This is a genomic window from Pseudomonas sp. JV414 (assembly GCF_032424305.1).
GTDB classification, from domain to species: Bacteria; Pseudomonadota; Gammaproteobacteria; order Pseudomonadales; family Pseudomonadaceae; genus Aquipseudomonas; species Aquipseudomonas lini.
This window is the reverse complement of the sequence record NZ_VYKC01000002.1, coordinates 57672-114784: the sequence shown is the minus strand read 5'-3', so window position 1 is coordinate 114784 and position 57113 is coordinate 57672. Positions and strand designations below refer to the sequence as shown.

At 57.5% G+C, this 57113-nt stretch carries 50 protein-coding genes and 1 pseudogene (2 of these 51 cut by a window edge); 21 read left to right on the top strand and 30 right to left on the bottom strand.

The annotated features are described in order from the left end of the window. From F6R97_RS01605 to F6R97_RS01595, 3 genes are all read right to left on the bottom strand, one after another. Window positions 1-250, bottom strand: partial view of a 2OG-Fe(II) oxygenase gene (locus F6R97_RS01605; protein ID WP_050683077.1) — the 5' end (the start) only. Its footprint begins 461 nt before the window's first position; 250 of the gene's 711 nt are visible here — the first part of the coding sequence; its start codon is at window positions 248-250; the stop codon falls past the left edge of the window. Window positions 251-377: 127 nt separating this feature from the next. Beyond that, window positions 378-548 (bottom strand): hypothetical protein, encoded by a 171-nt coding sequence (locus tag F6R97_RS01600; protein ID WP_162232616.1) that lies wholly within the window; start codon window positions 546-548, stop codon window positions 378-380. Window positions 549-576: 28 nt separating this feature from the next. Next, window positions 577-879, bottom strand: coding sequence for a DUF1883 domain-containing protein (locus F6R97_RS01595; RefSeq protein ID WP_038983189.1), 303 nt, complete (start codon window positions 877-879; stop codon window positions 577-579). A 212-nt stretch (window positions 880-1091) separates the two neighbouring features. Between F6R97_RS01595 and F6R97_RS01590 the strand changes: the two genes are divergently transcribed. After that, entirely contained in the window at window positions 1092-1448 is a 357-nt protein-coding gene (locus tag F6R97_RS01590) for a hypothetical protein (protein WP_038983190.1), read from the top strand. A gap of 72 nt (window positions 1449-1520) precedes the next feature. Further along, on the top strand, window positions 1521-1751 hold the full coding sequence (locus tag F6R97_RS01585) for a hypothetical protein (RefSeq protein WP_007935641.1): 231 nt from the start codon (window positions 1521-1523) through the stop codon (window positions 1749-1751). Window positions 1752-1928: 177 nt separating this feature from the next. Here F6R97_RS01585 and F6R97_RS01580 read toward each other — a convergent pair whose 3' ends face one another. Then, window positions 1929-2210 (bottom strand): hypothetical protein, encoded by a 282-nt coding sequence (locus F6R97_RS01580; RefSeq protein WP_038983723.1) that lies wholly within the window; start codon window positions 2208-2210, stop codon window positions 1929-1931. Window positions 2211-2335: 125 nt separating this feature from the next. Continuing rightward, window positions 2336-2548 carry a hypothetical protein gene (locus F6R97_RS01575; RefSeq protein ID WP_050683079.1) on the bottom strand — a complete coding sequence of 71 codons (213 nt, stop codon included), beginning with the start codon at window positions 2546-2548 and terminating at the stop codon, window positions 2336-2338. Between the two features lie 233 nt (window positions 2549-2781). On the opposite strand from F6R97_RS01575, the gene galU reads away from it, so the two are divergent. Both galU and gorA read left to right on the top strand, forming a co-directional pair. Next, window positions 2782-3621: a UTP--glucose-1-phosphate uridylyltransferase GalU gene (gene galU / locus F6R97_RS01570; protein ID WP_010460715.1), complete on the top strand. Its 840-nt coding sequence runs from the start codon at window positions 2782-2784 to the stop codon at window positions 3619-3621. Window positions 3622-3750: 129 nt separating this feature from the next. Beyond that, window positions 3751-5109 (top strand): glutathione-disulfide reductase, encoded by a 1359-nt coding sequence (gene gorA / locus F6R97_RS01565; RefSeq protein ID WP_315865902.1) that lies wholly within the window; start codon window positions 3751-3753, stop codon window positions 5107-5109. Here the strand turns inward: gorA and F6R97_RS01560 are convergent. Beyond that, on the bottom strand, window positions 5106-6125 hold the full coding sequence (locus tag F6R97_RS01560; protein ID WP_315865901.1) for a DNA-binding protein: 1020 nt from the start codon (window positions 6123-6125) through the stop codon (window positions 5106-5108). The two genes, gorA and F6R97_RS01560, sit on opposite strands and share 4 nt — an antisense overlap. Window positions 6126-6302: 177 nt before the next feature. On the opposite strand from F6R97_RS01560, the gene F6R97_RS01555 reads away from it, so the two are divergent. The 3 genes from F6R97_RS01555 to ahpF all read left to right on the top strand — a co-directional run bounded on the left by F6R97_RS01555 (window position 6303) and on the right by ahpF (window position 9635). Beyond that, window positions 6303-7241 (top strand): site-specific integrase, encoded by a 939-nt coding sequence (locus F6R97_RS01555; protein ID WP_038983194.1) that lies wholly within the window; start codon window positions 6303-6305, stop codon window positions 7239-7241. A 138-nt stretch (window positions 7242-7379) separates the two neighbouring features. Next, the gene (gene ahpC, locus F6R97_RS01550) at window positions 7380-7943 is read left to right on the top strand and encodes an alkyl hydroperoxide reductase subunit C (protein ID WP_038983195.1); all 564 of its coding nucleotides are present in this window, start codon (window positions 7380-7382) and stop codon (window positions 7941-7943) included. 129 nt (window positions 7944-8072) lie between these two features. Beyond that, a complete protein-coding gene (ahpF, locus tag F6R97_RS01545; protein ID WP_315865900.1) occupies window positions 8073-9635 on the top strand; it encodes an alkyl hydroperoxide reductase subunit F in 1563 nt (520 codons plus the stop codon). Window positions 9636-9811: 176 nt separating this feature from the next. Here ahpF and gloA read toward each other — a convergent pair whose 3' ends face one another. Next, window positions 9812-10333, bottom strand: coding sequence for a lactoylglutathione lyase (gloA, locus tag F6R97_RS01540; protein WP_315865899.1), 522 nt, complete (start codon window positions 10331-10333; stop codon window positions 9812-9814). A gap of 165 nt (window positions 10334-10498) precedes the next feature. On the opposite strand from gloA, the gene F6R97_RS01535 reads away from it, so the two are divergent. Beyond that, window positions 10499-11002, top strand: a complete 504-nt coding sequence (locus F6R97_RS01535) for a DUF4946 domain-containing protein (RefSeq protein ID WP_390176076.1) — start codon at window positions 10499-10501, stop codon at window positions 11000-11002. A gap of 175 nt (window positions 11003-11177) precedes the next feature. Here F6R97_RS01535 and F6R97_RS01530 read toward each other — a convergent pair whose 3' ends face one another. The 3 genes from F6R97_RS01530 to F6R97_RS01520 form a co-directional block, all read right to left on the bottom strand. Beyond that, window positions 11178-11543, bottom strand: a complete 366-nt coding sequence (locus F6R97_RS01530) for a histone-like nucleoid-structuring protein, MvaT/MvaU family (RefSeq protein WP_008075430.1) — start codon at window positions 11541-11543, stop codon at window positions 11178-11180. Window positions 11544-11776: 233 nt separating this feature from the next. After that, on the bottom strand, window positions 11777-13312 hold the full coding sequence (locus tag F6R97_RS01525) for an EAL domain-containing protein (protein ID WP_315865898.1): 1536 nt from the start codon (window positions 13310-13312) through the stop codon (window positions 11777-11779). 94 nt (window positions 13313-13406) lie between these two features. Then, on the bottom strand, window positions 13407-14288 hold the full coding sequence (locus F6R97_RS01520; RefSeq protein WP_315865897.1) for a LysR family transcriptional regulator: 882 nt from the start codon (window positions 14286-14288) through the stop codon (window positions 13407-13409). 78 nt (window positions 14289-14366) lie between these two features. On the opposite strand from F6R97_RS01520, the gene F6R97_RS01515 reads away from it, so the two are divergent. Both F6R97_RS01515 and hppD read left to right on the top strand, forming a co-directional pair. Next, window positions 14367-15314: a DMT family transporter gene (locus F6R97_RS01515; RefSeq protein WP_315865896.1), complete on the top strand. Its 948-nt coding sequence runs from the start codon at window positions 14367-14369 to the stop codon at window positions 15312-15314. Window positions 15315-15560: 246 nt separating this feature from the next. Next, the gene (gene hppD / locus F6R97_RS01510; RefSeq protein WP_008012875.1) at window positions 15561-16637 is read left to right on the top strand and encodes a 4-hydroxyphenylpyruvate dioxygenase; all 1077 of its coding nucleotides are present in this window, start codon (window positions 15561-15563) and stop codon (window positions 16635-16637) included. 169 nt (window positions 16638-16806) lie between these two features. On the opposite strand, the gene rarD is transcribed toward hppD, so the two are convergent. The 4 genes from rarD to F6R97_RS01490 form a co-directional block, all read right to left on the bottom strand. Then, entirely contained in the window at window positions 16807-17694 is an 888-nt protein-coding gene (gene rarD, locus F6R97_RS01505) for an EamA family transporter RarD (protein ID WP_038983201.1), read from the bottom strand. A 204-nt stretch (window positions 17695-17898) separates the two neighbouring features. After that, window positions 17899-18912, bottom strand: a complete 1014-nt coding sequence (locus F6R97_RS01500) for an aldo/keto reductase (protein WP_315865895.1) — start codon at window positions 18910-18912, stop codon at window positions 17899-17901. A gap of 72 nt (window positions 18913-18984) precedes the next feature. After that, window positions 18985-20010: an NAD(P)/FAD-dependent oxidoreductase gene (locus tag F6R97_RS01495; RefSeq protein WP_315866131.1), complete on the bottom strand. Its 1026-nt coding sequence runs from the start codon at window positions 20008-20010 to the stop codon at window positions 18985-18987. A gap of 10 nt (window positions 20011-20020) precedes the next feature. After that, a complete protein-coding gene (locus tag F6R97_RS01490) occupies window positions 20021-22189 on the bottom strand; it encodes a hypothetical protein (protein WP_315865894.1) in 2169 nt (722 codons plus the stop codon). A gap of 531 nt (window positions 22190-22720) precedes the next feature. Between F6R97_RS01490 and F6R97_RS01485 the strand changes: the two genes are divergently transcribed. Beyond that, the gene (locus F6R97_RS01485) at window positions 22721-23068 is read left to right on the top strand and encodes a DUF6124 family protein (RefSeq protein WP_315865893.1); all 348 of its coding nucleotides are present in this window, start codon (window positions 22721-22723) and stop codon (window positions 23066-23068) included. A gap of 136 nt (window positions 23069-23204) precedes the next feature. Here the strand turns inward: F6R97_RS01485 and F6R97_RS01480 are convergent, their stop codons facing one another. Further along, window positions 23205-24515 carry an MFS transporter gene (locus F6R97_RS01480; RefSeq protein ID WP_315865892.1) on the bottom strand — a complete coding sequence of 437 codons (1311 nt, stop codon included), beginning with the start codon at window positions 24513-24515 and terminating at the stop codon, window positions 23205-23207. Window positions 24516-24684: 169 nt separating this feature from the next. On the opposite strand from F6R97_RS01480, the gene F6R97_RS01475 reads away from it, so the two are divergent. From F6R97_RS01475 to F6R97_RS01460, 4 genes are all read left to right on the top strand, one after another. After that, the gene (locus F6R97_RS01475) at window positions 24685-25797 is read left to right on the top strand and encodes a sugar diacid recognition domain-containing protein (protein ID WP_315865891.1); all 1113 of its coding nucleotides are present in this window, start codon (window positions 24685-24687) and stop codon (window positions 25795-25797) included. 275 nt (window positions 25798-26072) lie between these two features. Then, window positions 26073-27215 (top strand): glycerate kinase, encoded by a 1143-nt coding sequence (locus F6R97_RS01470; protein WP_315865890.1) that lies wholly within the window; start codon window positions 26073-26075, stop codon window positions 27213-27215. Between the two features lie 346 nt (window positions 27216-27561). Then, entirely contained in the window at window positions 27562-29187 is a 1626-nt protein-coding gene (locus tag F6R97_RS01465) for a methyl-accepting chemotaxis protein (protein WP_038983209.1), read from the top strand. A 40-nt stretch (window positions 29188-29227) separates the two neighbouring features. Next, entirely contained in the window at window positions 29228-30415 is a 1188-nt protein-coding gene (locus tag F6R97_RS01460) for a pyridoxal phosphate-dependent aminotransferase (protein ID WP_050683088.1), read from the top strand. Between the two features lie 125 nt (window positions 30416-30540). On the opposite strand, the gene F6R97_RS01455 is transcribed toward F6R97_RS01460, so the two are convergent. The 5 genes from F6R97_RS01455 to F6R97_RS01435 form a co-directional block, all read right to left on the bottom strand. Further along, a complete protein-coding gene (locus F6R97_RS01455) occupies window positions 30541-31518 on the bottom strand; it encodes a 2-hydroxyacid dehydrogenase (RefSeq protein ID WP_038983724.1) in 978 nt (325 codons plus the stop codon). Between the two features lie 21 nt (window positions 31519-31539). Continuing rightward, a complete protein-coding gene (locus F6R97_RS01450) occupies window positions 31540-32826 on the bottom strand; it encodes an MFS transporter (RefSeq protein WP_315865889.1) in 1287 nt (428 codons plus the stop codon). A 101-nt stretch (window positions 32827-32927) separates the two neighbouring features. After that, on the bottom strand, window positions 32928-33917 hold the full coding sequence (locus tag F6R97_RS01445; RefSeq protein WP_315865888.1) for a sugar kinase: 990 nt from the start codon (window positions 33915-33917) through the stop codon (window positions 32928-32930). Then, window positions 33910-34692, bottom strand: coding sequence for an AP endonuclease (locus F6R97_RS01440; protein WP_315865887.1), 783 nt, complete (start codon window positions 34690-34692; stop codon window positions 33910-33912). The genes F6R97_RS01445 and F6R97_RS01440 overlap by 8 nt, the downstream gene beginning before the upstream one ends. 166 nt (window positions 34693-34858) lie before the next feature. Next, window positions 34859-35884 carry a LacI family DNA-binding transcriptional regulator gene (locus F6R97_RS01435; protein ID WP_315865886.1) on the bottom strand — a complete coding sequence of 342 codons (1026 nt, stop codon included), beginning with the start codon at window positions 35882-35884 and terminating at the stop codon, window positions 34859-34861. Window positions 35885-36101: 217 nt separating this feature from the next. On the opposite strand from F6R97_RS01435, the gene F6R97_RS01430 reads away from it, so the two are divergent. The 3 genes from F6R97_RS01430 to F6R97_RS01420 all read left to right on the top strand — a co-directional run bounded on the left by F6R97_RS01430 (window position 36102) and on the right by F6R97_RS01420 (window position 41511). Continuing rightward, window positions 36102-36905, top strand: coding sequence for a hypothetical protein (locus F6R97_RS01430; protein ID WP_038983215.1), 804 nt, complete (start codon window positions 36102-36104; stop codon window positions 36903-36905). 100 nt (window positions 36906-37005) lie between these two features. Continuing rightward, window positions 37006-39030, top strand: coding sequence for a hypothetical protein (locus tag F6R97_RS01425; protein ID WP_315865885.1), 2025 nt, complete (start codon window positions 37006-37008; stop codon window positions 39028-39030). Window positions 39031-39258: 228 nt separating this feature from the next. Then, window positions 39259-41511, top strand: coding sequence for an autotransporter outer membrane beta-barrel domain-containing protein (locus tag F6R97_RS01420; protein ID WP_050683092.1), 2253 nt, complete (start codon window positions 39259-39261; stop codon window positions 41509-41511). Between the two features lie 66 nt (window positions 41512-41577). Here F6R97_RS01420 and F6R97_RS01415 read toward each other — a convergent pair whose 3' ends face one another. From F6R97_RS01415 to F6R97_RS01385, 7 genes and pseudogenes are all read right to left on the bottom strand, one after another. Beyond that, window positions 41578-42060, bottom strand: coding sequence for a hypothetical protein (locus F6R97_RS01415; RefSeq protein ID WP_083377339.1), 483 nt, complete (start codon window positions 42058-42060; stop codon window positions 41578-41580). A gap of 263 nt (window positions 42061-42323) precedes the next feature. Continuing rightward, the gene (locus F6R97_RS01410) at window positions 42324-43199 is read right to left on the bottom strand and encodes a hypothetical protein (RefSeq protein ID WP_038983219.1); all 876 of its coding nucleotides are present in this window, start codon (window positions 43197-43199) and stop codon (window positions 42324-42326) included. A gap of 144 nt (window positions 43200-43343) precedes the next feature. After that, window positions 43344-44029 (bottom strand): annotated as a pseudogene (locus tag F6R97_RS01405) (DUF1345 domain-containing protein). A 179-nt stretch (window positions 44030-44208) separates the two neighbouring features. After that, window positions 44209-45090 carry a hypothetical protein gene (locus tag F6R97_RS01400; protein WP_174160139.1) on the bottom strand — a complete coding sequence of 294 codons (882 nt, stop codon included), beginning with the start codon at window positions 45088-45090 and terminating at the stop codon, window positions 44209-44211. A gap of 115 nt (window positions 45091-45205) precedes the next feature. Further along, on the bottom strand, window positions 45206-45847 hold the full coding sequence (locus tag F6R97_RS01395) for a DUF1345 domain-containing protein (RefSeq protein WP_048393319.1): 642 nt from the start codon (window positions 45845-45847) through the stop codon (window positions 45206-45208). Between the two features lie 146 nt (window positions 45848-45993). After that, window positions 45994-49092: an efflux RND transporter permease subunit gene (locus F6R97_RS01390; RefSeq protein WP_315865884.1), complete on the bottom strand. Its 3099-nt coding sequence runs from the start codon at window positions 49090-49092 to the stop codon at window positions 45994-45996. A gap of 15 nt (window positions 49093-49107) precedes the next feature. After that, complete coding sequence (locus F6R97_RS01385) at window positions 49108-50265, bottom strand: efflux RND transporter periplasmic adaptor subunit (protein ID WP_315865883.1); 1158 nt, start codon at window positions 50263-50265, stop codon at window positions 49108-49110. Window positions 50266-50558: 293 nt separating this feature from the next. On the opposite strand from F6R97_RS01385, the gene F6R97_RS01380 reads away from it, so the two are divergent. The 3 genes from F6R97_RS01380 (at window position 50559) to F6R97_RS01370 (ending at window position 55447) form a co-directional block, all read left to right on the top strand. Continuing rightward, window positions 50559-51260: a response regulator transcription factor gene (locus F6R97_RS01380; RefSeq protein WP_315865882.1), complete on the top strand. Its 702-nt coding sequence runs from the start codon at window positions 50559-50561 to the stop codon at window positions 51258-51260. Between the two features lie 4 nt (window positions 51261-51264). Beyond that, a complete protein-coding gene (locus F6R97_RS01375; RefSeq protein ID WP_315865881.1) occupies window positions 51265-52566 on the top strand; it encodes an ATP-binding protein in 1302 nt (433 codons plus the stop codon). Window positions 52567-52996: 430 nt separating this feature from the next. After that, window positions 52997-55447: an Ig domain-containing protein gene (locus tag F6R97_RS01370; RefSeq protein ID WP_315865880.1), complete on the top strand. Its 2451-nt coding sequence runs from the start codon at window positions 52997-52999 to the stop codon at window positions 55445-55447. A gap of 148 nt (window positions 55448-55595) precedes the next feature. On the opposite strand, the gene F6R97_RS01365 is transcribed toward F6R97_RS01370, so the two are convergent. From F6R97_RS01365 to pncA, 3 genes are all read right to left on the bottom strand, one after another. Next, window positions 55596-55862, bottom strand: a complete 267-nt coding sequence (locus tag F6R97_RS01365; protein WP_315865879.1) for a short-chain dehydrogenase — start codon at window positions 55860-55862, stop codon at window positions 55596-55598. Next, complete coding sequence (locus tag F6R97_RS01360) at window positions 55859-56143, bottom strand: DUF3077 domain-containing protein (RefSeq protein WP_315865878.1); 285 nt, start codon at window positions 56141-56143, stop codon at window positions 55859-55861. Before F6R97_RS01360 ends, F6R97_RS01365 begins: the two co-directional genes overlap by 4 nt. 414 nt (window positions 56144-56557) lie before the next feature. Further along, window positions 56558-57113, bottom strand: the 3' portion of a protein-coding gene (gene pncA, locus F6R97_RS01355; protein ID WP_315865877.1) for a bifunctional nicotinamidase/pyrazinamidase. 74 nt of this gene lie beyond the right edge of the window; the window shows 556 of its 630 coding nt (coding positions 75-630); its start codon lies beyond the right edge, outside the window — the gene reads right to left on this strand; its stop codon occupies window positions 56558-56560.

Here is a 57113-nt window from a genome sequence, read left to right as displayed (position 1 = left end):
ACGCGCTACGCAACCGGGCCACCGGATCTGGCAGCGGATACTTGAAGTACTTGTACTCACCTCGGCCAAAACCGTGGCGAGCCATCACCACTTTCGAGCGAAAGGGCTCGGGCCGGTCGTACAGGGCGCTTATTTCATCGCAGGTCTCAGGGCTTAAAAACGACCTGATAACGGCGCAGCCATCCTGGTCGAGTTGCTGCTCCAAGGCGGCCCAGTCGAGGGCATCATTGTGAATCGGGTCGGTAAACAAGGGGTCTGACTCCTTGACCAAAAGGTCGAGGCGGCCAGTTTAGTGAGCGTTGCGGGAGTGGGCACTCCGGCGCTTGCGGTCGAATTCGAAAGGGGAGCAGACGTCCATGTTGTCGCTCCAGATCGCTTTACAACGCTTTGCTCACGCTGATCTCGCTGATGACATCTTCAGTCTGGCCATGAATGACGTCGAGTGCAGCCTTGGCTTCTTCTTCCGTGCCGTTCTCCAGCTGGGCGAATTCAAAGCGGCGCTCGCCGTTGAGTTTGTATTTGATGACGTATTTGGTCGTCTGGGCCACGGTCATACCTGCCTGTTTTCGTGTGGGCTCAGCTCAGTTTCGAGCTGGAGCGGCGGATGATCTTGATCGAGTGCGTCAGGCTCGGCTTGCGAGTCACGCTGATCGGACGGCGGGTGACCATGTCGATGGTGATGTTCCAGAAACCGGTGCTCGGCGCAGTGATGCGGGCCGGGAAGGTGTCGAATGCGCCACCGTGGTAAGTGTGACGGCCGCCATTCTTGAAGCTGCGGAAGTTGGCGTCGTTCATCAAGCGGATGTTGCACATTTGGGAGCACTGAATGACGACGATGTCGTCTTCGTTGAGGTGCTCGCGCTGGTGGATAAATTTCATGAGGCGCCTCCAGAAGGGCTTTTTCTACAAAATCAAAACGATAGCATGGGCGATTAGCGCAGTTTATCAGCCCGAACAGGTTATTATCCGGCTGTCGGGGTCCGCTTTGACAATTAAAAACAGTTATTCGGAATTCTATGAGCGATAAAAGCAATGAGCCTCGGAGAAAAACAGTATTTGTGCTGTCGGAGGGTCTTTATCGGAGGTTTTGTATGAAGTGGGGTGTTCTGGTCGTGCCGTTGGCATTGGCAGTGGGTGGATGTGCGAGTGTCTCGGACATCAATGAGTCGCTGCCCACTATGAGCGTGATTTCAGGCAAGAAACCCCATGAGTACGCGCAGTGCCTGGTCGAGAAACTGGCCGAAAGCCGTGGAGCGCTGCAAGTCGAGCCGCACAAGGAAGGCGTGCGGGTTATCGTGCCGCAGAAGTTCTCCTCGGGGCCGGCAGCGGTATTTGAAATTGAAGACCGCTCCGGCGGCAGCAGCATCAAGCTGCATGAACGCATCTCCAATGTGCCTTTGCGCCCATGGGATGTGCGCAATGCCGCCACCGCGTGCATATCCGGCTGATAAACTACCCCCGGTCAGCATCGATGCCGTCAAAGTCGCGCTTTGACGGCATTGTCATTTCTGGAGTCAAGCATGAAGCGAGAGCAGGTGCGGGAGCGCCATGCAGAGGGTCATATCTCTGCCACCCACGTGATTCAGAACCCGGCAAATCCGGGGGAGTGGATCGTGTTTTTCAAGAAAAGCGCCGGGCGCAGTTTTTTCCTGGTGGATGACAACGATGAAGTCGAGTCCTTCAGCCGCCTCGACGATTTGATCGAGACCGTGCGCGGGCTCGGGATCAAATTCGCTGAAATCCATATGTAGGGCAGGGGGAGCTCTAATGCCGGTAAGTTAAGACACAGAATCTGTGGGAGCGAGGCTTGCCCGCGAAGAATGCACCGCGGTTTTTCAGGTATTACGCGTCATCGTTCTTCGCGGGCAAGCCTCGCTCCCACAGGATTTGCGTAGCTCAAGTGTCTTAACTTACCGGCATTGGGAGCCCTACTTGCAGACCACTACCACACTGCGGTTCTTGTAGTTGCCGACGTCGACGCCCAGGGTCTTGTCGCTTTCCTCAGGCGAAGGTGTGCCATCGGTACCGACAATCCGATAGCCGGTGCCGGCGCAAGAGGCATCGGCTTTTTCGTAGCAGGTGGCCCAGGAATTGGCCTCGCCGGAGCAATCGATGGTCAGCCCCTGTTCACCATTGTCCAGGTAGGTTTTTTCAGCCGAGGCACAGCCCGCCAAGGCCAGAACTGCAAACAGCGCCAGTATCGTTTTCATGAAATCAGTCATCGGGAAGGGAAGGGCTGGCGCGAGGGTATAGCGAATGGCCATTTCGGTACAGATAAACCCATCACCGAGTCCCCGTTCAATGCTCGAACGGCATTTGCCGGGGCCGGTCCTGGTCATTTCTTGCGGCGGGGGCTCCGAGCTGGCGCTGCTTCACGGGGTGCAGCCGGGGCAGAGCGGTCGTCCTGGAACACCGCAGCCACTTCCACCGCCATCGCCTTGCTGGGCAATGGGCCGGCGACCTGTTCGCCGTGGTAATTGACTATCCACCACTGACCGTCCTCGTCCTGGCTGACCGAATAACCGTTTGCGTTTTGTGCTGCCGACATATAACTGCCTCGTTGGCGGGATCAAGGCGGCCATGATACGTCAAATGCACGCAAACGGCGCTCATGGGCGTAGAGTGGGAACGCTCGATCCGTCGAACCGGATGGCGATTGAACTATTCGCCGGTTTATTTCTCTATGATGGCATCGGTTAGCCAGTGCGGGGCATTGTAAGGTGCCCGCCGCCTGATTAGACTGCGCCGAAACTCGAACACACAGCCCTTTCAAGGACTTATATGATCAAGAAATGCTTGTTCCCAGCAGCCGGTTACGGTACTCGCTTCCTGCCAGCGACTAAAGCCATGCCCAAAGAAATGCTGCCGGTGGTAAACAAGCCACTGATCCAGTACGGCGTCGAAGAAGCACTGGACGCCGGGTTGACCGAAATCTCCATCGTCACCGGTCGCGGCAAACGCGCCCTGGAAGACCACTTTGACATCAGCTACGAGCTGGAAAACCAGATCAAGGGCACCGACAAAGAGAAATACCTGGTCGGTATTCGTAAGCTGCTCGACAACTGCTCCTTCTCCTACACTCGCCAGACCGAAATGAAAGGCCTGGGCCACGCGATTCTGACTGGCCGTCCGCTGATCGGCGACGAACCGTTCGCCGTGGTACTGGCGGATGACTTGTGCGTAAACCTGGAAGGCGACGGCGTACTGACCCAGATGGTCAAGCTGTACAAGCAGTTCCGCTGCTCGATCGTTGCCATTCAGGAAGTCGATCCGCAAGAAACTCACAAGTACGGCGTGATTGCCGGTGAGATGATCCGCGACGACATCTACCGCGTTCACAGCATGGTTGAAAAACCAAAGCCTGAAGATGCGCCGTCGAACCTGGCGATCATCGGCCGTTACATCCTGACTCCGGACATCTTCGACCTGATCGAACAAACCGAGCCAGGCAAGGGCGGCGAAATCCAGATCACCGACGCCCTGATGAAGCAGGCACAAAACGGCTGCGTCATGGCCTACAAGTTCAAAGGCAAGCGTTTCGACTGCGGTGGCGCCGAAGGCTACATCGACGCGACCAACTTCTGCTTCGAGAACTTCTACAAGACTGGCAAGGCTTACTGATAGCGCCTGACCTGCTTGTATTGAAAAGCCACCTTCGGGTGGCTTTTTCATTTTCCGGCCCCAAATAGTTTGCAACGCTTGCCCAAAGGACGCCCGCAGGTATGCTGGTGGCCTGCCGAGGAGATAGAAATGGCCTACGATTTTGACCTTTATGTGATTGGCGCCGGTTCCGGTGGTGTGCGGGCTGCGCGGTTTGCGGCCGGTTTTGGCGCGAAAGTCGCGGTGGCCGAGAGCCGCTATCTGGGCGGTACGTGCGTGAACGTCGGCTGCGTGCCGAAAAAATTGCTGGTCTACGGCGCGCACTTCGCCGAAGACTTCGAGCAGTCGCAAGGTTTTGGCTGGACCCCGGGTGAGGCGAAGTTCGACTGGGCGACGCTGATCGCCAACAAGGATCGCGAGATCAATCGCCTGAACGGCATCTATCGCAATCTGCTGGTCAACAGCGGTGTGACCTTGCATGAAGGTCACGCGAAAATCGTCGATCCGCATACCGTCGAGTTCGATGGCAAACGCTACACCGCCAAAAACATTCTGATTGCTACCGGTGGCTGGCCGCAGATCCCGGAGATTCCAGGGCACGAGCACGCGATCAGTTCCAACCAGGCGTTCTTCCTTAAAGAGCTGCCAAAGCGCGTTCTGGTGGTTGGTGGTGGTTACATTGCGGTGGAGTTTGCCGGGATTTTCCATGGGCTGGGTGCCCAGACCACGCTGCTGTATCGCGGTGATCTGTTCCTGCGTGGCTTCGACAGTGCGGTGCGCAAACATTTGCAGGAAGAGTTGACCAAGCGCGGCATGGACCTGCAATTCAATGCCGACATCGAGCGTATCGACAAGCAAGCCGACGGCAGCCTGAAAGCGACGCTCAAGGATGGTCGCGTACTGGAGGCGGATTGCGTGTTCTATGCCACTGGTCGACGTCCGATGCTCGACAATTTGGGGCTGGAAAACACCGGCGTCAAACTCGACAAGAAAGGGTTTGTCGAAGTCGATGAGCAGTATCAAACCGCAGAGCCATCGATCCTGGCCCTTGGCGATGTGATCGGGCGAGTACAGCTCACGCCGGTGGCTCTGGCCGAAGGCATGGCCGTGGCGCGACGCTTGTTCAAGCCCGAGCAATATCGCCCGGTGGATTACAAGATGATCCCGACCGCCGTCTTCAGCTTGCCGAACATTGGCACTGTCGGCCTGACCGAGGAAGAGGCGCGAGAGGCCGGGCACGATGTGGTGATCTTCGAAAGCCGTTTCCGGCCAATGAAGCTGACCCTGACCGAATGCCAGGAACGCACCTTGATGAAGCTTGTGGTGGACGCCAAGACTGACAAAGTCTTGGGCTGCCACATGGTCGGTCCAGAGGCCGGCGAGATCGTGCAAGGATTGGCGATTGCGCTGAAGGCGGGCGCGACCAAGCGTGATTTCGACGAAACCATCGGCGTGCATCCGACGGCCGCCGAAGAGTTCGTCACTATGCGTACGCCAGTCGCGGGTTAATCGTCCTTATGCGAGGCTGATGCGTCTGGCTCTGTCGCAACGGCAGCGGCCAGGCGCGCACTTTCATCGAGGCTTGCCTGCAACTTGATCAGTTCAACTTCCAGCGCTTTGTTGATGTGCGACTGTTCATCGATGTTCTGCTTGAGTGACTGGCTTTCCAGTATGGCAATGCGCAAGCGTTCCTGGAGGAGGGTGCGCTCGCTGTCGATACGGTTGACCTGTTCCAGCAGCTGATCCTGTCGGCTGTTGGTGTGCTTGAGTTGCTCTTGCGACAGGCTCAACTCGCGCAGCGTTCCGCGGTTTTCCGTCAACAAGCGCTCGTTGTCGCGATGCAATTGGGTGATTTCATCCTGGCGTACCAGTGCGCTTTGCTGCGCCTGACGCAACTCCATCTGAATCTGCTGCACCTGACCTTCGTGGCGGCGCTGTTCCTGCTCGCGCTGGTCTTTGACGGCGTTGCGGTAGTGTTCCAGTGCCTCGCGGGCATGCAGGTGCTTTTCTTCCAGTGAGCGGATCTGCTCGTCCTTGTCCTGCAAACGTAATTCGAAATCTGCCAACGCCTGATTCAGTCCGGCGTTGCGGGTTTGCTCGCTTTGCAGCATGGAGCGGGTGTCTTGCAGTTCTGCCGATTCCTGAGTCAGCGCCAGGCTTTGAATTTCGTATTGCTGGTGCAATTCGGTATTGGCCTCGCGGGCCTCGTGCAACTGGGTTTCCAGCTCTTTTCGTTGTTGCTCGAACTGTGCGCGCGCCTGGTCGATGGGTTCTTGCGCCTGTTCTTTCAGGCGTTGCGCCAGGCGCGACACCAGACTTGTGAGCTCGTCATCGATAGGTTCGGAAGGCGCTTGCTCGGGCTCGGCGCCGTCATCGAGCTCCTTCATATAGCGATGGATTGTGGTTTTTGAACCGGTATTGCCCATCTCGATCCGCACCGCATCAATGCTCGGGTGTTCGCCCCGGGCGAGGATTGCCGAGCGTGCCGCCTGCACCAGTGCCTTGTTTACGCCGCCACGTGCCATGTGTTCTCCTACGATTTGATACTGTGGTACGTACCACTAATATGCGCAATGTACCATGATATGAATAGAGTTTAAATTCTGTGATTTATCATGCGGGATATACTGGTATTACCCCGTGTGATGCGCTGTAATCCGGGTTTCGCCCGCCAGAGCGGTACGTTTTCGAGAGCTGAGCCCATGACTGATCTGGATCGCTACCTGCAAGCCGCCACGCGCGACAACACCCGTCGCAGCTATCGTGCGGCCATCGAGCATTTCGAAGTCAGTTGGGGCGGGTTCTTGCCGGCGACCGGCGATAGCGTGGCGCGCTATCTCGTGGCTCACGCAGGTGTGCTGTCGATCAATACCTTGAAGTTGCGCTTGTCCGCGTTGGCGCAATGGCACAACAGTCAGGGTTTCGCCGATCCCACCAAGGCGCCCGTTGTACGCAAAGTGTTCAAGGGCATTCGCGCGCTGCATCCGGCGCAGGAGAAACAGGCCGAGCCGTTGCAGCTTCAGCATCTGGAACAAGTGGTTGCCTGGCTGGAGCAAGAAGCGCAAACCGCCAAGGCGCAGGGTGATCAGCCGGGATTGCTGCGGGCAAGGCGCGACACGGCGCTGATCCTGCTGGGCTTTTGGCGCGGTTTCCGTAGCGATGAGTTGTGCCGCGTGCAGATTGAACATGTGCGGGCCAGCGCCGGCTCAGGCATCACCCTCTACCTGCCTCGCAGCAAGAGCGACCGCGAGAACCTCGGCCAGACTTACCAGACGCCGGCCTTACAGCGCCTGTGCCCGGTGCAGGCCTACATCGAATGGATCACTGAAGCAGCGTTGGTCCGCGGGCCGGTGTTCCGGGGTATCGACCGCTGGGGCCATTTGAGCGAGGAGGGCTTGCACGCCAATAGCGTGATCCCGTTGTTGCGCCAAGCCCTGGAGCGCGCCGGCATTGCGGCCGAGCACTACACCAGTCACTCCTTGCGTCGTGGCTTTGCCACCTGGGCCCATCAGAGCGGTTGGGATTTGAAGTCGTTGATGAATTACGTGGGCTGGAAGGATATGAAGTCGGCCATGCGCTATGTTGAAGCCAGCCCGTTTCTCGGGATGACCCGAATCGCCGAAAAGCCGTTGGCGCCGTAGATCACGTTTTCTTCTATTAATACTGTCGGCTAATAGCGAAAACCAATCAGCAGCATCAGGTTTGCCAATGAGCCAACCGGCGATCGACTGGGTAGGATTCACCTCATCAACTTCTTAACCCCTGACGGAGAGTCATCGATGCCTATCATCAACAGCCAAGTTAAACCGTTCAAAGCTGACGCCTTTAAAAATGGCGACTTCGTAAAAGTGTCGGACGCTGACCTGAAAGGCAAGTGGTCTGTCGTTTTCTTCTACCCAGCTGACTTCACCTTCGTCTGCCCGACCGAACTGGAAGACCTGGCTGACAACTACGCCGAGTTTCAGAAGCTGGGCGTCGAAATCTACAGCGTTTCCACCGATACCCACTTTGCCCACGCTGCCTGGCACAACACTTCGCCAGCGATCGGCAAAATCCAGTACACCATGATCGGCGACCCGACTCACGCTATCTCCCGCAACTTCGACGTGCTGATCGAAGAAGCAGGTCTGGCTGACCGTGGCACCTTCGTGATCAACCCTGAAGGCCAGATCAAAATCGTTGAACTCAACGACGGCGGTGTAGGTCGTGACGCTTCCGAGCTGCTGCGCAAAATCAAGGCTGCCCAGTACGTTGCTGCTCACCCAGGCCAGGTTTGCCCAGCCAAGTGGAAAGAAGGCGAGGCCACTCTCGCTCCGTCTCTGGACCTGGTCGGCAAGATCTAAGTCTGTGACGCGCTTCATCAGGGCGGCACTCCGCACCTCCTAAGTAAGCTGCACCGCCCTCAAAAACGCCCGGGCGAGATTCGCTCGGGCGTTTTTTTATGTCTTATGATTAAAAAGGAAATCGCCCGTATGTTGGACGCCAATCTTAAAGCCCAGTTGAAATCGTACCTGGAACGGGTCACCCAGCCGATCGAGATCGTTGCCTCCCTCGACGACGGTGCGAAATCCCAGGAAATGCTCGCATTACTCAAAGACGTTGCCAGTCTTTCCACCCAGATTACGTTGCTCGACAACGGTAACGATGCGCGTAAACCATCGTTCTCGATCAACCGCCCAGGGGCCGATATCAGCCTGCGTTTTGCCGGTATCCCGATGGGCCACGAATTCACATCCCTGGTGCTGGCCTTGCTGCAAGTCGGCGGCCACCCTTCGAAAGCCAGTGTTGAAGTGATCGAACAGATTCGTTCGCTCAAAGGCGAGTTCAGCTTCGAGACTTACTTCTCGCTGTCCTGCCAGAACTGCCCGGACGTGGTCCAGGCATTGAACCTGATGGCTGTGCTGAACCCGAACATCCGCCACGTCGCCATCGACGGCGCGCTGTTTCAGGCTGAAGTCGACGAGCGCCAGATCATGGCCGTGCCAAGCATTTACCTGAACGGCATCAACTTCGGCCAGGGCCGCATGGGTCTGGAAGAGATTCTCGCCAAGATCGACACCAGCGGCATCGAGCGTCAGGCCGAGAAAATCAGCGCCAAAGAAGCTTTTGACGTATTGGTCGTCGGCGGTGGCCCGGCCGGTGCTTCGGCGGCGATCTACGCTGCTCGTAAAGGCATTCGCACCGGTGTGGCGGCTGAACGTTTTGGTGGTCAGGTGCTCGACACCATGGCCATCGAGAACTTCATCTCGGTGCAGGAAACTGAAGGGCCGAAACTGGCCGTGGCACTGGAAGAACACGTCAAGCAGTACGACGTGGACATCATGAACCTGCAACGCGCCGACAAGCTGGTGCCGGGAAAAAATGGCGAACTGCACGAAATCCATTTCGCCAGCGGCGCCTCTTTGAAAGCCAGGACCGTAATTTTGGCGACCGGTGCAAGGTGGCGTGAAATGAACGTTCCCGGTGAGCAGCAATACCGCAACAAGGGCGTGGCGTACTGCCCGCACTGTGACGGTCCACTGTTCAAAGGCAAGCGTGTGGCGGTGATCGGCGGCGGTAACTCCGGCGTCGAAGCGGCTATCGACCTGGCCGGTATCGTGTCCCATGTGACCCTGCTGGAGTTCGACGTACAACTGCGTGCCGACGCGGTGTTGCAGCGCAAGTTGCACAGTCTGCCAAACGTCACCGTGATCACCAGTGCGCAAACCACTGAAGTGACCGGCGATGACCAAAAGGTCAACGGCCTGCGCTACAAGGATCGTCAGTCGGACGAGTTGCGCACTGTCGAGCTGGAAGGGATCTTCGTGCAGATCGGTCTGCTGCCTAACACCGATTGGCTCAAAGGCACCATCGAGCTGTCGCCGCGCGGCGAGATCATCGTCGATGCTCGTGGTGAAACGTCGATGCCTGGCGTGTTCGCAGCCGGTGACGTGACCACCGTGCCGTACAAGCAGATTGTGATTGCGGTGGGCGAGGGCGCCAAGGCTTCCCTGAGCGCATTCGATCACTTGATCCGAACCTCGGCGCCTGCATAAACGCCGACGCTGAAAAGACAAAACCCCATGAGCGATCATGGGGTTTTTTGTGTCTTGCACATTCCCAATGTGGGAGCGGGCTTGCTCGCGAAAGCGGTGTGTCATTCACCGGTGATGCTGGCTGACAGTCCGCCTTCGCGAGCAAGCCCGCTCCCACAGGGGATCTGCGGTGGGGCTTACATCGGTGCAGGCTGAATGATCTCGACCCAGTAACCATCCGGGTCCTTGATGAAGGCCAGGCTCTTCATGCGACCGTCGTTCAAGCGTTTCTGGAAATCGCAGCCCAGCGCTTCGAAGCGTTCGCATGCCGCGCGAATATCTGGCACCGAAATGCAGATATGGCCGAAGCCGCGAGGGTCGGTGTTGCCATTGTGATAGGCGAAATCCGCGTCGTTCTCGGTGCCGTGGTTGTGAGTCAGTTCGAGAATGCCGGGGATCGATTTCATCCACTCGGTGCGAGCCGCAGCATCGGCCGGGATCTGGTTTTTATCGACCAGCGCCAGGAAATACAGGCTGAACTCGGCTTCCGGGAAATTGCGTTTTTCCACCAGCGAAAAACCCAGGACACGAGTGTAGAAATCCAGCGACTGGGTGATGTCCTTGACCCGCAACATGGTGTGGTTGAAAACAAATTTCTGGGTGGCGATGTCGGGTTGGGCGGTTACACCGGGAAATGTATTGAGTTCGTGCAGGCTCATGAGGCCCTCCGGGAAATTAAGCGGGGCTAAGAATACTTTCAATGATACGCAAGGGCCCCAGCATCGCCAAACCCAAACCGCAGGCTTGCCTGACAGCCGGGTGAGGCTCAGACTTTACGGCTCAATTCGTGAGTGTTCATTGCAATGACCCGATTCTGTCAATCGATGTTCGTCCTGATGTGGCTGCTTTCAGGTGTTACCCCCGCTTATGCAGAGGCTCCGGTCGTGACCTGGCCAAGCGGATGGACCGTCGAGGTCGTTCCGCAAGAGGAGGCCAAGCCGCAGGTTTCCCGGCAACGCGCGGTAAAAAACGATCAGGAGGGTACGCCGGTGATGGTGATGGAGTTGACCATGACGCAAGTGGAAACCGGTCACCAGGTGAACCTGGAAGGCGTGCTGCTGGAAATGCGCAAGTCGGTGCAAAAGGACTTTTTTCAGAGTGGGTATCAGAGCGTTTGCACTAAAATTCACCCGACTACCTTGAGCCGGCTATCGGCGCTGGAAACTACCTGCACGATTACGCAGAATGGTCGACATGTGCTGTCTCAAACATTGGTTGCTGCGGTAGACGCCGATAAGGCCTATGTTCTTTCCTATGCGGGGCAGGCAGAGGTTTATAAGGCAAGTCAGGACGACATAGCAGCTGCTCGAAATAGCTTGAAACTTTAGTTTGAGGTTTGCGTATCAGTAGATTTCAGCGTGTTCGGCATTTTTTAGATAGCCAAAGGGATTAAGCATAAAGTTGGACGATATGTAACGAATTGATCGGCGACTATCGTTGCATTTAGACGCTATCCATGAAAAAGCCCTGCATTGGCAGGGCTTTTTTTATGATCGCGAGTGCTTAGCCACGCAGCCAGGAATCAACGGTGGCGGCACCGTATTGTTCCTTCCAGGCTTTCAGGCCGCGGTGGTTGCCGCCCTTGGTTTCAATCAGTTCACCGGTGTGCGGGTTCTGATAGACCTTGACCACGCGAGCGCGGCGGGTTTTAGGTGCTGCTGCCTGCTGCAGGCCGGATTTCGCCGGGTTCGGATCGAGGATGGCGATGATGTCGCGCAAGCTCTTGCCGTAGGTTTTCATCAGCCCCTGGAGCTTTTCTTCGAATTCGATTTCTTTCTTGAGCCCGGCATCGTTCTTCAGCGATTCCAACTGCTTGAGCTGTTCTTGAAGGGCCTTTTCAGCTGCACGGAATTCAGCGAGTCTGGACAATATCTTTACTCCAATAGTGTGTTTGGCTGATACCAACCGCAAACAAAGCTATAAGCCAAGAGCCTTGAAGCGACTCGGTGATAATGGCGCACCTGCCAGTTCTGCGCAGGTATGAAAAATTGTAGTAGTTAATTGGCCAAGAGTAAATCCTGACTTTTTCTTCATGTAACAAGAGTAGTCTTTTGATTCAATTTGGTGCGTATCATCATGATCTCGGTGCTTAAAGTGGTTAGTTAATGATCACTTAATGCTCTAATGAATTCTGCGCCGGGCATCGGCCGACCAAACAGATAACCTTGCAGAAAGTTCACGCCGTGGGCAGTCAGATAGTCACTTTGCTCCTCGGTTTCCACGCCTTCGGCGACGATACCCAGATCGAGTTTGGCCGAAAGTTCGATGATGCTGTCCAGAATGTGCCGGGAGAGGGCGTCCACACCGATCATGGCGACAAAGCTCTGATCGATTTTCAGGAAGTCCACATTGAACTGACGCAAATAACCCAGGCTTGAGTGACCGGTGCCAAAGTCATCGATCGCGATCATCACGCCCAACCCGTGAAGTTGCTCGAACAATTGCAAGGTGATGGGTGTCGGCTCGATGAGTTCGCGTTCGGTCAACTCCAGCACCAGGTCGACGCTGCCCGGTGCGAAAGCGCTGAGGAATTCACGGCAGTCCTCAACCAGCTCAAGATCCCGGCAGTGACTGGCGGTGATGTTGATGCCAATGTGAAATGGCCCGTTGAACGATGCCGACAAGGGTGCCAGCAATGCGGAGGTCTGTCGCATCAAGGAGCGAGTCATCGGCACGATCAACCCGGAGTGTTCGGCAAACGGGATGAACAGATCAGGGCGCACCAAGCCTTCCTTGGGATGTTTCCAGCGCATCAATACTTCGGCGCCGGACCACTGCTTATTGTCGCCATGCACCACGGGCTGAAAATACGGAATGAACTCTGCTGCCTCCAGCGCCCGCTGCATTTCACGGCTGGGCGATGTCGAGCGCTTCTGCAGGACATGGCCGATCGAGCTTGAGACCACACCGAAAAACAACAGCAGACTGAACAATGGCGGGTACTCATTGCGCATGTAACGCCAGGTTTCTCCTTCGGAAAAACCGGCGGTCACCGTAAAGGCATAGCGCGCAGACGTCAGCGTATTTTGCGCCACTGGCAAGATGGGCAGGGCATCGCCGTGAACCTTGCCGTCGGCGGACAACCAATAAGGGCCGACTCGCAGCATCAATTGTGTTTTTCGACCGATCAGGCGTAGCACGTGACTCAGGTGATAACCGTTCAGGGTGGTCAATGCGCCCTGGCTTCCTTCACTGAGCCGATACACCAGTAATGCGGTCTCAGGCGTGACAGGATTACCGTTCATAAGCCATAACTTGCCATGTGTGTAGTCGCCGGGATTGACCTTTTCCTGATAGTCACCGAATAACGAACTGCAATAGAGGTTGTTGTTCCACACAAGGTTGGTCGAGCGCACAAAGGGCCGTCGGGTGACCTGTTCGCGCAAGGCCAGTTTGACGTCATTGCAGTTTTGGCCGGCCAGCGGCAATAGCTCTTGCGCCGCTTGGGCGGTGTTGTCGAGCATCAACTCGAATTGGCGAATGGCTTCTTCGCCAGTCAATTCAGTACTTTGCTTGAGGGTACGTTCAGCCTGCAGATAGAGAATGGCGACTCCCAGCAACACCGGAAGCAATCCGCTCAAAACAGTGACAACGATCCGGGTGCCACGTTTACGGCGGCTTTTGACGTTCAGTGGCATTCGCAAATCCATCGCGATAAAAGAGGGCTCTCAAAGGCTGGCAGGGCGACGCGCCTCCTTAAAGCGTTCAGCCATGATAGATGGCCGACGGCACTTATGCCGCCTGACGATCATTCAGACTTGAGGCCAGTTTGATAAAGGCCAGCGTCGCAGGTGATGACTGACGCTGATCGAGCACCGCCAGCCCGACCTGTCGGCTGACCGGTGGCGACAACGGTTTTTTCACGTAGCGGTTGTGGTTGTCGTCAGGCAAAGAGCCTTCGGCGACAACGGTCAGGGCATCGCCACGGCCGACGGTGTCCAGCGTGCTGATCAATTGCGAGCAGCGATAACGGATGTTCGGCGTCAACCGCGCCGCACTAAATAGGCGCGACACCAGTTCCGAAGAGCCGGCTTCGGTCAGCACAAAAGGCTCGTGGCATAAATCGCTCAAACTCAAGCTGTCGCGACCGGCCAGCGCATGGTCGGCAGGTAGCAGCGCGACCATCTGATCTTCGATCAGCCTAAAAGTATCGAAACGTTCCTGGGGCAACACCACGAAGCCGATGTCGATACGCCGTTCTTCCAGCCACTGGATCACCTGGCGATCCGGCCCTTCGTCGATGTGAACCTCGATGCCCGGGTGGGCGGCGCGGTAATGTTGAAGGATCTTCGGCAACAGTTTGATCGATGAAGTCGGACCGAACGAGCCAATGCGCAAGGTTCCGCGTTTCATTCCGCGAGCATCGGCCGCCTCCTGGCGCAACGTGTTGGCCAGCCCGAGCATCGCCCGCGCGCGCAGTAATAGCTGCTGGCCGATGTCACTCAGCTCGACCTGGGACTGATGCCGACGCAGCAGTTCGACGCCCAATTCCTGTTCCAGCGACTTGAGCGCGTGGGATACCGCGGATTGGGAAATCTCCAAACGATGGGCCGCCGCCGTGAAGCCGCGCAGTTCGGCCACCAGCGAGAAAATCTCGAGTTGAGTCAGGGTCATGAGTGTTTACTCATTTTACGATGATCGTGGATTAGTTGAATGATACGCCATGTGCCTGATTTCTGATGGTGGAGACTTATGACTACGTGTGAACAGACCCTGGCGAATTCCTCGGATGTATCGGTTTATCTGAAACTGGCGGCGGTCACCATGATCTGGGGCGGGACGTTCGTCGCCGGGCGATTTCTGGCTGACAGCCTCAGTCCGTTATTGGCCGCGAGCCTGCGGTTCTTGCTGGCGAGCGTGGCGTTGCTGCTGTTTTTGTTGCTGGCGCGCGTGCCTTTGGTGCGTCCCAGCCCTCGGCAATGGCTGCAACTGACGCTGCTGGGGTTTTTCGGGATCTTCTTCTACAACCTGTGCTTCTTTTATGGGCTGCATTACATCAACGCGTCACGGGCGTCGTTGATCGTGGCGTTGAACCCGGCGGTGATCGGCCTGGCGTCGTGGCTGTTGTTCAAGGAGCGACTGAGCGGGGCGAAAGTGGCGGGTATTGCGATCTGCGTTGCCGGCGCCAGTCTGGTGATCGTCAGCCGCAATCCGCAATTGCTGGCCGGTGGTACTGATGCCTGGATCGGCGATCTGTTGATCTTCGGCTGCGTGCTCGGTTGGGGCATTTATTCGCTGTTTTCCAAAGGCCTGAATCAGACGCTGGGGCCGGTGCAGACGGTGACGTACTCGATTTTGCTGGGCACGCTGATGCTCTGGGTGACCAGTGCCGTGCGTGGTGAGCTGAGTATCGCGGCGCTGGCCGAACTCGGCACGCAACAATGGTTGAGCCTGATGTACCTGGGCGTACTGGGGTCGGCATTGGCCTATATTGGTTATTACGACGGTATCCGCAAAATCGGTGCGACGCGTTCGGGTGTGTTCATCGCCTTGAACCCGCTGACCGCCGTTCTGTTTGGCGCGTTGTTGCTGGGCGAGCAATTGACCCTGGTGATGTGCCTGGGCGGCGGGCTGATCTTGGCGGGGATTTTTCTGTGCAACAAACCGCTTGCACAGGCTGCGAAAAGGGGGATTTTATAAGAAGGATGGACAACTGATTTACGCTGTGTAGAATCGGGTTACGCATATAAGAATAATCGTCTTCTGGCAGCAGAAGCCTCGCCCGTAATAGCCTTGGGTCGACAATGAAGATATTTGGGTTTCAATTGATCTACGGTGACTTCCTCGCCCGCAGCGTGCGGGGCATCTCCTGTGCGCCACCCGCCGATCTCAGCATTGCTAGCAACTAACGATCCGTTAATTGATAAGAAATGATGAGGCGCCAAAATGGCAGATTTATACGAAAACCCAATGGGCCTGATGGGCTTTGAGTTCATCGAATTCGCATCGCCGACCCCTAACACCCTGGAGCCGATCTTCGAGATCATGGGCTTCAGTAAGGTCGCGACGCACCGTTCCAAAGACGTGCACCTGTATCGCCAGGGCGCGATCAACCTGATCCTCAACAATGAACCGAACAGCGTGGCGTCGTACTTCGCGGCCGAGCATGGCCCGTCGGTATGCGGCATGGCGTTCCGCGTCAAGGATTCGCAAAAGGCCTACAAGCGTGCCCTGGAACTCGGTGCCCAACCGATCCACATCGAAACCGGTCCGATGGAACTGCATCTGCCAGCGATCAAAGGCATCGGCGGCGCGCCGCTGTACCTGATCGACCGTTTCGGCGAAGGCAGTTCGATCTACGACATCGACTTCGTATTCATCGAAGGCGTGGATCGCAACCCGGTCGGTGCCGGCCTGAAGATCATTGATCACCTGACCCACAACGTGTATCGCGGTCGCATGGCCTACTGGGCCAACTTCTACGAGAAGCTGTTCAACTTCCGTGAAATCCGCTACTTCGACATCAAAGGCGAATACACCGGCCTGACTTCCAAGGCCATGACCGCGCCGGACGGCATGATCCGTATCCCGCTGAACGAAGAGTCCTCCAAGGGCGCCGGGCAGATCGAAGAGTTCCTGATGCAGTTCAACGGCGAGGGCATCCAGCACGTTGCCTTCCTCAGCGATGACCTGATCAAGACCTGGGATCACTTGAAAAGCATCGGCATGCGCTTCATGACACCGCCGCCAGACACCTACTACGAAATGCTCGAAGGCCGTTTGCCGAACCACGGCGAGCCGGTCAACGAATTGCAAGCGCGGGGCATTTTGCTGGACGGTTCGTCCGAGTCGGGCGACAAGCGTCTGCTGCTGCAGATCTTCTCGGAAACCCTGATGGGCCCGGTGTTCTTCGAATTCATCCAGCGTAAAGGCGACGATGGTTTCGGCGAAGGCAACTTCAAGGCGCTGTTCGAATCGATCGAACGTGATCAGGTTCGTCGGGGTGTGCTCTCCACTGATTAACCCGTTTCAGATGTAAGAAAGCCCGGTCAGCAGCAATGCTGGCCGGGCTTTCTTTTGGATCATGCAAAACCATTTTCGGATCACGCAAAACCATCGTGGGAGCGAGGCTTGCCCGCGAAGGGGACCTTGAAGACGCTAAAAGCTTCGCGGGCAAGCCTCGCTCCTACAATTACATCGGCCTGCGCCGTTGCCGAACCAGATGTTTGAACCCTTCAAACACCAACACCAGCACCGCCAACCAGATCGGAATATAGGTCAGCCATTCGCCGGCCTTGATACTTTCCCCCAGCAGTAACGCCACGCCGAGCAACAGCACCGGCTCAACGTAACTCAACAACCCGAACAGGCTGAACGGCAGCAGTCGGCTGGCAATGATGTAGACCACCAGCGCCGAAGCGCTGATCACCCCGAGCAGCGGGATCAACAGCGACAGCCACGGATGTTGATCAAACACGCCAAAACCTTGTTCACCGCCCTGCACGAACCAGAACGCCACCGGCAGCATCAACGCCATGTCCAGCCACAGCCCGCCAAGGTTGTCCGTGGCCAGGCGCTTGCGCAGGATGAAATAGATCGGATAGCCAACCACCACCAGCAAGGTCGCCCAGGAAAAACCACCGACCTGATACAGCTCGTTGAGCACGCCGAGGCTGGCGAAGAACACGGCTATTTTCTGCAGATAGGAAAGACGCTCGCCATAGGCGATTCGCCCGGTCAGGACCATCGACAGCGGCAACAGGAAATACCCAAGCGACACGTCGAGGCTATAACCGTTGAGCGGTGCCCACATGAACAACCAGAGTTGCAGGCCCAGCAGCACTGCGGAGCCAATCAGCCCGACAATCAGCTTCGGCTTGCCAGCCAGCCGCCGAACAAGCTCGACCACGCGCTTCCATTCGCCGGACACCACCATGAACACAGTCATGCACGGCGCGGTCAGCAGCATCCGCCAGCCGAAGATCTCCACGCCGCTCAAGGGGGAGAGCAACGAGGTGTAGTAATACATGACGGCAAACAGCACTGAGGCCGAAACCGATAGAGCGATACCTTTAGACAAACTGCCCTCGCGGGTTGACGGTCAAACGGACCGCGCAGGATACGTGGTTTTTGTGCTGAATATTGGCCGCATGATCAATATTTCCAACATTGTGGTTGAATGTTGCATCGCTATCGCAGGCAAGCCAGCTCCCACAGGATCTGAGCCAAAGCATAGTCAGCAGACAGGAACAAAACCTGTGGGAGAGCCTGCTCGCGATAAATCTCAAGCCGTGCGCGGTTTACGACCTGACACAAAGTGGCTCACGTCATTGAACCCCGGTGTCGACGCATGCCCCGGCGTCACCAGCGAATCAATAAACGCCTCATCCTCAGTCGTGATCTTCACCGCCTGCGCCTTGGTGTATGCATCCCACTGTTGCTCAGTCCGAGGCCCGACGATGGCAGAAGTCACGGCGCCATTGTTCAGCACCCAGGCAATCGCGAACTCGACGATGCCCACGCCACGGTCCTGGGTGTATTCCTGGATCTGCTGGGCAATGCGCAGCGACTCAACCCGCCATTCGGTTTCCAGGATGCGCTTGTCCTGACGGCCGGCGCGGCTGTTGGCGTCCGGTTTCACGTCCGGCGCGTACTTGCCGCTGAGCACACCGCGTGCCAACGGACTGTAAGGCACCACGCCAAGGCCATAGTTTTGCGCGGAGGTGATCTGCTCGGTTTCCGCCTGACGGTTGACGATGTTGTACAGCGGCTGGCTGATGACCGGCCTGTCGACACCGAGTTTGTCGGCCACACGAATCACTTCAGCGATGCGCCAGCCACGGTAGTTCGACAGGCCCCAGTAGCGAACCTTGCCCTGGCGGATCAAATCGCCGATGGCCGATACCGTGACTTCCAGCGGCGTGTCGTGGTCTTCGCGGTGCAGGTAATAGATGTCCAGATAATCGGTGCCCAACCGCGTCAGGCTGGCATCGATGCCGTTGAACAGGTGCTTGCGGCTGAGGCCGCTGCGGTTCGGTACACCGTCCACCGGGCCGAAACCGACTTTGGTGGCGAGAACCCATTCGTGGCGGTTGCCGGCAATCGCTTCGCCGACGATCTCTTCGGAGCGGCCGTTGGTGTACACGTCCGCGGTGTCGATGAAGTTGATGCCCTGGTCCCAGGCCTTGTCGATGATCCGCAGGGAATCTTCGGTGCTGGTCTGTTCGCCAAACATCATGGTGCCCAATGTGAGGGTCGACACCTGTAAACCCGAATGACCCAGCGTGCGATAGCTCATGATGAAATCCTTTTACCGGTGGGAAAGGGTCAATCAAATACTATAAGCGCTGCATGTATCAATCTGAATTATCTACGCAGGTCCATGGCTGACAGCCAACCAACGGGGTGGCGCCTGATGGGCTGCGTACAGCTCACGCATTTTTTCCATGTCACGCACAAACCAACTGTTCAGCCAATGTCGGTACTGCTGTTGGATCGTGCGATGGCGGGCGGGGTGATCCAGGAGGTTGACGACCGCGTGAGCGGCCATCATCCCGGACATGATTGCCTTGAGCACGCCATGAGAGGCTCCCGGATCAATTACAGAGGCCGCATCGCCGACCATGAAGTAACCGGCCCCGGCGCAATGGCGACAGGCTCGCCAGGTGACATCCACACCTCGTATTTTAGAGAAGTCATGCAGTTGCTCGAACGCTGACGGTGGTTGTCTGTTCGTCGGTTGACGACTGTCGAAGTTCAAGCGAGTCCAGGTGTACGAATCGGCGCCGATTTGCGCGATCCAGTACCAGCCATCTTTATCCGCAATGATATGGGGCGTCTCATCACACACAGCAGATGTACCCCGGGCATAACCATACATCGCGAGCAATCGCGGTGAAAACGCCAGACGTTCCAGTGCCAATTGCCGCGCAAGCCAACCATTGGCGCCGCTGGCGTCAATCATGTACGAGCAAGGGAAAACACCTTTGTCTGTTTCTACCCCGATCACGGAGTCGTCTTTGCGGATGACCTTTTTGGCGCGGCAAGGTCGCACGACGGATACACCTGATGCCTGAGCCTGGCTGAGTAACAGACTGTCGAACAGGCGCCGGGGGATTTGAAAGCCACGCCATGGATTATCGGGCTCGCCACCGAAAGCATTGAAATGACGTTCTGTACCCCATTGCACCCAGTTTCCGGTATGCCGAATAAAACTCCCCTGCAAAATCTCATGGGCTATACCCAGTTGTTGCAGCAACGGTTCGATTCCGGGAGGCAGGGTTTCACCGGGCCGATCACGGCAAACGGCTGATTGTTCAAGTAACGCCACGCGCAAACCATGTTGTGCGCAGAAAATCGCGGCGGCGCTGCCTGCCGGGCCGGCACCGATGATCACAACATCATGCTTACTCAAGCTCTGTAGCCTGCCATGAACCTTGCTCGCGCTTTATCAGGAGCAATGTCGGGCTGACAAACAGATCAACCATTTCAAGGATTTCGGCATGACGCTTGGTGAAGTCGTCCGCCGGTGTCGTCGTGGTCGCTCTATCATTTTTATAGATTCGATAGAAATGAACAGACGCTTGCAAACAAGTCCCTGTCTCTGACTCGGCCTGTTCCAGTTCGACATTGGGGCGTGTGATTTTCATGAAAGACAACACGGACCACTGTGCTTTTTCCGCTCGTGTAACAGCGCCTAGAGACTTGAAGGCGTTGTGCATGGACAAGATACGCGCCTGGTAATCCTCGGCAGTGGTTTGTGCCGGGTGGTGTACCGATAGCAAGCCGGCGAGGGCGTTTTTCGTATAGTCGGTGAACGCGTAGTTGGTGTATTCCACGACCCGCTTACCGTCGCCAGCTTCAATCAGTTGCGGGCCGTTAACGCCATCCCATGAGCCGCTTTCCTCATCCGTCAACGGTATGATCGGAACCCAGCTGGCAGTGGGTTCAAAAGCTCTTGAGTTATCTGGCGACATGGAGGGCCAATAGCCGCCTATCGAAGCGCAAATCCGGACATCTTCAGTGAAGGGGCTGCCTAGTTCGTAAGCGCATAAGGACTGGGGGCGCGGCCCGCCACCTCCGGGGCCACTGATTTCCCAGCCCGGACTCAAGCTTCCCGCCGCGGCGTCCGCTAGCCAAGTCTGCCGTTGTGCAGGCGCGGCATCAGCGCTGGCTGACTCCGCTTCATTCAGAGGGTGCGAGATAATGGCGGTGATTCCTTTATCTTCGAGCTGGAAGTGTCCACCCCGCAAGTCGGGATTACCAGCCGCTCGCGTGTTTGAAAGCACTCTCAGGCTTTGGCCAAAAAAAGGCTGGGGAAATTCCTGAAGGTTGCTCCACTCCAGCAGTTGGCGCTGAGTGTATTCAGGGTAAAAATCAGGAGCGGCAACCAGTGAATAAGCCACGGCATTGCTTATCCCGGCAGTCTCCAGTTGCGGGCAAGCGGCACGAACCCAACCTTCGGCGGTGAAGTCGATAAAGTGCAAGGCTTGATATTCGCCGTCTTTAACGATCTGCACGACGTCAGGCTCTGAATTCAAATCATGGATCGATCCATCGTCACGCCGCTTATAGCGTCGATTAATGATGTATCCACGAAAATTGGGGTTTTGCGGAATGGAAAAGAACACGTCCTTACCTTCATACGTGGCTTTTTCCACCAGCCTCGTCTTGGGCACGGGGGTCAACAGGCCTTTTCCGTATGCCTGTTCGTTCGCCCACTCAACAAGATCATCGGTGATGACAAACGGTGGTTGTGAAATGTCTGGTTCCTGCCAGCCGGAGTCGGGAAACCTAAGGTGAAATCGGCGGAGTTTTTCATTGATTTGATAGAACGCCATGTCCACTGCCAACTCCAGGCCGGCAATGCATTCAGGGCCGTCAAACAGTTTGTGCAGGGGAACCCAGAAATCCTGTGCGTCATCGTTGGTTTGAAACGATTGCGGCCCGAACGAATGTTCATCGCCTTTTTTCTGCATCGCGATGTAAGGGTAATAGCGCGCCGGCGTTACGCAGACCGCTTGCGGATCGTTTTTCATCCACGGCAGGAAACCACGTCGCATCGGGTCGTAAACGGCGGGTGCGGTACCTGTGCGAGCAATACCTGTACGCGAGAAACACAGGTCGGCATGTTTTCGATGAACCGTATCTGGTTTCGGTCGGTATTCAGCGGCAAAGACAACAATGGCCAGCGCTGTTCCTTCCCCGGCCTGTTGTTGAAGACCCGTCAGAGACGGCGGTTCTACGCCGTAAACATAATTTAAAACCGTTTCTATTTCGGCCGCGGTCGGGTACAGCTCTAACGCCTTGCCATTCGGGTCGGTGATGACATTGGGTGAGGCGAGTGCATGGAATAAAAGACTGCGAGACGGGTTTCTGGCTTCAATGCCACGTTGCCCGCTTAAAGAGAAATCTTCGAAGCCTTTAGCGGTTCGGTCCACCCTCAACGTTCTTTTCAACTCGGCTTCTAACGGACGGGCCTTGATATCGAGTTCGTGCCGCAACAGAAGTGCGTGCCAACCCTCATCGGTCGCCAAGCGTGCACAGACACCTTCGACGGCTTCGAGCAAACTCATGGTGGCCCCCTGTTGTCGTGCATTTTGATTACACAAACTCGGGGCTTGAAGGCAGGTAAACGAGCCGGTCCGATACAGCTTTGCGATGTAATGGATCAGCTTAGTTCAGTAAGTTGAACGCGCAAGAGTAATACTGCGTGATTGAGCAAGGTGCCGAAGCAGCGTTTTTTAAGGATTAAACGGAGATGTTTAATCGACACCTCCAGATACTCACTCAGGCTACACATCCTTGCGCCGTTGCCTACGACTACGCCAGAATCCGCCGGCTAGTGCGCCTTGAGCCCGGGCTGTATCGTTTTCCCTGTCGCTGAAAAACAGCGATGGGGTTTGGTAGCCCCGGGTGACGTAAGGTGCATAAGCATCATGATTCGCAGCGTTTATTCGACTCTGCTTTATGGTGGTCATGCACAGGGCGCTTTCGGGCGCGCCGGTTTCCTTACGTCCCGGTCTACCAACCTGCGCATGGCCGCCACCCTTCGTTTGGTAGCGAGGGTGATGGCTCCTTCTTTTATGGCGTAAGGAGTTTCATCTATGTTCAAACCAACACCCAATCCACCGGAATCAGATCCGACATCCCCCTACGAATCCCTCGATTCAAAAAAACTCCACGAAGCCGCAGACCGCGCCCTCGATCATTACCTCAAGCCCTCCAAAGAACCTGCCCGCAAACCCAGCAAAATGTTTATCGTCGCACCGGGTGTCGATTCGGAAAGCCTGCTGGCCCACGCCTGCGAATCCATGAAATCGGCGAGCATGATGCTCAGTGATTTCGCCGCATTGGTGGGCGAACCCTATCGCAGCACGATGCTCGGGATTCAACAGGTCGTGATGAACGGAGAGCTAGCGGTCAATCGAGTGCTGGATAACCTCGACCCGTAGGGCTAGCGCTGTGATCGTTCCCACGCTCTGCGTGGGAATGCCTCAAGGGACGCTCCGCGTTTCATCTCTCGAAAGGGACGCAGAGCGTCCCGGGCTGCATTCCCACGCAGAGCGTGGGAACGATCATCTAGCCCTTTTAAACCCGCAACGTCCGCGTCATGCGCAACGCCAGCAAACTCCCACAAACAATCACACCTGCCAGCAGGTAAAGCGCCGCATCGGTCGACCCGGTGCTGTCCTTGACCCAACCCACCAGATACGGACTAAGAAAACCCGCCATCTGCCCCATGGAGTTAATCAACGCCAACCCACCGGCAGCCGCACCCGCGCTAAGCATTGCGGTAGGCACCGGCCAGAACATCGGCAGGCCGGTGAGGGCGCCCATAGTGGCGATAGTCAGACCGAGAATGGCGATGGCCGGGTTGGCGGCGAAGTTCACCGCAATCAACAGACCCACCGCGCCCATCAGCATCGGCACCACCAAGTGCCAGCGGCGTTCTTTGCGCAGGTCCGCCGAACGACCGACCATCAACATGAACACTGCCGCCAGCAGATACGGAATCGCACTGAGCCAACCAATCACCAGGTTATCGCTGAAACCCAGATTCTTGATGATCGACGGCAACCAGAAGTTGATCGCGTAAACACCGCTCTGGATGCAGAAATAAATCAGGCCGAAAGCCCAGATCGCCGGGTTCTTGAACACCGCCAGCAGCGAATCAGTAGAGGTTTTCGGTTTGCTGGCCAGGTCTTCAGCATGATCGGCCTCAAGCACCGAGCGCTCGTAAGGGGTCAGCCACTTGGCGTTGGCGTAGCTGTCGCTGAGCAGGAAGTAGGCGAGGGCGCCGAGGATAACGGTCGGAATACCTTGCAGCAGGAACATCCACTGCCAGCCGGCGAGACCGCCCTGGCCTGCGGCAAAGTGAGTGAGAATCCAGCCGGAAAACGGGCTGCCGAGCAGGCCGGACACCGGGATCGCCGACATGAACAACGCCATGATGCGGCCACGACGGAACGTCGGGAACCACTGTGAAAGGTAGAGCACCACACCCGGAAAGAACCCGGCTTCGGCGGCACCGGTAAACAGGCGCAGGGTGTAGAACTCGGTCGGTGTGGTGACGAATAGCAGGCAAGTCGACAGCGTGCCCCAGGTGATCATCATTAGCGCGATCCAGCGTCGCGGGCCGAATTTGGTCAGGGCCAGGTTGCTCGGCACGCCGCAGAGTACGTAGCCGATGAAGAAGATCCCGGCGCCGAGGCCGTACACGGTTTCGCTGAATTTCAGCGCGTCGAGCATCTGCAGTTTGGCAAACCCGACATTCACCCGGTCGAGGTAATTGAACAGGTAGCAGATGAAGATGAAGGGGATTAAACGCAGGGTAATGCGTTTGTAGACGGCGTTTTTGTCGTCAGCGGTGGCCAGGGTAGCTGCGGCGCTCTGTGACATGGCGGGCTCTCTCTTTATTATGATTTTTTGCGACGCAAGGGTAACGTTGATCGCCCAGTGAGTCTCGGCCACCCCTTGGGTGGTTGTCTTTGTGCCTGAGCACAGGGTTTGCAACCAAGGCCTGTGCGGGTGAACAACCCGTTCCATCACGTTTTCAAGGAACCGCGCTATGTTCGAACTCGATCACGATCTGGCCCAGGACATCGTCGACCGGGCGATGGCCATCCTGCCGTACAACGTCAATGTCATGGACAGTCAGGGATTGATTCTTGGCAGCGGCGAACCGGAGCGCATCAACACCCGTCACGAAGGCGCGCAACTGGTGTTGGCCAACGGGCGCGTGGTCGAGATCGACGCGCAGACTGCGATTCATCTCAAAGGCGTGCAACCGGGCATCAACCTGCCGCTGTTGCTCGATCAGCGTTTGATTGGTGTGCTGGGCATTACCGGCGAGCCTGAACAATTGCGCACTTACGCCGAACTGGTGCGAATGACCGCCGAGATGCTGGTGGGCCAGCGCAATCAGCAGGCCGAGCAGCAATGGCGGCGCCAGCGTTGCGATGATCTGTTGGCGCTGCTGCTCAGCGAGGCGGGGGATTCGCCGCGGTTGCTCGACGAAGCGCAGCAACTGGGGCTCAAACCGCAATTGACGCGAGTGCCGTATCTGTTCGAGTTGAGCATGGAACACGGCCCGGGCCAGACCGTCGAAGCGCTCAGCGCCTGGTTGATGTCGCGTTATCCGGACAGTTGGTGCGTGAGCTCGGCAAACTCCTCGTTGCTGTGGTGCCGACCGGCAACACCCGCGATCGAGAACGAGCGGCTGCTGGAGAAGCTCGATGGCCTCGGCTGGAATATTTTGCGCATTGCCGTGGGCGGGCAGGCCGATGGATTGTCGGGCTTGCGCCGTTGCTATCGTCGGGTCGGTGATTTGCTGGCCTACGGGCGTGATGTGTTGCCGCACTCGCGCTTGCTGACGCTGAACCGTTATCGATTGCCGGTGATGCTCTGGCGGCACCGCAATGACGATGCGCTGGATGAACTGCTGCGCCCGCTACGCAAAGTCATCGCCAAGGATGGCAACGGCCAATTGCTGGCGACGCTGCGCAGTTGGTGTGAACACGACGGCCAGAGCCAAGCCTGCGCCGATGCCTTGGGTATCCATCGCAACAGTTTGCGCTATCGCATGGAGCGGATTGCCGAACTCAGCGGCGTCGACCCGCTAAAGCTGGACGGAATGCTCGCGCTTTACCTCGGGGTCCAGCTCCTTCCCCAAACCGATTGATACACACGAACCCAACTCCTGCGCCAAACCGACGGATACGCACGAATCCCCGTAGGAGCTGCCGAAGGCTGCGATCTTTTGATCTTGCTCTTCAGTGAGCCCGAAAAGAGCAAGATCAAAAGATCGCAGCCTTCGGCAGCTCCTACGTTGAGAATGTGTGTAGGCAGTGGATTTTGTGAAAATGAACAATAATCCACATGCCCGCTTGTGCAGCGGACCGGCGTTATTGTGCATGGCGGCTGGCAGCATGGACGCATTGGAACTGGAGAATTCGCATGAAAATCGTCATCGCCCCCGATTCGTTCAAGGACAGTCTGAGTGCCCAAGGTGTGGCCGAGGCCATTGCGTTGGGATTGGCGGAAGTCTGGCCGGACGCACACTTGCTCAAGTGCCCGATGGCTGACGGTGGGGAAGGCACGGTCGAGTCGATTCTGGCCGCGTGCGACGGCGAACTGCGTCGTACCCATGTTCGCGGACCGCTGGGCGCCACGGTCGATGCCGCCTGGGGCTGGTTGCCACAGAATCACACCGCAATCATCGAAATGGCCGAGGCCAGTGGCCTGCAACTGGTTCCGCCGAACCTGCGCGATGCCTGCACCAGCAGCACTTACGGCACCGGTGAATTGATCCGCGCCGCGCTGGATGCCGGCGCGCAACGGGTGATCCTGGCGATTGGCGGCAGCGCCACCAACGACGGCGGCGCCGGAGCAATGCAGGCTTTGGGCGTGAAACTGCTGGACGCTCAGGGTCAAACTCTGGTGCCGGGCGGTCTGGCCCTGGCGCAATTGGCCCGTCTCGATCTGAGTGGGATCGATCCGCGCCTGGCCAAGGTGCGCTTCGACATCGCCGCCGACGTTAATAACCCGCTGTGCGGCCCTCAGGGGGCCTCAGCGATTTTCGGCCCGCAGAAAGGCGCGTCGCCCGAACAAGTCGAGCAACTGGACCAAGCCCTCGGGCACTTTGCCGAACTCTGCGCGCAAGCCTTGGACAAAGACGTGCGCGACGAACCGGGCAGCGGCGCGGCGGGTGGATTGGGGTTTGCCGCCAAGGCGTTTCTCGGTGCTCAGTTCCAGGCCGGGGTGGAAGTGGTCGCTGAACTGGTGGGTTTGGCCGAGGCGGTCAAAGGCGCCGACCTGGTGATTACGGGTGAAGGTCGTTTCGATGCCCAGACGTTGCGCGGCAAAACCCCGTTTGGCGTGGCGCGCATTGCACGGCAGCACGGCGTGCCGGTCATCGTCATCGCCGGTACCTTGGGCGAGGGGTATCAGGCGCTGTACGAGCATGGCATCGATGCGGCCTTTGCCTTGGCCAGCGGACCGATGACATTGGAGCAGGCTTGTGCCGAGGCGCCGCGATTGTTGCGTGAGCGCGCCCGTGATATTGCGCGGGTGTGGCGGGTGGCGGCCCGCAAGGCCTGACCAATGCCAGTCAGTTAAACGCAATCCATGTGGGAGCGGGCTTGCTCGCGAAAGCGGTGTGTCAGGCAACATCATTGTTGACTGTGCCGCCGCCTTCGCGAGCAAGCCCGCTCCCACAGGTTCTGCGCTTTAGCTAACGAGTGTTTCACCGCTGAAACACTCCTGCCTCCCTTGAAAATATTTCTCCAACCCCCTGCAAAAAACCTCAACCCCGGCCGATACAACGTATAGGCGCACACAAACCAACTACAACAGTGGCGCCAAACTGCAAGGTGCGCGCGCCATCGCCCGCCCGAACAGTGATCACCGCAAGGATGCTCGCCGCCTCAATTACCGAGATCATCCTATGTCATTGCGTAATCTGAAAATCGCGCCTCGAGCTTTCCTGGGTTTCGCCTTCATTGCCTTGCTGGTGATCGTGCTGGGTGTGTTTGCCGTGAACCGCATGACGGTCATACGCCAGGCCTCTGTTGACATGGAAGCAACGCAGTTGCCCAGCATCGGGTTTCTGGGAAACATGACGGAAAATGTCCTGCGTCTGCGGATTCTCTCATTCCGCGTACTGGTCAACCGTGATCCGGCGGCGTTGCAGGAAGCCCAAACCCGCATCGGCGTGCTCGTCGACAAGGTGCGCACAGCCCAAACAAGCTATGCCGCCTTGCCGGCCAGCCCTGAAGAAGCCGCGCTGTACAAAACCTTTGCGACAACCCTCGACAACTACATGCAGGCCCAGAGCCAGATGCTGGAGCTGTCGCGACAGAACAAACTCGATGAGATGCGCACCCTGATCAATACGCGGATCAAGGAAGGCACCGATCAGATGGGCGAGCAACTGAACAAACTGGTAGCGCTCAACGCCGTCGATGCCAAAACCGCGTCGGCCAAGGCGGGCGAGCACTACAGCGAAGCCTTTATCGGCATCGTGACGGTGGCGGTGATGGCTTCGATGCTGACCGTGCTGCTGGCCTGGCTGTTGACCCGCAGCATCCTCACGCCGCTGAACCGTGCGGTGCTCGCGGCCGAAACCATTGCCGGCGGCAACCTGAGCAAGGTCATCGAAGTCGACGGCAACGACGAACCGGCGCGTTTGCTCGGTGCCTTGTCCGCCATGCAGGCCAACCTGCGCAAAACCATCGAACAGATCGCTGGCTCCGCGACGCAACTGGGCGCCGCCGCCGAAGAGCTCAGCACCGTGACCCAAGAAGCGTCCCGTGGCCTGCAACAGCAAAACAACGAAATCGAACAGGCGGCCACGGCCGTCAACGAAATGACTGCCGCCGTGGAAGAAGTGGCGCGCAACGCGGTGTCGACCTCCGAAGCGTCGAACCAGTCGACTCAGGCCGCTCGTGAAGGTCGTGACCGAGTGGTGGAAACCGTCGACGCGATCCAGACCATGACCCACGACGTGCAAAACACGGCGTTGATGATCGAAGGCCTGGCGGCTCAGGGCCGCGACATCGGTAAAGTGCTGGACGTGATCCGTGCCATTGCCGAACAGACCAACCTGCTGGCCCTCAACGCCGCGATCGAAGCCGCCCGTGCCGGTGAAGCCGGACGTGGCTTTGCGGTGGTGGCGGATGAGGTTCGGGCGCTGGCTCATCGCACCGCGCAATCGACCCAGGAAATCGAGAAAATGGTCGCCGGCATCCAGAACGGCACCGGCGAAGCGGTCTCGTCGATGCAGCAAAGCAATCAGCGCACCCAAAGCACCCTGGAAATGGCCCGCGCTGCGGGTGTCGCACTGGAGCAGATCACTCAATCGATTCAATTGATCAACGAACGTAACCTGGTGATCGCCAGCGCCTCGGAAGAACAGGCTCAGGTGTCCCGTGAAGTCGACCGCAATCTGGTGAACATTCGCGACCTGGCCACTCAGTCCGCCGCCGGTGCCAACCAGACCAGTGCCGCCACCCACGAATTGTCGCGATTGGCGGTTGATTTGAACGCGATGGTGGCGCGTTTCGTGATTTGAGATAGGGTTGAAACTGGAACTCGCGCGTTAGGAGAAGTACATGCGCTATTCAGCCTTGACCCAACGAATCGCCGGTGACGGAGCGGCAGCCTGGAAGATTCACGATCGAGCGCTGGAATTGCGCGAGCAGGGCGTCGACGTGCTGTTGCTGTCGATCGGCGATCCGGATTTCGACACGCCGCTGCCCATCGTCCACGCCGCCATCGACAGCCTGTTGGCTGGCGACACCCATTACTCGGATGTACGCGGTACCCGCACACTGCGCAGCAGCATCGCCAGCCGTCATCAGCGGCGCAGCGGTCAGGAGGTGGATGCCGACCATGTGATCGTGCTGCCCGGTGCGCAGTGCGCGGTGTATTCGGTTGCCCAATGCCTGCTCGATCCTGGCGACGAAGTGATCGTCGCCGAACCGATGTACGTGACCTATGAAGGTGTGTTCGGCGCCTGTGGCGCCAGCGTGGTGCCGGTGGCGGTGTGTCCGGAGAACGGCTTTCGGGTCGAACCGGCAGATGTTGCGGCGCTGATCACCCCGAAAACCCGCGTCATTTTGCTCAACAGCCCGAACAATCCCTCCGGTGCCAGTCTGTCGTTAAAAAGCTGGAAGGCGCTGGCGGCGCTGTGCGTGCGGCATGACCTCTGGCTGATCAGCGACGAGGTCTACAGCGATCTGTTGTATGAGGGCGAGCACATCAGCCCGGCCAGTCTGCCGGGCATGGCCGAGCGCACCGCGACCCTCAACAGTTTGTCCAAATCCCATGCCATGACCGGCTGGCGAGTAGGCTGGATGATCGGCCCCAAAGCGCTGGCCGACCACGTGATGCATCTGTCGTTGTGCATGCTGTTCGGCCTTCCGGATTTCGTCCAGAACGCCGCGCAAGTAGCGCTCGATAAGGACTTGCCGGAAGTGGCGCTGATGCGCGAGGAATATCGCCAGCGTCGCGATCTGGTGTGCGCGAGGTTGAGCAGTTGCCCGGGCATCCGGCCGATCAAACCCGATGGCGGAATGTTCGTGATGGTCGATGTGCGCCAGACCGGGCTCGGTGCTCAAGATTTTGCCGAGCGGCTGCTTGAAGTGTATGGCGTGTCGGTGCTGGCCGGCGAAGCCTTCGGGCCTAGCGCGGCGGGGCATATTCGCATTGGCCTGGTGGTGGATCAGGTGAGGCTGGCGGATGCGTGCCAGCGGATTGCCTCGTGTGCGGCGGAGTTGCTGCAGGTGCGGCGGGCCTGACTGATTTGTGTTGTTTGGGCCGGCCCCATCGCGGGCAAGCCCGCTCCCACAGGGTTTTGTGAACGCCATAGATCCCTGTGGGAGCGGGCTTGCCCGCGATGGCTGCCTGATAAACGCTAAATTTCTTAAGACTGCCACGCCCCGGCATTCACCAAATTAGCCGGCCGCTCCCCAGCCAACGCCGCCAACAGATTATCCACCGCACACCGGGCCATCGCCTCCCGCGTCTCATGCGTCGCCGACCCAATGTGCGGCGTCGCCACCACGTTGTTCAACTGCAACAACGGCGAGTCCTGCCCCAGCGGCTCCCGCTCGAACACATCCAGCCCCGCCGCGCGAATCCGCTTCTGCTGCAACGCCTCGATCAGCGCTGGCTCATCTACCACCTTGCCCCGGGAAATGTTGATGAAGATCGTCTCCGGACGCATCAGGGCGAATTGTTCAGCGCCGATCAACCCTTCGGTTTCAGCAGTCAGCGGCAACGTCAGGCAAACGAAATCGGCCTGCTGCAACAACTCGCTCAGGCTGCGGTATTGCGCGTTGAATCGCTGTTCCACCGCCGGTTTCGGCGAATGGCTGTGATACAGAACCGGCATCCCAAAACCGAAATGCCCGCGCTGCGCCAGCGCCTCACCAATGCGCCCCATGCCGATGATGCCCAGCGTCTTGCCATGCACATCGCTGCCGAAATGCGCCGGGCCAATGTTGCGGTTCCACTGGCCGGCGCGAACCATGTTGGCCAGTTCCACCACGCGCCGGGCGGTGGCCAGGATCAGCGCGAAACCTGTGTCGGCGGTGGTTTCGGTCAATACGTCAGGGGTGTTGCTGAGCAGGATTCGCCGTTCGGTCAGGTAGTCGATGTCGTAGTTGTCGACGCCGACGGACACGCTGGCAATGGCTTCCAGATTCGGCGCCAGATCCAATAATCCGGCGTCCAGTTTCAGACTGGCGCCGAGCAACCCGTGTGCGCAGGGCAGGGCCTGGCGCAGTTTTGCCAGACCCTCGGCGTCGAGGTTGTCGATCAGCGTCACCTCGGTCTGCTCATGCAAACGAGCCATCAGCAGCGGCGAGAGTTTCTTGTACAGCACAACCTGCTTTTTCATCGTCATCATCTCTACATCCAATCAAGAATGAGCCGCCACTGACCGGGGCACAGCGACCCGGTCACTGGCGCCGGGTTTGAGGAAAATTGTCAGCACCACCGACAGCAGCAGGGCGCCGCTCATCAGCAGATAAGACGCACCGGGCGATCCGGTGGAGCTATTCAGGTAACCCACCAGATAAGAACCACCAAACGAACCGAGTGCGCCCATGCTGTTGATCAACGCCATGGCGCCACCGGCGACGTTGGCCGGGAGGATTTCCGGGACGATGGCGAAAAACGGCCCGTAGGGGGCGTACATGCAGGCGCCGGCAATTACCAGCAGCGTGTAGGACCACCAGAAATGTTCCGCGCCCAAAGCGTAGGAGCCATAGAACGCAATCGAGGCGATCAGCAGCGGTGGCCAGACGAAGCGTTTGCGCTTCTGCAGTTTGTCCGAGCCCCAGGACACCAGCAGCATGCCGATCACTGCGGCCAGGTACGGCAACGACGACAGCCAACCGGCTTCGATCATGTCCATCTGCGCGCCGGCCTTGAGGATCGATGGCAGCCACAACACGAAACCGTAGACGCCAATGCTCCAGCAGAAAAACTGCAACGCAAGGATGATCACTTTCGGCGAGCGGAAGGCTTCGGCGTAGTTTTTCACCGCTTTGATGCCGACCTGTTCAGCGGCCAGGGCACTTTCCAGGTCCTGCTTTTCCTGGTCGCTCAGCCACTTGGCCTGAGCCGGACGATCATCGGCCAGCCGCCACCAGATAAACGCCCACAACACCGCCGGCAGTCCTTCGATGATGAACATCCAGCGCCAGCTGAAATGCTGGATCAGGTAGCCCGAGACCACAGACATCCAGAGCATGGTCACCGGGTTGCCGAGGATCAGGAAGGTGTTGGCGCGCGAGCGTTCGGCGCGAGTGAACCAGTGGCACAGGTACACCAGCATCGCCGGCATCACCGCGGCTTCTACCACCCCGAGCATGAAGCGAATCACGATCAGCCAGTAGGCGTTGGAGACGATCCCGGTCAAGGTCGCCAGGCCACCCCAGAGGATCAGGCTGACGAAAATCAGTTTCTTCACGCTGTGCTTCTGGGCGTAGATCGCGCCGGGGATCTGGAAGAAGAAGTAACCGAGGAAGAACAGCGCACCGAGCAGGGACGACAGCCCGGGGGTGATCATCAGGTCCGCAGCCATTCCAGAGGCGGCGGCAAATCCATAGTTGGCGCGGTCCAGATACGCCAGGCTGTAGGTGATGAACACGATCGGCATGATGTACCACCAGCGGCGGGTGGCCAGTGTTGCGGTTTTCATAGTGATGCTCCTGAGCTTGTTGTTTTTGTCGCAGCAGGTATCGGTTTTAAATCAGTTTTTTGCGGTGATTGTTATTGCCTCTTCGCGGGCAAGCCTCGCTCCTACAGGATTTGCGCGGATCCCTGTAGGAGCGAGGCTTGCCCGCGAACGGCGTCCTCAAATTCGGCGAACATTTCGACTCGGCTGGGCAACCCCTCCATATCCCCACGGCTCTGCACCGCGCGGCTTCCGATCCAGTTGGCACGCTGCACGGCGTGGGCAACGCTGTGGTTTTCCAGCAGGGCGCTGATCAGGCCGACGGCAAACCCGTCACCGGCACCTACCGTATCGACCACCGTTTCCACCGGCACGCCAGCAACTAAACCTTCATCCAGCCGGGTTCGGTAATACGCGCCGTGCGGCCCAAGCTTGATCGCCACGACTTCAGCACCCTGGTCGAGGTAAAACGCCGCAATGTCAGCGGGGTCTTCAAAACCGGTCAGCAAACGCCCTTCGCTCAAACCCGGCAGCACCCAATGGGCGAGGGCGGCGAGGCGGTTGATCTCGGTGATCATCTGTTGCTCGCTGGCCCACAGACTCGGGCGCAGGTTCGGGTCGAACGACACGCTGCGCCCGGCATTACGCATGCGAGTCATCAGCTCGAAGGACATTTCCCGGGCCGATGCCGACAAGGCCGGGGGAATGCCGGTGGCGTGCAAGTGCCGGGCATTGAGCAGTTGCGGCGCAATGGACTGCACCGACAAATGACTGGCCGCCGAGCCACGGCGGAAATACTCGACAACCGGATCGCTACCATCATCGGCGCGAGACTTGAGTTGAAAACCGGTGGGGTGCGCCGGGTCGACCTCGACATGACTGCAATCCAGGCCTTGTTTTTCCAGCGTATCGATGACGAACCTGCCGAGCGAGTCCGCGCCCACCCGGCTCAGCCAGGCGACGTTAAAACCCAACTGCGACAAGCCAATGGCGACATTGCTGTCGGCCCCGGCAATGCGCTTGTGGAACTGGCCGACGTCAGCCAGCTCGCCGTTCTGCTCGGCGACGAACATCGCCATGGTTTCACCGAACGACAGAATATCGATCTCAGACATGAGCAGACTCCAGGCGGGATTGACCGAGGCGGGCGAGGGCGGCGACATGCTCGGTGGTCAACTGCACCAGGTCATCGCCTTGCAGCGGATACTCCGCCGCGCGCATCACACCGTGATCCATGTGCTGCAGCAATTGGCCCCACAGATGCAGATCGCTGGCGGCCGGAGGCACCGCCACCAGTTTGCCGTCGGCCCGGCGCGCCACCGCTTTGCAGTGCACATAACCGACATGTCGACCAAGCAACCGCGCGGCGCTGGCGGCGGATTGGTCCTGCCATTGCCAGTTGCCGATATCGAAGGTCATTTTGATCGGCAGATGGTGTTGCTCGACGTCGGCGAAGAAGCACTGGAACGGTTCGATTCGGCCGCCGTGCAGCGTCTGGTCGTTCTCCACCAGAAGTTGCACCGGGCTCTGCTGCAGCTGAAGCGCCAGTGTTTGCAGATCGTTATTGTCGGTGAAATAACCCAGGGATACTTTCAGCCATCGGGCGCCGAATGCCTCAGCGCGCTTCAGGGTCGAGACCAGTTCAGGATTGGGTGTCGAATGCCCGGCCAGCCACAATTCCATCGGTGAGGAATAGATGCTTTCCAGACCTTGGGATTGAGTGTCCTCGGCCAGTTGTTGCGGGCTCTCATGGGTCAGCAATTCTTCGCGCCATTCAATGCGCGTGGCACCGGCGGCGGCCAACACATCGATAAAACTGCCTTGGCCGCGTTGGCGTACAAGGTCCGCGCCGTAGCTGGACAGGCTGATGGAAACGGGTGGTTTGTTCATTGTTATTCACCTCTGAAACCGGTTTCATTTTTGGTCAAAAAAATATTGATGTTGAGTTGTGGGGTGTTCTTTAGGGCCTCTTCGCGGGCAAGCCTCGCTCCTACAGGGATCTATGGCGTTCACAAAACCTGTGGGAGCGGGCTTGCCCGCGAAGAGGCCTGAACATTCACCAAAGATTCCCCAGGGTCGACCCTCGAACAATCAGCCGCGCCGGAAAATCCAGGTTCCGCACCGGCCCGTCATCCCCACGCAGTCGCTTGAGCAAACATTCAAACGCACTCGCGCCAATCTCCGCCGTCGGCTGGGCGAGGGCGGTAATCCCGCTGCCCACCAACGGATACCAATCCAGATCATCCAGGGCAATCAGCCCGACATCCTCGAACAGGTTGCACTTCAACTCACGCAACGAATGGGTGCTGGCCAGCGCGGCGATACCGTTGGCACAAAACAGCGCTTTCGGGCCAGGGCCAGGAGTTTCCAGAAAGGTTTTCAAACGGGCGGTCAGATCGTCGCCGGTTTCAACCACCGCGCCCGAGAGCGCCGGACGCTGCTCGATCTGCGCCTTGAAACTGCTGACCCGCTCGATCCGCGAACTGGTGCCGTCATAAGGTTCGGTGACCATCAGCACATCGCGATAACCGCGCTCTTCAAGGTGGGCAACTGCCATCTCGACAGCGGCCGGATTATCCAGCCCCACCAGATCGCTCTCGAGCTGATCGACCTTGCGATCCACCAGCACCATGGGCATTTCCTGATGAAGTTCGCGCAGTTCATCGCGGTGATGACCGAGGGTGTTCACGATCAAGCCTTCGATGTTGTACGAACGCAGCAACGCCAGGTGCTGACGCTCCTGCTCGTCATCGCGATCGGTGTTGCACACCACCAGGCTGTAGCCGTGCTGACGGCAAGCGGTTTCCACCCCGTGCATCACGGCAATCGAATAAGGGTTACGGATATCGGCCACCAACATGCCGATCAGACGGGTGCGCCCACGCTTCAGACCGCGAGCCATCTGGTTCGGGCGATAACCCAACTCGCTGATCGCCTGCTCGATGCGCAGGGCAATGGCATCGGAGAGCAGGGCGCGGTCATCGCCAATGAAGCGCGAGACGCTGGCCTTGGAGACGCCGGCGTGTTCGGCGACGTCGAGCATGGTCACGCGGCTGCGCTGGGCGGCGGAGAAGTCGTTCACGGTTTTTAACCTTGTTATTGGTGTTTGTGTAGATGGCTTTGAAACCGGTTTCAGAAGACACCATTCACAAAGACCCGTCAAGTCAGAGGAACCTCAGTGCGTAGGAAAAAGCCGACGAACGGTGGCTTTACCTGTCAGATATGACAGTAGCCATGCGCTTCAACTCGGCGCTTAATTTTATTCAGCACCAGAGAATACTTTCACGAGGACTTGTGACATGGCGCCCAGTAAACCACTTACATTCGACGCGCCGAAAGTTACTGGTGTGGCTGATCCTGATGTGGATCCGGAGGGGTATATCCCACTTCCATTGCTGCTCACGGGCATTGATGTGGTAATCCCCTTGTGGGACGAACCGGCATCCAGACCGGGAGAACGGGACATTCTGACCGTTCGGTTTTTACAACCAGGACAGCCGCCGGTAAAAATAGAAAATACCTACGAGCCAGCGGATATGAAACCAGAATTCATTATCCATATCGGTCCGGAGTATCTGCGGAATAATGGGCAAGGTGAGTTGTGGTATGAACTTCTTGATACTGCTGATAATCCATCATTTTCAATTCGTCGGCGACTGACCATTGATCATACTCCTATTAAAGTCGATCTTGAGGAAGCCGCTTTTTCTCATGTCAACGCTTGGGGTTATCTAAATTGCGACACTGTTCCTCCACTATGGGACGGTGTCACAGTCAGTGTTCCAAAGCTCGCGGATTTTAATGTCGGAGATCGTTGCGAGGTGCTCTGGAAAGGCTACTCAAGTCTTAATGGCAGTGGTCCTGAACTCAGTGAGGCTAGAAAGAGCGTCATACGTCCAGCTTTAAGTGATCAAGATATCCGCGAAGGGTACTCCTTGGTTATCGAGCCTTACGGCACTCATATAAAACCGATGGTGAGCAATGCCTCTGCGACTATTGAGTACCGGGTATATCGCGGCATGAGGCTTGTAGGGATATCAAAGGTCGCATTGGTAAAAATAGACAGGATCAGACCTGGCGAAGAACTTCCGTGCGGGCCTTGAGTGAGCATGGAAATAAGTGGAGAAGGCAGAGGCGCACGAAGTGATTATTCCTGTCTGAATTCGTTGCGCTCTCAATTATAAATGTATGGAGACGGTTAAAATGAACGCAATAGTTGAACAGGCGATAGTGTCAAGAAGAGCAGTGCTTCAAGAAAAATACACCAGGGCAGGCGATGCCCTCGCGGATCCTCCCAAGCCGGTTACCTTCCCAGCACAAACATTGTTGCCCGACTTACGGATACCCATCGCTGACTTGCTGTCGCCCTTGAAGTACGTCGTTCCCCAGCCATTGCTAGAAGACGATGAAGATTTTCTACAACCTCAGATTCGTAAATTAGGAGATGCTACCTGGATAGATATTGCTCCCGGCCAATTTATTGAGTTGGGCCCAGTGGCTGACAGGGATTGGACAGTGCCGTTTGAGATTGCAGTAAGCTTCTTGATAGAGGCACTCACGCCTGAGCCCCCTACTGAATATGAAATGCGATACATCTATTGGGCTGGAGGAACGAACGACGGTATATCGGATAGAACTCTGTACACGATTGACCTGACATATCCCTACAAAGTGAAAAGTCCGGCATCGGACCGTACGCCGGGTGCACCAACGTGGCCTGCCGATCTGGGCCCGACCGTCCCGATCGATGAAGCTTATCTTGAAGGCAAGTCTGGGATCCTTGTAAAGCCTGCTACTTCTCCCACTTATCATGAGACTGATATTTACAAGTTCTACTGGGGGCCTGCACCTGATCCGGATCGTGACCCGCCAGTGTTTGAAGGCGCATTGAACACTTTAAGGGAGGCATTAATTCCTGCCGATGTATTTAAAAATGGGGATGAGGGTGCCAATCAGCTTATATACAGAGCGACAGACTTGCCGGGGAATGTGGGAAAGAGATCAAATTTCAGCCAGCGGAATGTAGTTTTTTTGCCTGACCCGGACCCTGACACGGTCTTGCCTCCAGTGCTTCCTTTGGCGAATGGTGAAAGTGGCGATGATCTGATCGATCTGGCTGACACTCAATTCGATGCAAGAGGTGTGCAAATCGACGTTATGGTGCCGACGCCAAACGCGCCAGGTGACACAATCGTTGCTTACTTGGGAGGCAAACCTGTTGGTCCAGAGCAAAGAGTGGGAGCTGAAGTTAAATTAACATTTTTTGCGAGCTATGATCTTGTAAAAGAAGTTTATGGCAACACCGACGGGACGGTAATTATAAACGTTAGCTATAAAATGTTTCGAGGTGTCCGTGAGATAGCCACAAGTAATGTCGACATAAAGTTTGATATTTCATTCATTGGCCCTGATCCAATTCTTATCGGGTTGGAAGCGCCCAGTCTGACAACGACAAGCGGTAGCATTGATGAAATATTGGAGTCGGACTTCGGCGACAATGGAATACAGATTCGTATTAAGATTTTTGATGCTCCTCCTACTGAAGAGGGCTGGCTGATTGATGTTTTCTATAATGATGTCAAGATCGGTTCACCTATTCCTTTGACAACAGGAGAGGAAGGCACCACGCTTTCTGTGCCACTGCCTTGGGCGACCGTGCTTGCCCAACAAAGTGGCACCAAAATCTTGCGTTACACATTGTATACGCCAACCGGTGTTAATCCGACACAGTCCCGTACCAAGGATATCGTTGTAGAAGAATTTCCAATTGAAATGGCTGCGCCGGAAGTATTAAAGCTTGCAGGTCCACTTAAAAGAATTGGTTGCACCACTTTGAACTTCCCTTCGGAGCTGGATCCAGGGGATGGGACTGCCAGGCGAAATCTATTGGTGCGCGTGCTTAAAAATCAATACACGGTTGATGGTGAAACAATTACTCTGAAATATTATGCATACACCACTGACCCGGCAGTGCCAATTCCTGATACAGATGCCGAAGCTACGTTCGAAATTTCTGGCACATATCCTGACGATGGCGCCCTCATTAGTATAGGTGACTACATGGAAGACTTCAGACCGGCACACGCTGCAAATGCCAGAATCACCTATACAATTTCGCGCGGAGGTGCAGGAAATAATCCAACACCTGAATCACTGGCTGCTGTTCATCGGTTGGATCTGGATAATAGTGAGGGCCAGTTCTGTGAAGAAGTGCATCCTCTTCCATAGATAAAGACTGGCTTGTAACAGTGCGACGGGAGAAAATACCCGTCGTACTGTTGTAATGCATTTGCATACGTTTCAAGAAAAACTCTGAAGGAATTTTCGCGTATTAAATTAGGATAAATCCTACAGAACTTTGTGAAATTCCCAGATAGCCTAGCGACCCTCAAATAGCTGGCCCGCTCATCTCCGAGAGTGCCCAGCGCTCGAGTTTTATTCAGGCAGGTGTCTACTATGCGAGGCAAATCTTCATTTATTTCCAGAAATTCAACCGGGTATACATTGCTGTGTCCTTCGTTGCTGGCGTGCTTCACTTCATTTGCAACCGCTGCGCCTGTCGTTGGGGGAAATGTAACTATTAATGGCGGCACACCAGAAAGTTGGGACCTTAGCCAGAGTGCAACGCTGACAGTCAATGGCGCGCAAACGCTCAGCATCACTTCCGACAATTCGACACTAAACGTAAACACCGGTGGCACTACTCAGCAGATTTCGGCCAGCAATGGCTCAAGCGTCAATCTGAGCGGGGCGACCGTTTCAGGCGTCGGCGGTCTCGCCGCTGTTCTGCTGAGCAACAGTGACGGCACTATCGACAACAGCACTATTACTGGTAATCGCGTAGGACTGCAGGCGGTTCGTAATATCGCTACTCCGACCGGCTCCAGGGTTACCGTGACAGGCAACAGCACCATTAGTGGTGTGACGGGGGGCGCCCTGGTCAGTGCCCATAGCACTCTGGACGTCACCGATTCAACCATCCAAGGCACCGGTGCCTCGAGTTACGGGCTTCGGTTGCGCAGTGGGCAGGCCGCCGCCAGAAACAGCACAATCGTTGGTGGGCAAAACGGTGTACTCATCGATCTTGACCCGAATGACGTTCAACCCACCGTACTTGTCGTTGAAAACACGACCGTTCAGGGGAACACCGGTTCGGCGATCCTGGTTGACTTTGCCAATGCCGCGACCTCGACAGCGACCATCTCCCTGAACAATTCCCGCTTGCTGGCGGGCAACGATACTCTGTTGGATGTGAGGGGTGGTGCCAATACCTCCATGACCGTTAATGGCAGTACGTTGACGGGTAACATCGTTACCGAGCAAGGCAGTACCACCCACCTGACTTTACAGAGTAATTCGGTCTTGACCGGTCGCCTTGAAAATGTGACCAGCACCACCATCAATGACAGTTCCAAATGGGTACTGGTGGATGACAGCCAAGTCCAGAGTCTTATTCTAAACAACGGCGGTTCAGTGGTTTTCGGCGCTGATAACGCATTCTATCAATTGAACGTAAATAACCTTTCAGGCAATGGCCGCTTCGTAATGGGCACAGATTTCGCTACGGGCCAGACAGATTTACTGAATGTCACAGGGACCGCCACTGGCAACCATGAATTGTTGATTGCCAGTAGCGGCGTAGATCCGGCCGCCGGCCAGCCTATTCGCGTGGTTCAAACCACGGGTGGCGATGCACAGTTTTCTCTGGTCAACGGCGCGGTCGATCTTGGGGCGTTTTCCTACGGGCTGGCAAAAAGTGGCAATGACTGGATTCTCGATCCGAGCACCCGCACGGTCAGCCCAGGCACACGTTCGGTACTCGCGCTATTCAACACCGCATCGACCGTGTGGTTAGGCGAGTTGACGTCGTTGCGCACCCGCATGGGGGAGTTGCGATTCAATGGCGGTAAAGCGGGCGCCTGGGGCCGCACCTACGGTAACAAGTACAACATTGCCGATGGCTCTGGCGTCGGGTACCAACAAACCCAACAAGGTTTCACCCTGGGCGCAGATGCGCCGCTGCCTGTCGGAGACGGCCAATGGCTGGTGGGTGTGATGGCCGGTCACAGTAAATCCGACCTTGACCTGAACGCTGGCACCTCAGGGAGTGTGGACAGTTACTACCTGGGCACTTACGCCACCTGGCTCGATCCCCAGACCGGTTATTATTTCGACGGCGTGTTGAAGGCGAACCGTTTTCGCAATGAAGCGAAAGTTGGTTTGAGCGATGGGGGCCGGGCCAAGGGCGACTATGACAACTCAGGGCTGGGAGGCTCCATCGAGTTCGGACGCCATATCAGCTTCGCCAATGGCAACTTCCTTGAGCCCTTCACCCAATGGTCTGCGGTGGTCATTCAAGGCAAGGACTTTTCCCTGGACAACGATTTGCAGGCTGAAGGGGATCGTACGCGTTCCTTTATCGGAAAGGTGGGGGCTACCGCAGGGCGAAATATTGCACTGGAGCATGGGCGTGTATTGCAGCCTTACCTGCGCGCCGCGTGGGCTCATGAGTTCGCGAAGAGCAATGAAGTTCAGGTTAACAATAATGTCTTTAATAACGATCTGTCCGGTTCTCGGGCTGAGTTGGGTGCCGGGGTGGCTGTCTCGATGACGTCAAATTTCCACATGCACGCGGATTTTGACTACAGTAACGGCCGGAATTTTGAGCAGCCTTTTGGTGTCAACGTTGGCTTTCGTTATAAGTGGTAAATAATTCTGTTGGATGATTATTAAAAAGGAAGCCTAGGCTTCCTTTTTAATGTTTGGATCAAACGGTTATGCAGCTAGACTCGACATGGTGATGTTGCCCTTTGCCGAAAAGACCACATCCATAGTCAACTCTTTAAGAACATCATCGTCCCGATTTTCAACGATGACGCTCTTCAAATCGCCGGAAAAAATGCCGGTGGAGTCGTCATATTCCAGCTCGGCTGTTCCCTCGCGTTGGGTATAAATAACAGGCTTGGCTGGGTCGCTATTGTCAGCGAAGGTCAGTCGTACGCGATGTGAATTCGGCACCAGGTCGTAGGTGTCATTGGCAAGGCCCTTGGAAAAAGAGAGGGTGAGTTCTTTTGTCGTGTAATCCGGTTCCGAGTCGCGTTGCCGGGCAAACATGACGTAAGCCTCGCCATGAGGTAGCGGGAAAAGGCGCTCCGAGAGTTCCACCAGACCTGCGTTAAATGCTTCTGCGTTGTTTATCATCCCGGTACAGGTACCGGCGTTAACTGCTTGTCTTTTTCTTTGCGTGATCATGTTCATCAATACGGTCTCCATAGTCATGACAAGATATCCCGCTATTAAAGATAACTTCCGGGATGATGTATCAAACCGCTAATGGACCTGCCCTGTAAACTGTCAGACTTAGCAGTTTACAGGGCGCCATTAATGTGATTTTTATCTGGGGTATCGGTGACGCCGATCAGATGGCTGTCATGCCTGTGCGGGGGGAGTGCCTGGAAGGTTTGCAGGGGGAAGGGCAAAACCGTCACCCTGAGGCTGACGGTTTATCGATGCGATGGACATCAGGGCTTGGGAACGTTGTCTTTAATACTGAACTCACCGTTTACCAGAATCTCCTTCCCGTCCTCGTTGAAATACGCAATCAACGTACCCTCGGCATGGCCTGTTCCGGGCAGCGATTTGAACGAGAGGCTACCCCTGATGGCTTGAAAGAACCCGCCGTGGTGTGGCCTGAAGTAAGTGACCCAAACGTCATTGTTGTCCTTTAACTGGTGCTCTTTCCCCTCCACGTTTGTTTTGATAAATAGCGCGATATGGGATTGGGTTGGCGGAACCTTATTGTCCATATTCATGCGGCCGACGATCTCCCAGTAACCGACTGGATCAAAGGGGATCTCTTTACGTTCGATGCCTACTGTATCGGCATTGAAGGGGCCCCACTCCTGGCTGGCGGCCTGGAAGGTTCCGCTACCGGTGAGAGAACTACTGTGCTTTACGCCGTCGGTGATCCCCGTCAAATCGAACTGACCGGCACTGATCTCGATCGTAGGGGAGCCAGCCCTGGATTCGAACTGAAAATCACCTTCCATTTGGGCCGTTTTCCAGTTGTAACTCATTTTGAGTTGGCCGGACGCTGATCCCCATTGACTTCCGCCTTCAGGCGAAAATTGTTCGTAGTTTGCCCGGGCTTGAGTGTTCAATTCCGGATTCATCACTAATGACAAGTCAAACTCCGATCCATCATCGGGAATGCTGGCGGGTAAATACATTGAAATGTATCGCCAATTACCATCGGGCAGGTCCATACGTGCCTTGACATAAAACCGCTGAGGGTACTTCACGATGGCGAAGTCACTCGATCCTTCGAAACGTTCGTCGAAGTAGTCAATGCTGGCCGACATGGTGCCGGTTGTCTGGCGGGGAATTTTGCTGTCCATCACTCTGTGCTCCTTGGCCCTTTAGCCGTCTGGCAATCCACTGAAACCAGTGGAAAACCACAGCGTATGAGCTATGAGCAACCAACGTAACTGTCAGAGTTGATAGGGGTAACCGGCCGCTTTGAAGCTTGCGCACAATCAGTTTCAGCCAAACAACCCCGCCGCAATATTGATCGAAAACCCCAAAATCGCCGTATTGAACACAAACCCGATCAACGACTGCGCCAGCACGATCTTGCGCAACTCCCGCGTGGCGACGCCCACATCGGCCGTCTGCACCGCCACGCCGATGGTGAACGAGAAATACAGAAAGTCCCAGTAATTGGGGGGTTTCAACTCTTCGGCAAAACGCAACGCCGGTTCCTTTCCGTTCCAGGTGTAATACAGCCGGGCATAGTGCACGCTGAAAATCACCCCGATCAGCAACCATGAGCCGATCACGGTCAGCGCGGTGAAACCGTAGCGCAGCAGTTTCCGGGTGGTTTCCAGGTCCCTGCTGCCGGCGAGTTCGAAGGTGATCGTGCCGAGGCTGGCAGTGCGGCGATGCACACCAGTAGCAACACCAGGCCGGCGTTTTCATCTTCGACCTCGGCAATGCGTTTGACGTCCGGGGCCTTGGTCCGCATGGTGAGCCAGAGCATCAGCACCAGATAGGTCCAGACCCCGGCGTTCCAGCCGATGAGGATTTTGCCGAGGATCGAATCGGCCGGAGCCAGAATACCTACCGCGACGCCGAGTGTGGCAGCGGCGGACAGGCGAGGGTGGGTGCGGGCGAGGAGGTTCGATGTGTCGGTTTTTTTTTCAAACACGATAGCCCCAACGCCGTCCATTATGACCACAACGATAAGGCCGATAATTCCCTGCAGGAGCGAGCGATGCGGCGATCCGACTTGTCCGGTCAGTCAATATCTCTGTTTGTCTTGATCAACTAATTCCAGCCACTTCGATAGGTGCAAAAAATGCATCTATCGAGGTGTCCGGTGGCTAGCGGTTGTTGATGCGATAGACATCAGGACTGAGCGACTTCGTCCTTGATGTCAAACTCGCCCTTTACCTCGACAGGTTCCTCCTCACCTTGCTGGAAGAACCCAGCTAACTTCCCCTTCGCATGGCCTGAGCCGGGCAACGAGGTGAAACTGAGGGTACCCTTGACAGATAGATGGCCGCCACCGTGATCTGGCCTGAAGTAATGGACCCATACGTCATCGTTTTTCTCCAAGTCGTGTTCATAACCGGGTATGTCCTTTTTGATAAACAGCATGATATGGGATGGGAGCCCTGGAAACCCATCGTCCCTATCCATTCGCCCGATGACTTCCCAATAACCGACGGGATCCCCAGGCAGCTCTTTAGATTCGATGCTCACCTGATCGGCAATGAACTTGCCCCAGGCACTGTCGGCGGTGAATGAGCCGCTGTCGGTTCGCTGGTTGTTCTCCCTGACTCCGGCGGTTATGCCAGTCAAATCAAAGTTGCCATTGGTCACGGTCACCTCGATCTCGTCCGCGCCAAACACGCCTTCATACCAGAAGGATCCATGCATTCGGGCGGTTGCCCCGTCGTAGCGTATTCTCAGTTCCCCGGATCGCGACCCCAATTGGATTCCAAAATCTGGGGTAAACCGGTCGTAGTTTGCCCGTGCCTCAATGTTCGGTTCCGGATTCATTTTTAACTGCAAGACAATTTCTGACCCATCATTCGCAATATTCGCCGGTATCCACATTGAAAGGTATCTCCACTCGCCATTGGGCAAGTCCATACGTGCATAGAGAAAAAAACGGTCGGGATACTCTACGATGGCGAAGTCACTCCCTCCGACGAACTCTTCGTCGTAGTAGCTGATGGTCGCTGACATTGTTCCGGTGGATTGGCGGGGCTTTTTGACGTCCATTACTGTGCTCCCTGGCTGTTGAGCCATTGGTCCATTCACCGGGCTGGATGTCCGGCGGGAGTCTCAGCATAAGGATTAGGGAAAACCGGCGTAACTGTCAGAGTTGACAGGTGTATCAGCCAAACAACCCCGCCGCAATATTGATCGAAAACCCTAAAATAGCCGTATTAAACACAAACCCGATCAACGACTGCGCCAGCACGATCTTGCGCAACTCCCGCGTGGCGACGCCCACATCGGCCGTCTGCACGGCCACGCCGATGGTGAACGAGAAGTACAGAAAGTCCCAGTAATTGGGGGTTTTCAACTCTTCGGCAAAACGCAGTGCTGGTTCCTTGCCGTTCCAGGTGTAATACAGCCGGGCATAGTGCACGCTGAAAATCACCCCGATCAGCAGCCATGAGCCGATCACGGTCAATGCGGTGAAACCGTAGCGCAGCAGTTTGCGGGTGGTTTCCAGGTCCCTGCTGCCGGCGAGTTCGAAGGTGATCGTGCCGAGGCTGGCCAGTGCCGCGATGCACACCAGCAGCAACACCAGACCGGCGTTTTCATCTTCGACCTCGGCAATGCGTTTGACGTCCGGGGCCTTGGCCCGCATGGTGAGCCAGAGCATCAGCACCAGATAGGTCCAGACCCCGGCGTTCCAGCCGATGAGGATTTTGCCGAGGATCGAATCGGCCGGAGCCAGAATACCTACCGCGACGCCGAGTGTGGCAGCGGCGGACAGGCGAGGGTGGGTGCGGGCGAGTAGGGGCATGGAAGTTCACTTTGACGGCGCGTCTCTGCACCATAGCGCACGCGACACCGCTTTTGTAGGAGCTGCCGAAGGCTGCGATCTTTTGATCTTGATCTTTAAAAGCAAAGTCAAAAGATCGCAGCCTTCGGCAGCTCCTACAGGTGGAATCAGTGCTGCTTGGTGGATTTACGCACCAGTTTCATCACCACCACAAAGAACACCGGTACGAACACCACTGCCAGGGTCGCGGTGATCATCCCGCCGATCACCCCGGTGCCGATGGCTTGCTGGCTCGCCGAGCTGGCCCCGGTGGCAATTGCCAGCGGTACTACGCCAAGAATGAATGCCAGCGAGGTCATGACGATTGGGCGAAGTCGCAGTCGTGCGGCTTGCAGGGTGGCGTCGATCAGGTCATGGCCTTCGTCGTACAGGCTTTTGGCGAACTCGATGATCAGGATTGCGTTCTTCGCCGACAGGCCAATGATGGTTATCAGCCCGACCTTGAAGAACACATCGTTGGGCATCCCCCGCAGGGTCACGGCCAGTACTGCACCGAGTACACCCAGCGGCACCACCAATAGCACCGACGTCGGAATCGACCAACTCTCGTACAGCGCCGCCAGGCACAGGAACACGATCAGCAGCGACAGCCCGAGCAGAATCGGTGCCTGGCTGCCGGACAAGCGTTCCTGCAACGACAACCCGGTCCATTCCTGACCCAACCCGGCCGGGCCTTGCGCCACCAGCCGTTCGATTTCCGCCATGGCTTCGCCGGTGCTGTAACCCGCCGCCGGTTCGCCGGAAATGCTGATGGCCGGGTAACCGTTGTAACGGGTCAACTGCGCCGGACCCTGAGTCCAGTTGGCCCGGACGAAGGCCGACAGCGGCACCATTTTCCCTGCGTTGTTACGCACGTGAATCTTCAGTAGATCATCGACCTGACTGCGTTGATCGCCTTCGGCCTGGACCACCACCCGTTGCATCCGTCCCTGGTTGGGGAAGTCGTTGATGTAGGCCGACCCGACCGCCGTGGACAGCACGTTGCCGATGTCGGCAAACGAAATGCCCAAGGCGTTGGCTTGCTTGCGGTCGACTTCCAGTTGCACCTGCGGCGCTTCGGCCAGAGCGCTTTCACGCACGTTCATCAGCACCGGGCTCTTCTCGGCGGCGGCCAGTAATTGGCTGCGCGCCTGCATCAGCGTGGCATGGCCGAGACCGCCACGGTCTTGCAGACGGAACTCGAAACCGCTGGACGTGCCGAGGCCATCAACCGGCGGCGGCAACACCGCAAAGGCCATGGCGTCCTTGATCTGACTTAGCGCGATGTTGGCGCGGTCGGCAATCGAACTCGCTGAGTCATCGCTACCCCGATCCGACCAATCCTTGAGCGTGGTGAACGCCAGCGCGGCGTTCTGCCCACTGCCGGAGAAGCTGAAACCGAGAATCACCGTGCTGTCGCCGACGCCCGGTTCGGTGGCGTTGTGCGCTTCGATCTGTTCGACCACCTGCACCGTGCGATTCTTGCTCGCGCCCGGTGGCAGTTGAATGTCGGTGATGGTGTAACCCTGGTCTTCCACCGGCAGGAACGAGGAGGGCAGACGACTGAAGCACAACCCCAGACCGATCAGCAGCACGCCGTAGATCAGCAGGTAACGGCCGGTGCGTTTCAACGCATACGCGACCCAGCCCTGATAGCGCTCGGTGAGTTGTTCGAAGCGTCGGTTGAACCAGCCGAAGAAACCACCCTTGGCGTGATGCTCGCCCTTGGCAATCGGCTTGAGCAGCGTCGCGCACAGCGCCGGGGTCAAGGTCAGGGCGAGAAATGCCGAGAACAGGATCGAGGTGGCCATCGACAGCGAGAACTGCCGGTAAATCACCCCGACCGAGCCCTGCATGAACGCCATCGGAATGAACACTGCCACCAGGACCAGGGTGATGCCGATGATCGCCCCGGTGATCTGCTTCATCGCCTTGCGCGTCGCGTCCTTGGGCGACAGGCCCTCGGTGGCCATGATCCGCTCGACGTTCTCCACCACCACAATCGCGTCGTCCACCAGAATGCCGATGGCCAGCACCATGCCGAACATGGTCAGCACGTTGATCGAGAAGCCCAGCGCGAGCATGGTTGCAAACGTGCCCATCAACGCCACCGGCACCACCAGCGTCGGAATCAGCGTGTAGCGGATGTTCTGCAGGAACAGGAACATCACCGCAAACACCAACACCATTGCCTCGACGAGGGTGTAGACCACTTTGGTGATCGAGACTTTGACGAAGGGGGAGGTGTCGTACGGAATCTTGTACTCGACGCCGGCCGGGAAGTAGCGCGCCAGTTCGTCCATTTTCGCCCGCACCAGCGTCGCGGTGCTCAGGGCATTGGCGCCCGGCGACAGCTGCACGCTGACGGCGGTCGATGGTTTGCCGTTCAGGCGCGTGGAAAACTGATATTCCTGACTGCCGATCTCGACCCGCGCCACATCGCCGATGCGCACGGTGGAGCCGTCAGGATTGGCCTTCAGCACGATGTCGGCGAATTCTTCAGGCGTCGACAGCTGACCTTTGACCAGAATGGTCGCGGTGATTTCCTGCGTGGTACGGGTCGGCAAGTCGCCGATGCTGCCCGCGGAAACCTGAGCATTCTGCGCAACGATGGCGGCGTTGACATCGGCCGGGGTCAGGTTGAAGCCAATCAGTTTCTGCGGGTCGATCCAGATCCGCATCGCCCGCTCGGCACCGTACAACTGCGCCTTGCCGACACCGTCCAGACGCTTGATCTCGTTCATCACGTTACGCGCGAGGTAATCGCTGAGCGCTACGTCGTCGAGCTTGCCATCGCTGGAAGTGAGGGTGATCAGCAGCAGGAAACCGGCGGAGACTTTCTCCACCTGCAAGCCCTGTTGAGTCACCGCTTGCGGCAAGCGCGACTCAACCACTTTGAGGCGGTTTTGCACATCGACCTGCGCCATCTCCGGGTCAGTGCCCGGCTGGAACGTCGCGGTGATGGTGGCGCTGCCGAGGCTGCTCTGGGATTCGAAATACAGCAGATGGTCGGCGCCGTTGAGCTCTTCCTCGATCAGGCTGACCACGCTTTCGTCCACGGTCTGCGCCGAAGCGCCCGGGTAGGTGGCGAAAATTTCGACTTTCGGTGGCGCGACGTTGGGATACTGCGCCACCGGCAACTGCGGGATGGCCAGCGCACCGGCCAGCAGGATGAACAGGGCGACCACCCAGGCAAACACCGGGCGGTCGATAAAGAACTGCGGCATAAAAAAGCGTCCTGCTTACTGACCAGAAACCTGGGCAAGTGGAAGAGGGGTGTCATCTATCTGGACTTTTTCACCGGGGCGCGCATGTTGCAGGCCTTCAGTGACGATGCGGTCGCCGGGCTTGAGACCGTGGGTGACGATCCAGCGATCGTTCTGCACGGCGCCCAGTTCTACCGGTTGCTGGCCTACGCGCTGCTCGGCGTCGAGCAGCAGCACTTGGGCGATGCCGGCGCTGTCACGCTGGATGGCCCGTTGCGGCACGCTGATGCCTTGCTGAATGAACGCTTGCTCCAGACGCACGCGAACGAAGCTGCCCGGCAGCAAGTCGAGGTCCGGGTTGGGAAACTCGCTGCGTAGAATGATCTGGCCGGTGCCCGGGTCGACGGTGATATCGGTGAACAGCAACTTGCCCGGCAGCGGGTAGAGGCTGCCATCGTCCTGAATCAACGTGGCTTTGGCCTGACCTTGGCCCACTTCCTTTAACTGGCCGGAACGGAACGCGCGACGCAGGTCGTTGAGTTCACGGGTCGATTGCGTCAGGTCCGCGTGGATCGGGTTCAACTGCTGAATCAGTGCCAGCGGCGTGGTTTCGTTCTGCCCAACCAGCGCGCCTTCGGTCACCAGCGCTCGGCCGATGCGCCCGGAAATCGGTGCGGTGACAGTGGCGTAACCCAGGTTCAGTTTCGCCCGCTCCACGGCGGCTTTGTTGGCGGCGACATCGGCGGCGGTCTGCCGGGCACTGGCGCGAGCATTGTCGTAATCCTGGCCGCTGATGGCGTTGCCTTCGATCAACTGGGCATAGCGCTGCTCTTGCAGTCTGGCCTGGAACGCATTGGCCTCGGCTTTGCGCAATGCGGCTTCGGCGCTGTCCAGGTCTGCCTTGAACGGCGCTGGGTCGATACGGAACAGAACGTCGCCTTTTTTCACGTCGCTGCCTTCACGGAAGGCCTGCTGCAGCACCACGCCGGCCACACGGGCACGGACTTCAGCGATGCGTGGCGCGACAATCCGCCCGCTCAGTTCGCTGCTGATCGACAGCGGCCGCGCTTCAATGGTTTCGATCCGCACGGTGGCCAGCGGCGCCTGTTCTTCGGCGGTCGAGGACTGGTCACAGGCGCTCAGCGTCAACGCCAATGCAATCAGGCTGAGCCGGGCAAGCAGATTCTTTGACATGTAAATACCCCAATAATGACCTCCCGTATCCTACGGGGGGCCGACGAGGGTAGCGGTGAAGCTTTGTAGGCGCTGTGTGAAATTGTGTAAGGGTTTTGCTCATGGGCGCGTGAGGGCGTATATCCTTGGCGCCTTGAAATTTATTGCGACAGATGTACCGCTATCGCGGGCAAGCCCGCTCCCACAGGGATTTGATGTGGACACAGATTTTGTGAACATCACCGACCACTGTGGGAGCGGGCTTGCCCGCGATGACGATCTCTCCGGCGCCACTGCACTTTCTGGAAACACCCATGCCCAACATCCTCCTGGTCGAAGACGACAACGCGCTCTCCGAACTGATTGCCAGCTACCTGGAACGCAACGGCTATTGCGTCAGCGTGATCAGCCGTGGCGACCATGTGCGCGAACGGGCGCGGGTCAATCCTCCGGACCTGGTGATTCTCGATCTGATGCTGCCGGGGCTGGACGGCTTGCAAGTCTGCCGCCTGCTGCGAGCCGATTCGGCGACCTTACCGATCCTGATGCTCACCGCCCGCGACGACAGCCACGATCAAGTGCTGGGCCTGGAGATGGGCGCCGACGACTACGTTACCAAACCTTGTGAGCCACGGGTGTTGCTGGCCAGGGTGCGGACTTTGCTGCGCCGCAGCAGCCTCAGCGAACCGATGACCGCCAACGACCGCATTCTCATGGGCAATCTGTGCATCGACCTGTCCGAGCGCACCGTGACCTGGCGCGAGCAACTGGTCGAGTTGTCCAGCGGCGAATACAACTTGCTGGTGGTGCTGGCCCGGCATGCCGGCGAAGTACTGAGCCGCGACCAGATTCTGCAACGCTTGCGCGGTATCGAATTCAACGGCACCGACCGCTCGGTGGACGTGGCCATCTCCAAGCTGCGGCGCAAGTTCGACGACCACGCCGGCGAAGCGCGCAAGATCAAAACCGTATGGGGCAAGGGCTACCTGTTCAGCCGCTCCGAGTGGGAATGCTGAGTCGATGTTCAGAATCCTGTTTCGCCTCTACCTGGTAACCATTGTCTCGTTCAGCGCGGCGATCTACCTGGTGCCGGACCTGGTGATCCAGGTCTTTCATGAGCGCTTCGTAACCTACAACCTCGATTACTCCCGAGGTTTGCAAACGCTGATTGCCAAGCAGTTTCGCGCCGTGCCTTCAGAGCAGTGGCCGGCACTGGCGGCCGAGATGGACAAGGAGTTCCAGCCGCTGAACATTGTGCTGGCCCGCAACGACGACGCCGAATTTACCCTGGATGAACGTGCGCGCTTGCAGCGCGGGGAAAACGTCGTGCGCATCGGTGACTGGGGCTGGCGTACTCTGGCGGTGGCACCATTGAACGAGCAGATGGTGGTGAAAATGGTCGTGCCGCCGGACCCGACGGACGTCAGTTGGTTGTACTGGAGCATCAACGTACTGATCGGCGCGACCATGCTCGCCTGTCTGTTGCTGTGGTTGCGACCGCACTGGCGCGACCTGGAACGCCTCAAAGGCACCGCCGAACGCTTCGGCAAGGGCCACTTGAGCGAGCGCACGCAGATTTCCCCCAGTTCCAACATCGGCAGCCTGGCCCACGTGTTCGACACCATGGCCGGCGACATCGAAAACCTGCTCAACCAGCAACGCGATCTGCTCAACGCCGTGTCCCACGAACTGCGTACGCCACTGACGCGGCTGGATTTCGGCTTGGCGCTGGCGCTGTCCGACGACTTGCCGGCTACCAGCCGCGAACGTCTGCAAGGCTTGGTCGCGCACATTCGCGAACTGGATGAGCTGGTGCTGGAATTGCTGTCTTATAGCCGATTGCAAAACCCGGCGCGGCTGCCGGAACAGGTCGATGTGTCGCTGGATGAGTTCATCGACAGCATCCTCGGCAGTGTCGACGAAGAACTGGAATCCCCGGAAATCGTTATCGACGTGCTGCTTCACGGCCAACTGGAACGCTTCTCGCTGGACCCGCGATTGACCGCCCGGGCGATCCAGAACCTGCTGCGTAACGCCATGCGTTATTGCGAAAAACGGATTCAGATCGGTGTGCAGGTGTGCGCCAAGGGCTGTGAAATCTGGGTGGATGACGATGGCATCGGCATTCCGGAGGAAGAGCGGGAGCGGATTTTCGAGCCGTTTTATCGGCTGGATCGTAGTCGGGATCGCGCCACTGGCGGATTTGGTCTGGGGCTGGCGATCAGCCGCCGGGCGGCGGAAGCACAGGGCGGCACACTCACTGCGCAAGCGTCGCCGCTGGGGGGCGCGCGGTTTCGGTTGTGGTTGCCGACACCTGTCTAGTGCTGGTCAACCAGGCCGAAATCCGACCGTAGCAGCTGCCGAGCCTGCGAGGCTGCGTTCGGCTGCGCAGCAGTCGTAGAGTCAGACAACCGATTCTTTCAGGAAGACCGTGTTCGCCGGGATTGCGAGGACTTCGTCCTCGAACGCAGCCTCGCAGGCTCGGCAGCTGCTACAACTGTGGCGAGGGGGCTTGCCCCCGTTCGGCTGCGAAGCAGTCGCCAATCCGCCACCCGCGATTTGAATGAAGAGATGCCGGGAGCCGCTTCGCGACCCCACGGGGGGGGGCAAGCCCCTCGCCACAGGGCATCACCCGCGCTCGAAATCTCGACCACTTGTCGAAAACAATCATTTACCTGTCAGATCTGACAGTAGCCAATCCGCCCTCGCTGGCGTTTGATGACCCCTGCACACCACTTTCGCAGGAGCCGCCATGACTATTCCCGTCTCGCCCGATAACACCATCCTCGCCCTGTATCCGCCCCAAGTGGTGGGCTCCACAGAACCGGTCGAAGGTGCCGACATTGCCATCGCCTTGGCGGTTTACGATCTGGTATCTGACGGTGGGGGCGCCACCGCCAAAGTCCCTCCGCCGTTGCCGGGCACGATAGATATCGGTGATTCCGTGGAACTGCGATTGGTTGGCGACCCAGCGCCCCTCGATACCAAAATCATTTCAGACGTGAACGCCACCCAGAACCTGCGCATCCCCAAAGGCCGGTTGCATCCGGATCTACTCAACGAGTTGTACTACTTATTCAAGCGCGGCAGCCAGAACATCGGCATCTCCCAGCCGCCATTGACCATGCTCTACAACGAGTTCCGCCCCGGTCTGAAGGATCGGTTTCCGGATGTTGACGGTCATTCCGAACTGAAACTGTTGTTACCCGACGTGATCAAGAACGTCGTCGGCCCCGATTTCGTCAGTGCGCAGGTGTGCGTGTCCTACCCGTATTGCCGGGCCTACGACCTGATCAGCCTGAAGTGTAACGGCGAGATCATGGCGTATCGGGTCAGCCAGGACGAAGCGCCGCAGCCGCCCGATCCGGGCTCGGCAATCCCGATCACGGTGTGCTTCACCGTAACCCGCGCCTATCTGGACAAGGCCAAGAGGACGAATCAAAAGCTCGATTTTTCCATTACCGTCACCGACCAGTGTGGCAACACGCCGGACACTGACGCGGTATGGTCAGCCTCACAAACCGTGAACGAGGACCTGGCCGGTACCCGCCTGCCGGCGCCGATCGTGCGGGAAAAAGAGAACGACCCAACGGATGAGCCCGGCACCATCGATCTGGACAAACTGGCGGGCAATCCGCTGTTGGTGATCGTCGTGACGGCCGACAACCGCTTCCGGGCGGGGGACAGGATTGAGGTGAGCTACATCCTCAAAATCGACGGCCAGCCCGACATCGTGGTGACGGTGAACGGGGTCGTCGAGGTTGACGAATTCGGGCAGAAAAAGCCCTGCGTGCTGCGGGTGGGCAACGACAAGGTAATTAGCGGCGGCCGGGTGACGGTGACGTACGAATTGCTCAGAGAAGGGGACGTGATCGGCCGCTCCAATACCGCCACCGCGCAGGTGATCGGAGAGGGTGAGATCGTTTTAGCGCCGGCGTCTCTGCTGGCGCCAGCGATCGACCCGATTGATCCGCTGGCTTATCCGAATGGAGTGACTATTCGAGTTGAGTTCCTTGAATCGCTGGTCGGGGATAAGGCGCGATTGGTTGAAGTTAATCCGCCGCAAGGTTCTGCACCGTTTCCGTTGGTGGCGTTCAACCAAAACCACCGCACGAATACAGTTCTGAACGCAGCGTTTCTGGCTGCGCGTCATGGCAAGACGATTGAGCTGCGGTGGAGCCTGAATCGAGGTGGGCAGCCAGTGGCGATGTCACCATCGGTGAAGTTGAATGTGCTGAAGATTGCGGATGGGGATGTGAGACTGCCGACCCCCAGTATCGACGGGGCCGAAGGGGATGAGCTGAATGTGACCAAGCTGGAAGACGATGCGCGCACCCGGATGGCGGCCTGGCTGTTGATCGCCGCGGGCCAGACGCTGTGGCTGCGCTACACGGGCACCCTGGACGATGACAAACCGTTCACCCACACGACCTACCTGGCCACCCCGCTGCCGCCCGAAGGCGTTCCCAACGGCATGTTTCCCCTGGCCCCCGTGGCCGAACTTCAAGGCCTGAAAGACGGCTCGGAATTGAGCATTGAATTCAAGATTGGCTTTGCCGGCAGCCTCGACGAACAGCATGCAGTGACCGCCCCCATCAGGAGATACACCATCATGGCCACGCCTAAACTTGTGATCGACACCTCGACACTGATTCTCAGCGCTTCTAACGCAACCCTCACTGACCCTCTGCATCCGTGGCTGCGTATTGCGGATCCGATCGGGTCGACCGAGCGGCGTCAGGCTTGGGGGGGGACGCCGCCGTACCGCTATGCCTCGTCCGATTCCGGCATCGCCAGCGTGGATGAAAAAGGTCTCGTGCGCAGCACCGGCAATGGCACAGCCACCATCACCGTTACTGATGCCGCCAGTGCCAGCGTGAGTTTTACGGTGGTTGCTTCAAATGTTCGTAAGCTTATTATTTCATCACAAAAATTTAATGAACACGACCTTGTTTCTTTAAGCGCATGGGCAACAACTAATGAAGCCATACTCATTGCCGAAGATGCTTTGAGCGAAATATCCGGTCTTTTGGCTACATCATATGGTGTAGCGCTACCTAGACCATATGAACGGTTTTATCCCGGTCTTTATTCAGGCTCTGCCTATAGGTTCATCGGTGCATCGCCTCACCCACCTTTCGTGTTTTGGTTTGGTGGTTCTCCGGGGGGGGCACCATGTCGCGGCATCGCACTCCTAGTTTAAACACGGAAAGACTCTGCTCATCCGCTCCCCATTGTGGAAAACGGGACGGATTTATTAACAACGAAACCTGATTTCAGTGCCGTCCCTGTGGCGAGGGAGCTTGCTCCCTCGCCACAGGGACGGCACTAGCAAAGAGCCATTTCGTGCTTCAGTCCAGCGCCCGAATCTGCCGGCCCAACACATCCATCACATCACACCCATCACGCAGCATCATCGCCGCCGCGTGAGCAATCTGCTGCACGTCTGCGCCGCTGGCGCGGGTGATGTCGAGATTGGCCAGGCTTTCCATCATTTGCGTGACTGCCAGAAAACGGGTGGCGGCATTGCTGTGCAGCACATCCAGTGGCGCCTGAGTGGCGACCAAAAAAACCGGGATGTCGCAATCGTTGTTGGTCATCGGCATGTGCGGGTTCATGCTTCACCTCCTGCTTGGGCGGCGTGCAAACCGTCGATTGAAGCTTGCACCAATGACCGGGCGATACCGAGCATTTGCTGGCTGGCCCAGCGTAACGAGGCGCAATGTTCAGGGTGGGTGGCGGAGGGGACTTGATGGGCGAGGGCTTCGGCGCAGCTCAGGTAGACCGAGGCGTGTTCGAGTGCGTCGAGTATTGGGATGTCGGGTTGGACGGCGAACAGATGATGGTCGACGTGGTCGCAGCGGGCGAAGGGAGTGGATTTTGTGGTGGAATCGGTCATGTGCATCTCCTAGGAAGTGGAGCTGCCACGTAATCGCCGTCAAACGATTTTGGGTGGCAACTGTACGCAGGTTGACGGACCGGTCCTAGGAAACCCGGCGCACTCGAAAGTGCCCCACGCACAGCTGCCATAGCGCTGCGCAAGGTCCTAGGAAAAAGTGGAGCCGTCAAACCCCATCACGAATGAGTCGTGACAGGCGCGAGGATAGGGAGTGAGGTAAAGGCAGTCAACCCGCTCGATCTGGTCGCGCGTCTGTAGCAGCTGCGGTGAGGGGGCTTGCCCCCGTTCGGCTGCGAAGCAGTCGCTAATCCTGCATCCGCGATGTGACTGAAGAAATGTAGGGGGCCGCTTCGCGACCCAACGGGGGCAAGCCCCCTCGCCACAGGGAATCACCAGTCACAGATTATTAAGCGTTCAACCGAGTATTTCGGTTGATGGAATTAACCCAACCCCCGCCACCTGCATCCGGTCAATTGCTGCCGCCAACGACCCTTTCAGGTCAATCGCCCGACACGCATCCATCACCACAAACGCATTGAACCCCGCCGCCCGCGCGTCCAGCGCAGAGAACATCACGCAGAAATCCAGTGCCAGCCCGACCATGTAAACCGTGTCGATGCCGCGCTCTTTAAGGTATCCGGCCAAGCCTGTGGTCGTGGTTCGATCCGCTTCCAGAAACGCCGAATAGCTGTCGATGTCCGGATTACAGCCCTTGCGGATGATCAATTGGGCGTGGGGCAGGTCCAGTTCCGCGTGGAACTCGGCGCCAGGTGTGGCTCGCACACAATGCTCAGGCCAGAGCGTCTGCTCGCCGTAAGGCAACTGGATCACGTCGTAAGGTTTGCGACCGGGGTGGCTGGATGCGAACGAGGCATGGCCAGGCGGGTGCCAGTCCTGGGCGATGATGACCTGTTTGAACTGCCGGCCGAGTCGGTTGATCAAGGGCACGATCAGGTCGCCCTCCGGCACC

Excerpts from the sequence above, each read along its gene's own strand:
- F6R97_RS01595 (WP_038983189.1), bottom strand. The coding sequence starts at position 879 with ATGAAATTTATCCACCAGCGCGAGCACCTCAACGAAGACGACATCGTC.
- F6R97_RS01590 (WP_038983190.1), top strand. The coding sequence starts at position 1,092 with ATGAAGTGGGGTGTTCTGGTCGTGCCGTTGGCATTGGCAGTGGGTGGA.
- F6R97_RS01585 (WP_007935641.1), top strand. The coding sequence starts at position 1,521 with ATGAAGCGAGAGCAGGTGCGGGAGCGCCATGCAGAGGGTCATATCTCT.
- F6R97_RS01580 (WP_038983723.1), bottom strand. The coding sequence starts at position 2,210 with ATGAAAACGATACTGGCGCTGTTTGCAGTTCTGGCCTTGGCGGGCTGT.
- F6R97_RS01575 (WP_050683079.1), bottom strand. The coding sequence starts at position 2,548 with ATGTCGGCAGCACAAAACGCAAACGGTTATTCGGTCAGCCAGGACGAG.
- galU (WP_010460715.1), top strand. The coding sequence starts at position 2,782 with ATGATCAAGAAATGCTTGTTCCCAGCAGCCGGTTACGGTACTCGCTTC.
- gorA (WP_315865902.1), top strand. The coding sequence starts at position 3,751 with ATGGCCTACGATTTTGACCTTTATGTGATTGGCGCCGGTTCCGGTGGT.
- F6R97_RS01560 (WP_315865901.1), bottom strand. The coding sequence starts at position 6,125 with ATGGCACGTGGCGGCGTAAACAAGGCACTGGTGCAGGCGGCACGCTCG.
- F6R97_RS01555 (WP_038983194.1), top strand. The coding sequence starts at position 6,303 with ATGACTGATCTGGATCGCTACCTGCAAGCCGCCACGCGCGACAACACC.
- ahpC (WP_038983195.1), top strand. The coding sequence starts at position 7,380 with ATGCCTATCATCAACAGCCAAGTTAAACCGTTCAAAGCTGACGCCTTT.
- ahpF (WP_315865900.1), top strand. The coding sequence starts at position 8,073 with ATGTTGGACGCCAATCTTAAAGCCCAGTTGAAATCGTACCTGGAACGG.
- gloA (WP_315865899.1), bottom strand. The coding sequence starts at position 10,333 with ATGAGCCTGCACGAACTCAATACATTTCCCGGTGTAACCGCCCAACCC.
- F6R97_RS01535 (WP_390176076.1), top strand. The coding sequence starts at position 10,499 with ATGTTCGTCCTGATGTGGCTGCTTTCAGGTGTTACCCCCGCTTATGCA.
- F6R97_RS01525 (WP_315865898.1), bottom strand. The coding sequence starts at position 13,312 with ATGCCACTGAACGTCAAAAGCCGCCGTAAACGTGGCACCCGGATCGTT.
- F6R97_RS01520 (WP_315865897.1), bottom strand. The coding sequence starts at position 14,288 with ATGACCCTGACTCAACTCGAGATTTTCTCGCTGGTGGCCGAACTGCGC.
- F6R97_RS01515 (WP_315865896.1), top strand. The coding sequence starts at position 14,367 with ATGACTACGTGTGAACAGACCCTGGCGAATTCCTCGGATGTATCGGTT.
- hppD (WP_008012875.1), top strand. The coding sequence starts at position 15,561 with ATGGCAGATTTATACGAAAACCCAATGGGCCTGATGGGCTTTGAGTTC.
- F6R97_RS01500 (WP_315865895.1), bottom strand. The coding sequence starts at position 18,912 with ATGAGCTATCGCACGCTGGGTCATTCGGGTTTACAGGTGTCGACCCTC.
- F6R97_RS01490 (WP_315865894.1), bottom strand. The coding sequence starts at position 22,189 with ATGAGTTTGCTCGAAGCCGTCGAAGGTGTCTGTGCACGCTTGGCGACC.
- F6R97_RS01485 (WP_315865893.1), top strand. The coding sequence starts at position 22,721 with ATGTTCAAACCAACACCCAATCCACCGGAATCAGATCCGACATCCCCC.
- F6R97_RS01480 (WP_315865892.1), bottom strand. The coding sequence starts at position 24,515 with ATGTCACAGAGCGCCGCAGCTACCCTGGCCACCGCTGACGACAAAAAC.
- F6R97_RS01475 (WP_315865891.1), top strand. The coding sequence starts at position 24,685 with ATGTTCGAACTCGATCACGATCTGGCCCAGGACATCGTCGACCGGGCG.
- F6R97_RS01470 (WP_315865890.1), top strand. The coding sequence starts at position 26,073 with ATGAAAATCGTCATCGCCCCCGATTCGTTCAAGGACAGTCTGAGTGCC.
- F6R97_RS01465 (WP_038983209.1), top strand. The coding sequence starts at position 27,562 with ATGTCATTGCGTAATCTGAAAATCGCGCCTCGAGCTTTCCTGGGTTTC.
- F6R97_RS01460 (WP_050683088.1), top strand. The coding sequence starts at position 29,228 with ATGCGCTATTCAGCCTTGACCCAACGAATCGCCGGTGACGGAGCGGCA.
- F6R97_RS01455 (WP_038983724.1), bottom strand. The coding sequence starts at position 31,518 with ATGAAAAAGCAGGTTGTGCTGTACAAGAAACTCTCGCCGCTGCTGATG.
- F6R97_RS01450 (WP_315865889.1), bottom strand. The coding sequence starts at position 32,826 with ATGAAAACCGCAACACTGGCCACCCGCCGCTGGTGGTACATCATGCCG.
- F6R97_RS01445 (WP_315865888.1), bottom strand. The coding sequence starts at position 33,917 with ATGTCTGAGATCGATATTCTGTCGTTCGGTGAAACCATGGCGATGTTC.
- F6R97_RS01440 (WP_315865887.1), bottom strand. The coding sequence starts at position 34,692 with ATGAACAAACCACCCGTTTCCATCAGCCTGTCCAGCTACGGCGCGGAC.
- F6R97_RS01430 (WP_038983215.1), top strand. The coding sequence starts at position 36,102 with ATGGCGCCCAGTAAACCACTTACATTCGACGCGCCGAAAGTTACTGGT.
- F6R97_RS01425 (WP_315865885.1), top strand. The coding sequence starts at position 37,006 with ATGAACGCAATAGTTGAACAGGCGATAGTGTCAAGAAGAGCAGTGCTT.
- F6R97_RS01420 (WP_050683092.1), top strand. The coding sequence starts at position 39,259 with ATGCGAGGCAAATCTTCATTTATTTCCAGAAATTCAACCGGGTATACA.
- F6R97_RS01415 (WP_083377339.1), bottom strand. The coding sequence starts at position 42,060 with ATGAACATGATCACGCAAAGAAAAAGACAAGCAGTTAACGCCGGTACC.
- F6R97_RS01410 (WP_038983219.1), bottom strand. The coding sequence starts at position 43,199 with ATGGACAGCAAAATTCCCCGCCAGACAACCGGCACCATGTCGGCCAGC.
- F6R97_RS01400 (WP_174160139.1), bottom strand. The coding sequence starts at position 45,090 with ATGGACGTCAAAAAGCCCCGCCAATCCACCGGAACAATGTCAGCGACC.
- F6R97_RS01395 (WP_048393319.1), bottom strand. The coding sequence starts at position 45,847 with ATGCCCCTACTCGCCCGCACCCACCCTCGCCTGTCCGCCGCTGCCACA.
- F6R97_RS01390 (WP_315865884.1), bottom strand. The coding sequence starts at position 49,092 with ATGCCGCAGTTCTTTATCGACCGCCCGGTGTTTGCCTGGGTGGTCGCC.
- F6R97_RS01385 (WP_315865883.1), bottom strand. The coding sequence starts at position 50,265 with ATGTCAAAGAATCTGCTTGCCCGGCTCAGCCTGATTGCATTGGCGTTG.
- F6R97_RS01380 (WP_315865882.1), top strand. The coding sequence starts at position 50,559 with ATGCCCAACATCCTCCTGGTCGAAGACGACAACGCGCTCTCCGAACTG.
- F6R97_RS01375 (WP_315865881.1), top strand. The coding sequence starts at position 51,265 with ATGTTCAGAATCCTGTTTCGCCTCTACCTGGTAACCATTGTCTCGTTC.
- F6R97_RS01370 (WP_315865880.1), top strand. The coding sequence starts at position 52,997 with ATGACTATTCCCGTCTCGCCCGATAACACCATCCTCGCCCTGTATCCG.
- F6R97_RS01365 (WP_315865879.1), bottom strand. The coding sequence starts at position 55,862 with ATGAACCCGCACATGCCGATGACCAACAACGATTGCGACATCCCGGTT.
- F6R97_RS01360 (WP_315865878.1), bottom strand. The coding sequence starts at position 56,143 with ATGACCGATTCCACCACAAAATCCACTCCCTTCGCCCGCTGCGACCAC.